Source organism: Roseomonas alba (assembly GCF_019430885.1).
Classification (GTDB): domain Bacteria; phylum Pseudomonadota; class Alphaproteobacteria; order Acetobacterales; family Acetobacteraceae; genus Neoroseomonas; species Neoroseomonas alba.
The window spans coordinates 394,431-449,100 of sequence record NZ_JAHYBZ010000003.1 but is presented as its reverse complement, the minus strand read 5'-3'; the positions used below and the strand labels follow the sequence as shown (position 1 = coordinate 449,100).

The 54,670-nt window shown below is 70.9% G+C and carries 58 protein-coding genes (2 of these 58 only partly in view); 22 read left to right on the top strand and 36 right to left on the bottom strand.

The window, feature by feature from the left end; translation table 11 throughout:
• Both metK and KPL78_RS10780 read right to left on the bottom strand, forming a co-directional pair.
• On the bottom strand, window positions 1-509 hold the start of the coding sequence (metK, locus tag KPL78_RS10785; protein WP_219762941.1) for a methionine adenosyltransferase. Its footprint begins 664 nt before the window's first position; 509 of the gene's 1,173 nt are visible here — the first part of the coding sequence; the start codon lies at window positions 507-509; the stop codon falls past the left edge of the window.
• Window positions 502-3,372 (bottom strand): cation-translocating P-type ATPase, encoded by a 2,871-nt coding sequence (locus tag KPL78_RS10780; protein WP_219762940.1) that lies wholly within the window; start codon window positions 3,370-3,372, stop codon window positions 502-504. The genes metK and KPL78_RS10780 overlap by 8 nt, the downstream gene beginning before the upstream one ends.
• Before the next feature lie 208 nt (window positions 3,373-3,580).
• Between KPL78_RS10780 and KPL78_RS30790 the strand changes: the two genes are divergently transcribed.
• The 6 genes from KPL78_RS30790 to KPL78_RS10750 are packed head-to-tail and all read left to right on the top strand — an operon-like array spanning window position 3,581 to window position 9,849.
• Window positions 3,581-4,711 carry an ABC transporter ATP-binding protein gene (locus KPL78_RS30790; protein WP_219762939.1) on the top strand — a complete coding sequence of 377 codons (1,131 nt, stop codon included), beginning with the start codon at window positions 3,581-3,583 and terminating at the stop codon, window positions 4,709-4,711.
• Window positions 4,704-5,621, top strand: coding sequence for a carbohydrate ABC transporter permease (locus KPL78_RS10770; RefSeq protein ID WP_255568847.1), 918 nt, complete (start codon window positions 4,704-4,706; stop codon window positions 5,619-5,621). Before KPL78_RS30790 ends, KPL78_RS10770 begins: the two co-directional genes overlap by 8 nt.
• Window positions 5,614-6,444: a carbohydrate ABC transporter permease gene (locus KPL78_RS10765; protein WP_219762937.1), complete on the top strand. Its 831-nt coding sequence runs from the start codon at window positions 5,614-5,616 to the stop codon at window positions 6,442-6,444. Before KPL78_RS10770 ends, KPL78_RS10765 begins: the two co-directional genes overlap by 8 nt.
• Window positions 6,444-7,718 carry an extracellular solute-binding protein gene (locus tag KPL78_RS10760; RefSeq protein WP_219762936.1) on the top strand — a complete coding sequence of 425 codons (1,275 nt, stop codon included), beginning with the start codon at window positions 6,444-6,446 and terminating at the stop codon, window positions 7,716-7,718. Before KPL78_RS10765 ends, KPL78_RS10760 begins: the two co-directional genes overlap by 1 nt.
• Window positions 7,719-7,738: 20 nt before the next feature.
• Window positions 7,739-9,019, top strand: coding sequence for an ABC transporter substrate-binding protein (locus KPL78_RS10755; protein ID WP_219762935.1), 1,281 nt, complete (start codon window positions 7,739-7,741; stop codon window positions 9,017-9,019).
• A gap of 2 nt (window positions 9,020-9,021) precedes the next feature.
• Window positions 9,022-9,849, top strand: a complete 828-nt coding sequence (locus KPL78_RS10750) for a metallophosphoesterase family protein (RefSeq protein ID WP_219762934.1) — start codon at window positions 9,022-9,024, stop codon at window positions 9,847-9,849.
• A gap of 239 nt (window positions 9,850-10,088) precedes the next feature.
• Here KPL78_RS10750 and KPL78_RS10745 read toward each other — a convergent pair whose 3' ends face one another.
• Both KPL78_RS10745 and KPL78_RS10740 read right to left on the bottom strand, forming a co-directional pair.
• Entirely contained in the window at window positions 10,089-10,520 is a 432-nt protein-coding gene (locus KPL78_RS10745; protein ID WP_219762933.1) for a hypothetical protein, read from the bottom strand.
• Complete coding sequence (locus KPL78_RS10740) at window positions 10,513-10,815, bottom strand: DUF5132 domain-containing protein (RefSeq protein WP_219762932.1); 303 nt, start codon at window positions 10,813-10,815, stop codon at window positions 10,513-10,515. Before KPL78_RS10740 ends, KPL78_RS10745 begins: the two co-directional genes overlap by 8 nt.
• Window positions 10,816-10,909: 94 nt before the next feature.
• Between KPL78_RS10740 and KPL78_RS10735 the strand changes: the two genes are divergently transcribed.
• Entirely contained in the window at window positions 10,910-11,143 is a 234-nt protein-coding gene (locus KPL78_RS10735; RefSeq protein ID WP_219762931.1) for a hypothetical protein, read from the top strand.
• Window positions 11,144-11,281: 138 nt separating this feature from the next.
• On the top strand, window positions 11,282-12,496 hold the full coding sequence (locus KPL78_RS10730; RefSeq protein WP_219762930.1) for an MFS transporter: 1,215 nt from the start codon (window positions 11,282-11,284) through the stop codon (window positions 12,494-12,496).
• Between the two features lie 353 nt (window positions 12,497-12,849).
• On the opposite strand, the gene KPL78_RS10725 is transcribed toward KPL78_RS10730, so the two are convergent.
• Genes KPL78_RS10725 through tsaE form a run of 3 tightly spaced genes read right to left on the bottom strand, consistent with a single transcriptional unit; the run spans window position 12,850 to window position 15,019 of the window.
• Complete coding sequence (locus tag KPL78_RS10725) at window positions 12,850-13,578, bottom strand: nucleotidyltransferase family protein (protein ID WP_219762929.1); 729 nt, start codon at window positions 13,576-13,578, stop codon at window positions 12,850-12,852.
• Window positions 13,575-14,564: an aminoglycoside phosphotransferase family protein gene (locus KPL78_RS10720; RefSeq protein ID WP_219762928.1), complete on the bottom strand. Its 990-nt coding sequence runs from the start codon at window positions 14,562-14,564 to the stop codon at window positions 13,575-13,577. Before KPL78_RS10720 ends, KPL78_RS10725 begins: the two co-directional genes overlap by 4 nt.
• Window positions 14,561-15,019, bottom strand: a complete 459-nt coding sequence (gene tsaE / locus KPL78_RS10715; RefSeq protein ID WP_219762927.1) for a tRNA (adenosine(37)-N6)-threonylcarbamoyltransferase complex ATPase subunit type 1 TsaE — start codon at window positions 15,017-15,019, stop codon at window positions 14,561-14,563. The genes KPL78_RS10720 and tsaE overlap by 4 nt, the downstream gene beginning before the upstream one ends.
• An 81-nt stretch (window positions 15,020-15,100) precedes the next feature.
• On the opposite strand from tsaE, the gene KPL78_RS10710 reads away from it, so the two are divergent.
• Window positions 15,101-16,117 (top strand): NAD(P)/FAD-dependent oxidoreductase, encoded by a 1,017-nt coding sequence (locus KPL78_RS10710; protein ID WP_219762926.1) that lies wholly within the window; start codon window positions 15,101-15,103, stop codon window positions 16,115-16,117.
• 146 nt (window positions 16,118-16,263) lie between these two features.
• On the opposite strand, the gene KPL78_RS10705 is transcribed toward KPL78_RS10710, so the two are convergent.
• On the bottom strand, window positions 16,264-17,145 hold the full coding sequence (locus KPL78_RS10705) for a diacylglycerol/lipid kinase family protein (protein WP_255568845.1): 882 nt from the start codon (window positions 17,143-17,145) through the stop codon (window positions 16,264-16,266).
• Between the two features lie 212 nt (window positions 17,146-17,357).
• Between KPL78_RS10705 and KPL78_RS10700 the strand changes: the two genes are divergently transcribed.
• Window positions 17,358-18,161, top strand: coding sequence for a UDP-2,3-diacylglucosamine diphosphatase (locus KPL78_RS10700; RefSeq protein ID WP_219762925.1), 804 nt, complete (start codon window positions 17,358-17,360; stop codon window positions 18,159-18,161).
• A 7-nt stretch (window positions 18,162-18,168) separates the two neighbouring features.
• Window positions 18,169-19,245 carry a glycosyltransferase family 4 protein gene (locus KPL78_RS10695; protein ID WP_219762924.1) on the top strand — a complete coding sequence of 359 codons (1,077 nt, stop codon included), beginning with the start codon at window positions 18,169-18,171 and terminating at the stop codon, window positions 19,243-19,245.
• A 182-nt stretch (window positions 19,246-19,427) separates the two neighbouring features.
• Here KPL78_RS10695 and KPL78_RS10690 read toward each other — a convergent pair whose 3' ends face one another.
• Complete coding sequence (locus KPL78_RS10690) at window positions 19,428-19,898, bottom strand: Lrp/AsnC family transcriptional regulator (RefSeq protein ID WP_219762923.1); 471 nt, start codon at window positions 19,896-19,898, stop codon at window positions 19,428-19,430.
• A gap of 110 nt (window positions 19,899-20,008) precedes the next feature.
• Here KPL78_RS10690 and KPL78_RS10685 point away from each other — a divergent pair, with 110 nt between their 5' ends.
• The 3 genes from KPL78_RS10685 (at window position 20,009) to KPL78_RS10675 (ending at window position 22,009) form a co-directional block, all read left to right on the top strand.
• The gene (locus KPL78_RS10685) at window positions 20,009-20,992 is read left to right on the top strand and encodes a tripartite tricarboxylate transporter substrate binding protein (protein ID WP_219762922.1); all 984 of its coding nucleotides are present in this window, start codon (window positions 20,009-20,011) and stop codon (window positions 20,990-20,992) included.
• Window positions 20,993-21,036: 44 nt separating this feature from the next.
• The gene (locus KPL78_RS10680) at window positions 21,037-21,639 is read left to right on the top strand and encodes a DUF2459 domain-containing protein (protein ID WP_219762921.1); all 603 of its coding nucleotides are present in this window, start codon (window positions 21,037-21,039) and stop codon (window positions 21,637-21,639) included.
• 106 nt (window positions 21,640-21,745) lie between these two features.
• A complete protein-coding gene (locus KPL78_RS10675) occupies window positions 21,746-22,009 on the top strand; it encodes a hypothetical protein (RefSeq protein ID WP_219762920.1) in 264 nt (87 codons plus the stop codon).
• Between the two features lie 34 nt (window positions 22,010-22,043).
• Here the strand turns inward: KPL78_RS10675 and KPL78_RS10670 are convergent, their stop codons facing one another.
• A complete protein-coding gene (locus tag KPL78_RS10670) occupies window positions 22,044-22,613 on the bottom strand; it encodes a gamma-glutamylcyclotransferase (RefSeq protein WP_219762919.1) in 570 nt (189 codons plus the stop codon).
• Window positions 22,614-22,690: 77 nt separating this feature from the next.
• On the opposite strand from KPL78_RS10670, the gene KPL78_RS10665 reads away from it, so the two are divergent.
• Window positions 22,691-23,767 carry a DUF2125 domain-containing protein gene (locus KPL78_RS10665; RefSeq protein WP_219762918.1) on the top strand — a complete coding sequence of 359 codons (1,077 nt, stop codon included), beginning with the start codon at window positions 22,691-22,693 and terminating at the stop codon, window positions 23,765-23,767.
• Between the two features lie 943 nt (window positions 23,768-24,710).
• Window positions 24,711-24,935 (top strand): hypothetical protein, encoded by a 225-nt coding sequence (locus KPL78_RS10660; protein WP_219762917.1) that lies wholly within the window; start codon window positions 24,711-24,713, stop codon window positions 24,933-24,935.
• 59 nt (window positions 24,936-24,994) lie between these two features.
• Here KPL78_RS10660 and metW read toward each other — a convergent pair whose 3' ends face one another.
• From metW to KPL78_RS10635, 5 genes are all read right to left on the bottom strand, one after another.
• The gene (metW, locus tag KPL78_RS10655) at window positions 24,995-25,597 is read right to left on the bottom strand and encodes a methionine biosynthesis protein MetW (RefSeq protein WP_219763147.1); all 603 of its coding nucleotides are present in this window, start codon (window positions 25,595-25,597) and stop codon (window positions 24,995-24,997) included.
• 44 nt (window positions 25,598-25,641) lie between these two features.
• On the bottom strand, window positions 25,642-26,796 hold the full coding sequence (gene metX, locus KPL78_RS10650) for a homoserine O-acetyltransferase MetX (RefSeq protein ID WP_219762916.1): 1,155 nt from the start codon (window positions 26,794-26,796) through the stop codon (window positions 25,642-25,644).
• A gap of 141 nt (window positions 26,797-26,937) precedes the next feature.
• On the bottom strand, window positions 26,938-28,599 hold the full coding sequence (locus KPL78_RS10645) for a putative 2-aminoethylphosphonate ABC transporter permease subunit (RefSeq protein ID WP_219762915.1): 1,662 nt from the start codon (window positions 28,597-28,599) through the stop codon (window positions 26,938-26,940).
• 148 nt (window positions 28,600-28,747) lie between these two features.
• A complete protein-coding gene (locus tag KPL78_RS10640; protein WP_219762914.1) occupies window positions 28,748-29,173 on the bottom strand; it encodes a hypothetical protein in 426 nt (141 codons plus the stop codon).
• Between the two features lie 4 nt (window positions 29,174-29,177).
• On the bottom strand, window positions 29,178-29,489 hold the full coding sequence (locus KPL78_RS10635) for a hypothetical protein (protein ID WP_219762913.1): 312 nt from the start codon (window positions 29,487-29,489) through the stop codon (window positions 29,178-29,180).
• 124 nt (window positions 29,490-29,613) lie between these two features.
• Here KPL78_RS10635 and KPL78_RS10630 point away from each other — a divergent pair, with 124 nt between their 5' ends.
• On the top strand, window positions 29,614-31,359 hold the full coding sequence (locus KPL78_RS10630; protein WP_219762912.1) for an AI-2E family transporter: 1,746 nt from the start codon (window positions 29,614-29,616) through the stop codon (window positions 31,357-31,359).
• A gap of 816 nt (window positions 31,360-32,175) precedes the next feature.
• Here KPL78_RS10630 and KPL78_RS10625 read toward each other — a convergent pair.
• The 4 genes from KPL78_RS10625 to KPL78_RS10610 form a co-directional block, all read right to left on the bottom strand.
• Entirely contained in the window at window positions 32,176-34,014 is a 1,839-nt protein-coding gene (locus KPL78_RS10625; RefSeq protein ID WP_219762911.1) for an ABC transporter ATP-binding protein/permease, read from the bottom strand.
• 81 nt (window positions 34,015-34,095) lie between these two features.
• Complete coding sequence (locus KPL78_RS10620; RefSeq protein WP_211865092.1) at window positions 34,096-34,260, bottom strand: DUF1328 domain-containing protein; 165 nt, start codon at window positions 34,258-34,260, stop codon at window positions 34,096-34,098.
• 125 nt (window positions 34,261-34,385) lie between these two features.
• Window positions 34,386-34,583, bottom strand: coding sequence for a CsbD family protein (locus tag KPL78_RS10615; RefSeq protein ID WP_219762910.1), 198 nt, complete (start codon window positions 34,581-34,583; stop codon window positions 34,386-34,388).
• Window positions 34,584-34,841: 258 nt separating this feature from the next.
• The gene (locus KPL78_RS10610) at window positions 34,842-35,561 is read right to left on the bottom strand and encodes a response regulator (protein WP_219762909.1); all 720 of its coding nucleotides are present in this window, start codon (window positions 35,559-35,561) and stop codon (window positions 34,842-34,844) included.
• Window positions 35,562-35,623: 62 nt separating this feature from the next.
• Here KPL78_RS10610 and KPL78_RS10605 point away from each other — a divergent pair, with 62 nt between their 5' ends.
• From KPL78_RS10605 to KPL78_RS30785, 4 genes are all read left to right on the top strand, one after another.
• A complete protein-coding gene (locus tag KPL78_RS10605; RefSeq protein WP_219762908.1) occupies window positions 35,624-36,121 on the top strand; it encodes a sigma-70 family RNA polymerase sigma factor in 498 nt (165 codons plus the stop codon).
• A gap of 151 nt (window positions 36,122-36,272) precedes the next feature.
• Window positions 36,273-36,923 carry a sigma-70 family RNA polymerase sigma factor gene (locus tag KPL78_RS10600; RefSeq protein ID WP_219762907.1) on the top strand — a complete coding sequence of 217 codons (651 nt, stop codon included), beginning with the start codon at window positions 36,273-36,275 and terminating at the stop codon, window positions 36,921-36,923.
• A gap of 19 nt (window positions 36,924-36,942) precedes the next feature.
• Window positions 36,943-37,113, top strand: coding sequence for a hypothetical protein (locus KPL78_RS10595; RefSeq protein ID WP_219762906.1), 171 nt, complete (start codon window positions 36,943-36,945; stop codon window positions 37,111-37,113).
• Window positions 37,110-38,846, top strand: a complete 1,737-nt coding sequence (locus KPL78_RS30785; RefSeq protein ID WP_219762905.1) for a sensor histidine kinase — start codon at window positions 37,110-37,112, stop codon at window positions 38,844-38,846. Before KPL78_RS10595 ends, KPL78_RS30785 begins: the two co-directional genes overlap by 4 nt.
• A 21-nt stretch (window positions 38,847-38,867) precedes the next feature.
• Here KPL78_RS30785 and KPL78_RS10585 read toward each other — a convergent pair whose 3' ends face one another.
• The gene (locus KPL78_RS10585) at window positions 38,868-39,608 is read right to left on the bottom strand and encodes a metallophosphoesterase family protein (RefSeq protein WP_255568914.1); all 741 of its coding nucleotides are present in this window, start codon (window positions 39,606-39,608) and stop codon (window positions 38,868-38,870) included.
• Window positions 39,608-40,486, bottom strand: coding sequence for a diacylglycerol/lipid kinase family protein (locus KPL78_RS10580; RefSeq protein WP_219762903.1), 879 nt, complete (start codon window positions 40,484-40,486; stop codon window positions 39,608-39,610). Before KPL78_RS10580 ends, KPL78_RS10585 begins: the two co-directional genes overlap by 1 nt.
• A 98-nt stretch (window positions 40,487-40,584) precedes the next feature.
• Between KPL78_RS10580 and KPL78_RS10575 the strand changes: the two genes are divergently transcribed.
• Window positions 40,585-41,310, top strand: a complete 726-nt coding sequence (locus tag KPL78_RS10575) for a DUF1194 domain-containing protein (protein WP_219762902.1) — start codon at window positions 40,585-40,587, stop codon at window positions 41,308-41,310.
• A 2-nt stretch (window positions 41,311-41,312) separates the two neighbouring features.
• On the opposite strand, the gene KPL78_RS10570 is transcribed toward KPL78_RS10575, so the two are convergent.
• The 15 genes from KPL78_RS10570 to KPL78_RS10500 form a co-directional block, all read right to left on the bottom strand.
• Window positions 41,313-41,729 (bottom strand): hypothetical protein, encoded by a 417-nt coding sequence (locus KPL78_RS10570; RefSeq protein ID WP_219762901.1) that lies wholly within the window; start codon window positions 41,727-41,729, stop codon window positions 41,313-41,315.
• Between the two features lie 2 nt (window positions 41,730-41,731).
• A complete protein-coding gene (locus tag KPL78_RS10565; protein WP_219762900.1) occupies window positions 41,732-42,142 on the bottom strand; it encodes a DUF3775 domain-containing protein in 411 nt (136 codons plus the stop codon).
• Between the two features lie 428 nt (window positions 42,143-42,570).
• Window positions 42,571-42,768 carry a hypothetical protein gene (locus tag KPL78_RS10560; RefSeq protein ID WP_219762899.1) on the bottom strand — a complete coding sequence of 66 codons (198 nt, stop codon included), beginning with the start codon at window positions 42,766-42,768 and terminating at the stop codon, window positions 42,571-42,573.
• A gap of 129 nt (window positions 42,769-42,897) precedes the next feature.
• Entirely contained in the window at window positions 42,898-44,742 is a 1,845-nt protein-coding gene (gene ptsP / locus KPL78_RS10555) for a phosphoenolpyruvate--protein phosphotransferase (protein ID WP_219762898.1), read from the bottom strand.
• Window positions 44,732-45,001, bottom strand: coding sequence for an HPr family phosphocarrier protein (locus tag KPL78_RS10550; RefSeq protein ID WP_219763146.1), 270 nt, complete (start codon window positions 44,999-45,001; stop codon window positions 44,732-44,734). The genes ptsP and KPL78_RS10550 overlap by 11 nt, the downstream gene beginning before the upstream one ends.
• 89 nt (window positions 45,002-45,090) lie before the next feature.
• Window positions 45,091-45,534: a PTS sugar transporter subunit IIA gene (locus tag KPL78_RS10545; RefSeq protein WP_219762897.1), complete on the bottom strand. Its 444-nt coding sequence runs from the start codon at window positions 45,532-45,534 to the stop codon at window positions 45,091-45,093.
• Complete coding sequence (gene rapZ / locus KPL78_RS10540; RefSeq protein ID WP_255568841.1) at window positions 45,531-46,517, bottom strand: RNase adapter RapZ; 987 nt, start codon at window positions 46,515-46,517, stop codon at window positions 45,531-45,533. Before rapZ ends, KPL78_RS10545 begins: the two co-directional genes overlap by 4 nt.
• Window positions 46,514-46,945 carry an HPr kinase/phosphorylase gene (locus KPL78_RS10535; RefSeq protein ID WP_219762896.1) on the bottom strand — a complete coding sequence of 144 codons (432 nt, stop codon included), beginning with the start codon at window positions 46,943-46,945 and terminating at the stop codon, window positions 46,514-46,516. The genes rapZ and KPL78_RS10535 overlap by 4 nt, the downstream gene beginning before the upstream one ends.
• A gap of 406 nt (window positions 46,946-47,351) precedes the next feature.
• Window positions 47,352-48,479, bottom strand: a complete 1,128-nt coding sequence (locus tag KPL78_RS10530) for a glycosyltransferase (protein ID WP_219762895.1) — start codon at window positions 48,477-48,479, stop codon at window positions 47,352-47,354.
• Complete coding sequence (gene wecB, locus KPL78_RS10525) at window positions 48,476-49,549, bottom strand: non-hydrolyzing UDP-N-acetylglucosamine 2-epimerase (protein ID WP_219762894.1); 1,074 nt, start codon at window positions 49,547-49,549, stop codon at window positions 48,476-48,478. Before wecB ends, KPL78_RS10530 begins: the two co-directional genes overlap by 4 nt.
• Before the next feature lie 202 nt (window positions 49,550-49,751).
• A complete protein-coding gene (locus KPL78_RS10520) occupies window positions 49,752-51,149 on the bottom strand; it encodes a glycosyltransferase family 4 protein (protein ID WP_369412731.1) in 1,398 nt (465 codons plus the stop codon).
• Entirely contained in the window at window positions 51,137-52,330 is a 1,194-nt protein-coding gene (locus KPL78_RS10515) for a DegT/DnrJ/EryC1/StrS family aminotransferase (protein WP_369412729.1), read from the bottom strand. Before KPL78_RS10515 ends, KPL78_RS10520 begins: the two co-directional genes overlap by 13 nt.
• A 28-nt stretch (window positions 52,331-52,358) precedes the next feature.
• Entirely contained in the window at window positions 52,359-52,964 is a 606-nt protein-coding gene (locus tag KPL78_RS10510; RefSeq protein WP_219762893.1) for a sugar transferase, read from the bottom strand.
• Window positions 52,933-54,159, bottom strand: a complete 1,227-nt coding sequence (locus KPL78_RS10505; protein ID WP_219762892.1) for an O-antigen ligase family protein — start codon at window positions 54,157-54,159, stop codon at window positions 52,933-52,935. The genes KPL78_RS10510 and KPL78_RS10505 overlap by 32 nt, the downstream gene beginning before the upstream one ends.
• A 456-nt stretch (window positions 54,160-54,615) precedes the next feature.
• Window positions 54,616-54,670, bottom strand: partial view of a hypothetical protein gene (locus KPL78_RS10500; protein ID WP_219762891.1) — the 3' portion only. It continues 845 nt past the right edge of the window; 55 of the gene's 900 nt are visible here — the last part of the coding sequence; the start codon falls outside the window, past its right edge; the stop codon is at window positions 54,616-54,618.

Genomic DNA, 54,670 nt, shown 5'->3' with positions numbered 1-54,670 from the left:
TGCGTCTTCCCGTCCGGGGCCAGCCAGGACAGGTCGTGCCGCGCCGCATCCAGCGCCCGCGCCAGGCGATGCGCGAGCATCAGCGGGGCGGGCATCAGTTCCGGCGTCTCGTCGGTCGCATAGCCGAAGACATTGGCCTGCTCGGTCGCGCTCAGCGCCTCGACTTCATGTTCCTCGTCGCGCTCCTGCTCGTGCGGGGCACGCTCGGCGCCGGGCAGTTCCGAGATGCTGGTCAGGATCGAGCAGGTGCGCGCATCGAATCCCTCCCCGACATAGCCCGCTTCCGCGATCACGCCGCGCGCCAGGGACGGCAGGTCCACCACCGCATCGGCGGCGAAGCGCGCGGCGATGAAGACGATGCCCGTCGCCACCGCGCATTCCACCACGGCGCGGGCGCGCGGGTCCTGGCGCAGGAAGGCGTCCACCGCGGCGTCGCTGATGCGGTCGCACAGCTTGTCCGGATGCCCCGGCGTCACCGATTCCGAGGTGAAGATCATGCCGTCACGCATCCGGCGCCTCCTCCTGCCGCCGCCGCGACAGCGCACCCATCATCCCGTTGACGAGCATCGGCGCAAGCGCAGTCGCCGCCACCCCCACGATGCCCCCGGGCCCGAGCGGCCCCAGCCCCAGCAACCGCCGCAGCGGCCCCACGCCCTGCGCCGCCGCCTGCAAGGCGAGGCACAGCCCGATCGCCCCCATCAGCTTCGGATTCGGCGCCGGCCGGTCGCGGTCGAGCAGCCCATGGGTCTCCGACCGGCAGAGGAAGGCGTGGGCAAGCTGTGCCAGCGTCAGCCCATGGAACGCCACCCCGGGTGGCGCGCCGATGGCCGAAACCAGCGCGGCCGTGCCGATCACCCCGCCTTCCCGCAGCAGTCGCCGGAAATCGGCGCGCGAGAGGATCGGCGCCCGCGGATCATGCGGCCGCTGCGCGAGCACATCGGGTTCCGGCTTCTCCAGCCCCAGCGCCAGCGCCGGCAACGGGTCCGAGATCAGGTTCAGCCACAGAAGCTGCATCGGGTTCAGCGGCTCGGGCAGGCCGGCGATGGCCGCGCCCAGCATCAGCATCGTCTCAGACGCGTTGGTGCCGACCAGGTAGCGCAGCACCTTGCGGATGTTGGCGTAGGTCGCGCGGCCGAGGCCGATCGCCTCCAGCAGCCCGCCGAGCTCGTCGGTGGCGAGCACGATGTCGGCGACCTCGCGCGCCACGTCGGTGCCGCCGCCGCCCATGGCGATGCCAATCTCCGCGGCGCGCAGCGCGGGGCCGTCATTGATGCCGTCGCCGGTCATGGCGACGATCTGCCCATTGGCCTGCAGGGCGCGCACGATCTGCAGCTTGTTGGCCGGGCTGACGCGGGCGAAGACATCGGCCTGCGGCGCCAGGGCGGCGAGCGCCTCCGCCGGCAGGTCGCGCAGCGCGCCGGCTTCCAGCACCCGGACCTCGCCGTCGCGCGGCAGGCCGAGCTCCTTGGCGATGGCATAGGCGGTGGCGCTCTGGTCGCCTGTGATCATCATGGTGCGGATGCCGGCGCCGTGCAGCGCGTGGATCGCCTCCGTCGCGCCGGGCCGCAGCGGATCGGCCAGGCCGGCGAGACCCAGCCAGGTCAGCCCCTGCTCGTCCTGCGGATCGCCGCCGCCCTCCCGCCGCGCCATGCCGAGCACGCGCAGCGCCTGCGCCGCCATGCGGTCATTCGCCGAAACGATGGTGGCGCGGGTCCGGTCATCCAGGGGCTGCGGGCCGGCGGCGGTCAGATGCGTCGTGCAGCGCGCCAGCACCTCGGCCGGGTCGCCCTTGACGGCGAGCAGCGCCGCCTCCCCATCCCGATGCAGCGTCGCCATGCGCTTGCGGGCTTCGGCGCGCGGCACCGTCACCTCGCGTGGCCAGCGCGCGCGCAGCACCACCGGATCGAGCCCCAGCGCCTGCCCGGCCCGCACCAGCGCGGTCTCGGTGGCGGAACCCTCCAGCGCCTCGCCTACCACCTCCACATCGCTGCACAGCGTCGCGGTCTCCAGCAGGGCGAGGGCGACCTCGCGCTGCGCGCCGGCCAGTGCCTCGGGTGCGAACAGCGCGCCGTTCACGTGCAGCGCCGCGGTCGCCATGCGGTTGGCCGTCAGCGTGCCGGTCTTGTCGAGGCAGACCACCTCCACCGCGCCGAGCGTTTCCACCGCATCCAGGCGCCGGACCAGGATCTGCCGCTCCTTCATGTCCTGGATGCCGAGGGCGAGGGTCGTCGTCGCCACCGCCGGCAGCCCCTCGGGCACCGCGGCGACGGCGAGGCTGATGGCGCTGCGCAGCATGGCCTGCCAGGGCTGGCCACGCAGCAGCCCGACGCCGGCGACCGCCGCGCAGATCGCGCCATTGACGATGACGAGCTCGCGACCGACCTCGCCGAGCTGGCGTTCGATCGGCGTCTCGGGTGGGCGCACATCGCCGAGCAGCGCCTGGATGCGCCCGATCTCCGTTGCAGCGCCGGTGGCGGTGACCACCGCGATGCCGGACCCGCCCGTGACGCCCGTGCCGCGGAACACCATGCTGCGCCGTTCGGCGAGCGGCGCATCGACAGCCACTGTCGCCCCCGCATCCTTCGCGATGGGCAGGCTCTCGCCGGTCAGGGCGCTCTCGTTCACCGTCAGGTCGGTGGCGCTGATCAGCCGGGCATCGGCCGGCACCAGCGTGCCGGGTTCGAGCAGGATGAGATCCCCCGGCACCAGCCCCGCCACCTCGAGCATCAGGCGCCTGCCGCCGCGGATCACCGGCACCGGGGCGGGCGAGACCTCGGACAACCCGCGGATGGTGCGTTCGGCCGAACGTTCCGTGACGGTCGCGATGGCGGCATTCAGCACCACCACCGTCCCGATGGCGAGCGCATCGGCCAGCCCGCCGGTCGCGATCGACACCACCGCCGAAGCCCCCAGCAGCAGCACCGGGACCGAGGTGAGCTGTTCGCCGAAGATCGCCGCGGCGGATCGCGCCTCGGCCCGCGCCAGCAGGTTGGGACCGCCAGCGGCAAGGCGCGCGGCGGCCTCGTCAGGCGCCAGGCCGCGCTTCGGCGCGCAGCCCAGCGCCGCCGTGGTCGCGAGGGCCGGCATGGCGTGCCAGGCATGCGGCTCCATGCCGGCATCGCCCCGCGTCGCGGCCGACAGGCTGCGCGCCCGCGGCGGATCGCCCAGCGCCGCCCCCAGCACCGCGCAGAGCCGCGCCGGCCGCACCGATGGCGCGCAATGCACCAGCACCGTGCCGGTCACCGCCGAGGCCCGCGCCCGGCTCACCCCGGGCAGGCCGGTCAGGGCGAGACGCGCGGCCTCCGCCGCCTCCGGCGCATGGCGCAGGCGCGGATCGGCGAGGCGGTAGCGGCCGGGAAGGGCGTGCACCACCTCCGACCGCCGCCGTGCTCGCGACCGCGTCGCCCTGGGAAGACCATCATTCAGCATGCGCCCACCATGCATCAGGATCCATGACGGTTTGGTGGCAGCGCAAGCCGGCGGCCCGACAGCAACCCGCCCAAAATGCTTCATGCCACTGGCATCGCTTTGTCATGCTGCATCGCGATAAGCGCCCCGGCTTGCAAGAGCAGGGGGTGGCGTGGCGGGCATTGCGATCGACGGCGTAGTCCGGCGTTTCGGCCAGGTGACCGCCCTCAAGGGCGTGTCGCTCGACGTGGCCGCGGGCGAATTCGTCGCGCTGGTCGGCCCGTCCGGCTGCGGCAAGACGACGCTGATGCGCATTGTCGCCGGCATCGAGACGCTCGATTCCGGTGCCATCCATATCGGCGGGCGCGAGGTGACGCGCCGGCGCCCGGCCGAACGCGATGTCGCCATGGTGTTCCAGTCCTATGCGCTCTATCCGCATCTGACGGCGCGGCAGAACATCGCCGTGCCGCTGGCGATGCGGCGCTTGTCGGGCTGGCAGCGCATGCCGCTGCTCGGGCGCTTCCTGCCCGGCACGCGCCAGCGCCAGCGCGCCATTGCCGAGGATGTGGAACGCGCCGGGACTGCGCTCGGCCTGGGGGCGCTGCTCGATCGCCGGCCGGGGCAGCTTTCGGGCGGACAGCGACAGCGCGTGGCGCTGGCCCGCGCCATCGTCCGCCAGCCGGCCGCATTCCTGATGGATGAGCCGCTGTCGAATCTCGACGCCGCGCTGCGCGTCCACACGCGGCGCGAGATCGTCGACATCCACCGCAGAGCCGGCGCTGCGACGCTCTACGTCACGCATGACCAGGCCGAGGCCCTCACCATGGCCAACCGCGTCGCCGTCATGCAGGCCGGTGAGATCCTGCAGGTCGCCTCGCCGGAAGCGATCTACGCCGACCCGCAGGATCTGCGCGTCGCGACCTTCATCGGCAGCCCGCGCATCAACACCCTGCCGGCGGAAGCCGATGCGGCGGGCATCGTGCAGGTCGCCGGCCAGCAGCAGCGGCTGCGCGCGCGCCCCGGCCCGCTGACCCTCGCGCTGCGTCCCGAGGATCTGTCGCTGGCCTCCGGCGGATTGCCGGCGGTTGCCGAGGCTGTCGAATTCCTCGGCGAAAGCGTGCTGCTGCACGCCCGCCACGAGGCGAGCGCCGAACCGCTGGTGCTGCGCCTGCCCCCGGAGGCCGCCCGCCCGCGCCCGGGCGAGGCGGTGCATCTCGCCTACCACCCGGCCCGCGCGCTGCTGTTCGGCGCGGATGGCCGGCGCCTGGCGGCGACGCCGATGGAGGCCCTCGCCCTTGTCTGACGCCGCCCTCCCGCGCGCCGCGACATCCCGCGCGCCGGTCGGGGAGGCGCTGGCGGGGCTCATGCTCACCCTGCCGGCGGGCATTGCCTATCTCGTGCTGCTGCTGCTGCCGACCCTCGCTGCGGTCACGCTGGCCTTCACCGACTACGAGCTCGGCATGCCGGCGCTCAACTGGATTGGCCTCGACAATTTCCGGGAGATGCTAAGCGACCGCGGCTTCGCCATCGCGTTGCGCAACACCGTCATCTATGTCGGCACGGTCACGCCGCTGTCGATCGGTCTCGGCCTCGGCGCGGCACTGCTGATCGAGGCCGGCACGCGCGGCCGCGCCTTCTTCCGCGCCGTCTTCTTCCTGCCGGTCGTGTCGCTGACCGTCGCCATGGCGGCGGCCTGGCAATACCTGCTGCATCCCACCATCGGACCGCTCAACGCGCTGCTGCGGCAGGTGGGCGTGACCGATCCGCCCTTCTGGCTGTCCTCCTCCGACACAGTGCTGCTCTCGCTCGCCGCGATCGGGGTGTGGGAGAGCCTGGGCTACAACATGGTGCTGTTTCTCGCGGGCCTCAGCGCCATCCCGCGCGAACTCTACGCGGCTGCCGAGGTGGATGGCGCGCGCAGCGCCTTCGATCGCTTCCGCCTGGTGACCTGGCCGCTGCTGGGGCCGACGACGCTGTTCGTCGTGACCATCACGCTGATCCGCAGCGTGCGCGTCTTCGACACCGTCGCCGTGCTGACCCAGGGCGGGCCGAACAAGGCCTCCGAGGTGCTGCTCTACACCATGTACCGCGAGGGCTTCACCTATCTGCGGCTCGGCTATTCGGCCGCGATCACGCTGGTCTTCCTCGCCATCGTGCTCGCTTTGGTCTGGCTGCAGACCAAGGCGATGGACCGGAAGATCCATTATGGCTGAGCGCCGCATCGCCTTCGAGGCGGCGCGCCTCGGCCTGCTCGGCTTCTTCGGGCTGGTCGTCCTTGCGCCGTATATCTGGATGGTCGCGGCGAGCATGAAGCCGCTCGACGAACTGTTCCGGGCAAGCCTGTCCCTCTGGCCCGAGCGCTTCCACGCCATCGAGAATTACGGTCGCGTCTTCGCCGAGGTGCCCGTCTTCCACTATCTGTGGAACGGCCTCGTCGTCTGCGGCGGCATCCTGGTCTTCCAGCTCATGTTCGCGGTGCCGGCGGGCTATGCGCTTGCGAAGCTGCGCTTCCCGGGACGGGAATGGGTGTTCGGTGCGGTGATGCTGGGGCTGCTGGTGCCGCCGCACGTCCCGGCCCTGCCGCTCTACATCGCCTTCAGCAAGGCGGGAATCCTCAACACTTATGCGGCGCTGATCCTGCCCGCGACCATCTCGGTCTTCGCCATCTTCCTATTCCGCCAGTTCTTCCGAGCCCTGCCGGATGAACTGGTCCACGCCGCGCGGCTGGATGGCATGTCCGAGGCCGGGATCGTCTGGCGCGTCGTCCTGCCCAATGCCTGGCCGGCGGCGACCGCCTTCGCGATCTTCTCGGTGGTCGCGCATTGGAACGACCTGTTCTGGCCGCTGATCGTCATCGAAGGCCCGGCGCGCGCCACCCCCGCGCTCGGCGTCCTCTACTTCCGCTCCGACGAGGCCGGCGACGATTTCGCCGTGCTCATGGCGGCGGCCGTCATCATGACGCTGCCGCTGGTGCTCGCCTTCCTCTTCGCCCAGCGACGCTTCGTCGAGGGCATCGCCACGACGGGATTGAAGTGATGACCACTCTGCGCCGCCGCACCCTGGCGGGCCTCGCCGCCGCAGCGCTCGCGATACCGCGCATGGCCCGGGCCGAGACGGTGGAGATCACCGTCCACTACGCCCAGCCGCACATCTACAAGGATGCGAAAGAGGCGATCGCCGCTGCCTTCGCGCGGGTCGAGCCCGGCATCCGCATCTCCTGGCTCACCAGCCCCGACTACAATGACGGGCTGCAGCTGGTGCTGCGCCAGGCGGCGGCGGGCACGGGCGTCGATCTCTCCTTCCAGGCGCTGAACCGGCTGCGGGTGCTGACCGAACGCGGGCTGGCGCAGGATCTCGCCCCGCTGCTGGCGCGGGAGGGCGATCCGGCGGCGCTCGGCTATACGCCGAACATCCTCGATCTGGGGCGCATCGGCACGACCCAGGCGGGGCTGGCCTTCTCGGCGTCGAATTCCATCGCCTATCTCAACGGCGCGCTGCTCGACCGCGCCGGCGTGTCGCGCGACGCGTTGCCGACGAGCTGGGATGGCGTGCTCGACATCGCCGCCCGCCTGTCGCGCCTGCCCGACGCGCCCGATCCGCTCTTCTTCGACTGGGCCATCACTGAATGGCACTGGTCGGCGCTGCTCCTCGGCCAGGGCGGTCGCTGGATGAACCCGCAGGAGACGCGCTTCCTCCTCGACAGCCCCGAAGGCAACGCCGCGATGGCGCTGTTCGAGCGCATCGTGCGCGACGGGCGCATGCCGAACCTCACCTCCGCCGCCGCGCAGCAGGCCTTCGGCGCCGGGAAGCTCGGTATGCGCTTCGCCAGCACCGCGAACCTGCGCAACATGATCCGGACCACGGCGCAGAACTTCCCGCTCATCACCATGCCCATGCCGGTGATCGACCCGCAGAAGGGCTGCCTGCCGGTGGGCGGGTCCGCCGGCGTGCTGATGGCGCGCGACGCGGCGAAGCGCGAAGCCGCCTGGAAGTTCCTCCGCTTCGCCACCGGCCCCGAGGGCACCGCGCTGATGGCGCGCAACACCGGCTATGTCCCGGTGAACCAGATCGCCATCGACGACCCGCAATACCTCGGCGAATTCTACCGCGAGAATCCGCTCTACCTGGCCGCCACGCGGCAATTGCCCATCACCATCGAATGGTACGCCTTCCCGGGCAGCAACGGGGTGCGGATCAGCCAGGCCATCGTCGACAACCTCGCGCGCATCGTCGAGGGCCGCGCCCCCGCCGCGCAGGTCGTCCAGGACACCCAGCGCGAGGTGACGCGGCTGCTGCCGCGCGCTTCCTGACCCCCAAGGGAGACCCCACCATGATCCGCACCACCCGCCGCGCCGCGCTCGCCTTCGGCGCTTCCGCGCTTGCCCTGCCGCGCCTCGCCCTGGCGCAGCAGGCCGAGATTACCGTCCACTACGCCCAGCCGCAGGTGTACAAGGACAGCTACGACGCCATCGCTGCCGCCTTCGCGCAGCGCGAGCCGGGCATCAGGGTGAACTTCATCACCTCCCCGAACTATGAGGAAGGCACGCAGCTCGTCCTGCGCCAGGCCGCGACCGGCCAGCTTCCGGACCTCTCCTACCAGGGCTTCAACCGTCTGCGCGTCTTCGCCGAACGTGGCATCGCCCAGGACCTCACCCCCATGCTGGCGCGGGATGGCGACCCGGCGGCCCGCGGCTATACGCCGAACCTGCTGGCGCTCGCGCATTTCGGCGGCTTCCAGTCGGGCATCGCCTATGCGGCGTCCAATCCGATCTCCTACTACAATGTCGAGCTGCTGCGCCGCGTCGGCGCACCGTCCGACCCGGCCGCCTTCCCCAAGACCTGGGACGAGGTGATCGCGCTGTCCGCCCGCATCCGTGCGCTCGGCGACGGCGTCGAGGGCATGTGGTTCCAGTGGCCGGGCGATGACTGGATGTTCTCTGCCCTGCTGTTCAGTGCCGGCGGCCGCATGCTGACCGAGGATGAGCGCGATGTCGGTTTCGCCGGGCCGGAGGGCCTCGCCGCGCTGCGCCTGCTCCAGCGCATGGTGCGTGAGGGCGGCATGCCCAACCTCAATGCCACCAGCGCGCTGCAGGCCTTCGCCGCCGGCAAGCTCGGCATGCGCTTCGGGTCCACCGCCTTCCTGCGCAACATGATCACCAGCGTCGGCCGCAACTTCGAGATGCAGACCACCCTTCTGCCGGTGATCGACCCGGTGAATGGCAAGCTGCCGACCGGCGGTGCCGCCGGCATGCTGACGGCGCGCGATGCGGCCAAGCGCGAGGCGGCGTTCAAGTTCCTGCTGTTCTCGACCAGCCCCGAGGGCACCAGCATGATGGCGAAGAACACCGGCTATGTCCCGGTGAACCAGATCGCCATCGACGACCCGCAATACCTCGGCGAGTTCTATCGCGAGAACCCGCTGTTCCGCGCCGCGACGCTGCAGGTGGACCGCATGATCCCGTGGTATGCCTTCCCGGGCACCAACAGCGTGCGGGTGACGCAGGTGATGGTGGACAACATGGCCCGCGTCGTCGAAGGCCGCGCGGCGCCGGAACAGGTGCTGCCCGAGATGGCCGCCGAGGTCCGGCGCCTGCTGCCGCGCCGGAGCTGACCATGCCGGTCATCCTGCAACTCTCGGATGCCCATCTCTCGCCGCGGAACGACCTGTTCCGCGGCAATCTGGAGCTGATCCGGCGCATCGCCGAGGAGGTCCGGCCGGACCTCGTCGTCGCCTCGGGCGACCTGTCGCTCGACGGCGCCGACCGCGACGAGGACCTCGCCTTCACCACCGAGATGCATCGCGCCTTCCCCGGCCGGTTCCTCGCCCTGCCCGGCAATCACGATGTCGGCAGCCATGCGCGCACCATGCCGCATCAGCCGATCGACACGGCGCGGCTGACGCGCTTCCAGACCCATCTCGGCGCCGGGCGCGGCGTGGTGGATCTCGATGGCTGGCGCATCATCGGCCTCAATTCCGAGATCATGGGCACGGGGCATGAGGAGGAGGCCGCGCAGGCCACCTTCATCGCGGACTCCGTCGCCGATCTCGGTGAGCGCCGCATCGCGCTGTTCCTGCACAAGCCCGTCTTCGTGACGGAACCTGAGGACCCGACCTTCGACTACTGGTCGGTGCCGCCGCATGCGCGCGGGACGCTGGCGCCGGTACTCGACCATCCGGCGCTGCGGCTGGTGGCCTCGGGGCATCTGCACCTGCATCATCGCTTCACGCGCGGCTCAGTGTCCTTCACCTGGGCGCCGCCGCTGTCCTTCATCGTCAACCCGGCCGACCAGGAAGGCCTGCCGGGCGAGCGCGTCTGCGGCGCGCTGCTGCATCGGCTCGATGCGGATGGCGTGGAGACGACGCTGCTCTCGCCCGAAGGCATCGCGACGCCGGTGCTGGACGAGATCCGCCACCTGACCTACCCGCGCCAGGCGGCCTGAAACGGGTCAGGCCGGATCGACCCCGATCCGGCCGAGCCTCTGGAAACGTCGTCGGCCACCGGGACATGAGCCCGGGGACTGGGCCCGCATGACCCGGTCATCCTCGAAGGTGGCGTCACCGCTGCCCCGGCGTGGAGCATGGGGGTTGGACGCCCCCGACACGATCATGGCGGCGCCCCGCATGCCAGCCGGCATGGTCGATCACCGTCGCGGCGTACCTGCCCCGCCTAGGCGATCCGTCAGCCGTCCGGGTCGGTGTCGGGCACCCCGCCGCCACGCAGCAGGCTGCCCGCATACCAGAGCAGCGTGGCCGCCGGCGGCAGCAGCGCCCCCCGCGAGGCCTGGAGCGCCGCCAGCAAGCCGAAAGCCGCGGCGCCGACGGGCGCAAGGCTCTTCGCCGCGGCACTCACGGCCGGATGCGACGCCGGCGGCGCGGCGCGAAACAGCTTGTCCCGTACCGCCGCGGCCAGTACGGCCTCCGGCGCGCCACGGAACCGCACCAGCAGCCCCGCGGTCAGCGGATTGCCGGCCGTGCCCGTCACCCCTGGCAGCATCAGCGTCTGCTGCGCGAGCCGCGAGAAGAAGGCGGCGTCGTCCTTGTGCGCGGGCAGGCGGAGCCGCATGCGGCCCGCGACCGCGGAGACGACGACGGCACGCGGCAGCTCAGGCATCGGCGGGGACGGGGCTGCGCTTGCGGCGCGGTGCCCGCTTGGGCTTCGCCGGAACCGGGGCGGGCGGCGGAGGCTCGGCCAGTTCGGCCTGCGCCTCGGCATAGAGGTCCTCGACCGTTTCGACCGCCTCGGCCGCGGCGGTGCGCATCGCGGCACCGGCCGTGATGGCGAGCTTCAGCCCCGCGCGCAGCACCGGACGCAGGTTGCGCGTCGCCTCCGGCGCCAGGGCGGGCGCGACGAGCGCCGCACCCGCGCCGGCGGCCGCGCCGGCGAGGAAGAGGAACAATGGCGGCATGGCGCGCGGTCCTTGTCACCGAGTTGGGCGCGTTGCCCGTTGTGTGCGGCTGAAGGTAGCCTCCCGGCACCATGCCGCGAAAGGGCCGGGACATATGACGAAAGGCACGAAGGGCGAGCCGGAGACGGCCAAGGTGGCCGCGACGGTGATGCTCTCGCTCGGCCGCACCAAGGCGACGCATGAGTTCGAGGAGGTCTCGGTATCCACCGACGATCCCGCGCATGTCACGGTCCTGCTGTCCTCGGCCGATGGCCGGAAGATCGCCGTCATGTTGCCGCGCGCCGAGGTGAAGCGCCTGTTGAACTGGCGGATGATCATGTCCCTGTAGCGATGTGACCGTCATGTGATGTTTCGGTCTCGGCGCGGCGCCGCGCCCCCTTTCGCCGCATCGCACGCAGTGCGACGCTGCCGTGCCGACAAATACGGCACGGCGCGCGATGCGCCGCAGGGAGGATCCGCCGCGCCCGTGACAGTCTCCGCCTCCCGCCAGGCCTGGCTGATCGTCGCCGGCGGCTTCGTCGCCTTCACCGTCAGCGCCAGCCTGATGCACGCCTACACCGTGTTCCTGCTGGCCTTCATCGCCGATTTCGCCTGGTCCCGGGCAGAGGCGAGCCTCGCCTATTCGGTCGGGCAGGTGGTGGGCGGCGTCGCCTCTCCACTGGTGGGCACGCTGGTGGACCGGCTGGGGGCGATGCGCATGGTCCTGCTGGGCGGCTGCCTGCTGACGCTCGGCCTGGTCGGCAGCGCCATGGCGACCGCGCTGTGGCAGGTGGTGCTGCTCTACGGCGTGGTGATGACCTTCGGGGCGGGCTGCATCGGCATGGTCGTCTTCGTGCCGCTGGTCTCGCGCCTGTTCGTCGCGCAGCGGGGGCTGGCGATCTCGATCCTGCAATCGGCGAACGGGTTCGGGCGGGCGCTCTCGGCGCCGCTGGCGCAGGTCCTGGTGGATGCGCAGGGCTGGCGTGGCGCCTATTGGACGCAGGCAGGCGTGATGGGGCTGCTGGTGGTGCCGCTCGCCCTGATGTTCCGCCGCGCCGAGGCCGCACCCCCGGCCCAGTCCAGCACCGGCGTCGCGGCCACGAGCGCCCCGGCGCGCGGCTGGACGCTCGCCTCGGCGATGCGCACGCCGCATTTCTGGCTGCTCTTCCTCGTCTACATGCTGACCAGCCTGGGGTCCTTCCTGGTCTCCCTGCACCAGATCGCCTTTGCGGCGGGGTTGGGATTCGATCCGCTCTACGCCGCCTTCGTGCTCGGCACGGGCGCGCTGCTGGCGCTGCCGGGGGTGATCGTCACCGGCAGCCTCTCCGACGTGATCGGGCGGGAGAAGGCGGCGATCATCACCTATGTCATCTCGATGATCGGGTCTGGCGCGGCGCTGCTGATCCATGGCGCCGACCAGCATGTGATGCTGTGGATCCACGCCTGCTTCTTTGGGATCACCTGGGGCGCGCGCGGCCCGGCCATCACGGCCAAGACCGCGGACCTGTTCGGTGGGCCGAGGCTCGGGACGATCCTCGGCGTCATCACGGTGGGGTCGGGGCTGGGCGCAGGGATCGGCGCCTGGGCGGCGGGGCTGCTGTTCGACCTGACGGGCAGCTACCGGCTCGCCTTCTGGCTGTCGATGACGTCCTACGGCCTGGGGGCGGTCGCCTTCTGGGCGCTGCGCAAGCCGGTGCGGTGAGAGGCGGAGGGGCGGCGGCGCCTGGGCCTGATCTGTGGAACCGAGAGGGGCTTTGCCTCTCTCGGACTCTCTCCTGCAAAGGCCGAAAGGCCTGTGCAAACCTCCATTTGGCACCGCGCGCCGCTGGCAGGATCAACACCAGGACCCGCATTGGCGCACGCAAGGCGCTTCGAGGGCACGGTGTCGGCGTTCTGCCAAGCGCCAGGTGCCTGCGGTCCGGGTGCTCGAAGCACGAGGAGCAACCATTGACGCTGCAAGGCAACGCCAATGGGACCCCGATGGCGAGGTGGTTTGGAGGCGCGGAGCCCCTCCAATCTCCCGACCTCACCTGCCATCACTGACGGCCGCTGGTATCAGAACAGCGCGCGCACCAGCCCCGACCGGAGCGTGTCCTCTGCGTTGTGCAGGTCCTCGGGCGTCGAGAGGTGGAACCAGAGCCCGTCATGCACCAGGCCGAACAGCCGTCCGGTCTCGATGGCACGGTCGTAGAGCAGGTTCAGGCTGAAGGGGCCTTCGGGCGCGCCGTCGAACAGGGCGGGGCTGAGGATCTGCACCCCGGCGTAGAGATATGGGGCGATCTCGCGCTCCTTCGGCCGGCGCATGCGTCCCACCGGGTCCAGCAGGAAGTCACCCTTGCCCACGATGCCTTCCACCTGCGTGGTGCGCACCATCAGCAGCAGCGCGTCCATCTCCGCCGGGTCGAAGGTGGCGGCGAGGCGCGTCAGCGCCGCGGTGGGCCCATCCAGCCAGAAGGCATCGCCATTCACGACGACGAAGGGGGCTGGTCCGAGATTCGGCAGCGCCAGCGTCACGCTGCCGCCGGTTTCGAGCAGCGTATCCTCGTGCTGCACGGTGATTCGCGGCGAGGTACGGCGGGACATGGCCGCTTCGACCTGCGCGCCGAGCCAATGCGCGTTCACCACAGCATCGGTCACGCCGGCCGCAGCCAGCCGGTCGAGCGCGTGGTCGAGCAGCGAGCGGCCATCCAGTTCGAGCAGCGGCTTGGGCCGTTGCTCGGTGAGCGGCCGCATGCGGGTGCCGAGGCCGGCGGCCAGCACCATGGCGTGGGTCAGGGCGATCATGCGGGCTCCGTCACGGCCACGGGGTTGCAGCGCAGCCGGGGCGGCACGCGTGCATCGAGGAAGTCGCGCAGGGGGCGCGTCGCGGGGTGTTCCAGGGCGGCCGCGAGCAAGCGCCAGCAGCGCGGGCCGTGCACCAGATAGCGCGGCTTGCCGTCGCGCAGCGCGAGCCGCACCCAGAGTGCCGCGACGCGCAAATGCCGCTGCGCCGCGCAGACGGCCATGGCGGCGGCGAAGGCGTCGCGGTCCACGTCGCCGCGGGCGTAGAGATAGCGCTCGATGGCCGCCCGCCGCACGGTGGGGGCGACGTCACGGCGCGCATCCTCGACCAGCGAGACCAGGTCGTAGGCCGGGTGGCCGACCGCAGCGTCCTGGAAATCGAGCAACCCAGTGCGGCGCGGGCCGCTGCGGTCGGCAAGCCGCATGAGGTTGGCAGGGAAGAAATCCCGATGCACGAAGCCGCCGGCATCGGCGAAGGGGGCGAGCATGCCGCGGATGGCGGCGTCGCAATGGGCGCGCGTCTCGGCATCGGGTTCCGCGCCCATGGCGGCGGGCCACCACCAGTCGAGGAAGGTCGCCGCCGCGGTTTCCGACATGCGCGTCGGACCCCAGGGCGGCAGGCCGGCGGGCGGTGGGGCGGCGTGCAGGGCGGCCAATGCCTCCGCCGCTTCGAGGTAGAGCGGCAGCGGATCAGCCCCGGCATCGAGCAGCGAGGCATGGGTCGCGTCGCCGAAATCCTCGATGATCAGGAAGCCCCGGGCTTCGTCGGCCGCCATGATCTCCGGCGCGGAGAGGCTCAGCCCCGCGATATGGCGTCCGATGGCGACGAACGGCCGGACATCCTCGGGCGGCGGCGCATCCATCAGCATGGCGGGGCGCGGCCCGCCCCGCAGCCGCGCGTAGTGGCGGAAGGACGCGTCGGACGGCAGCGGTTCGATGCGCGCATCGCCGAAGCCGGCCTCGCGGAGGAAATCGCTCGCGTCCCTCATGCCGCGAGACGGTCCAGGCGATCGTCCCAGCCCGCCAGGTGCACGCGGCGCGCATCCTCCTCGCGGCCGGGTTCGAGGGTGATGCGCAGCGCATCGGCGGGCGCCAGCGCCCCGAGCCGATCAGGCCATTCCACGAGGACGATGCCCTCCCGCGCTTCCTCCCAGCCGAGCTCGTCCAGGCCCGCAGGCCCATCCAGCCGGTAGAGGTCGAAATGATGCGCCGGGCCGGCCGGCAGGTCGTAGGACTGCACCAGGGTGAAGGTCGGGCTCGGCACTTCCAGGCCGGGATCGCCGGCGGCGGCGCGCAGCACGGCGCGGGCCAGTTCCGACTTGCCCGCCCCCAGCGGGCCTTCCAACAGCACCGCATCCCCCGCGCGCAGCAGCCGCGCGAGGCGCGCGGCCAGGGCATGGGTGGCGGGGAGATCCTGCAAATCCAGCGTCACGGTCCGGGGCATGAAAAAGGGCGCCGCGGGAGGGCGGCTTTGATCCTGGGCGCACTCCGTCTATCACGCGGGCCTTGAGTCGGGGGAGTGGCCATGGCCGCCGTCATCGAAACGGATGTCGCAATCATCGGCGCGGGGCCTGTCGGGCTTTTCGCTGTCTTCGAATGTGGCATGCTGCGCATGAAATCGGTGGTGATCGATGCGTTGGACGCGGTGGGCGGGCAATGCACCGCGCTCTACCCGGAAAAGCCGATCTACGACATCCCGGCCCACCCGGCGATCGCGGCCGCCGACCTGATCGGGCGGCTGGAAGCGCAGATCGAACCCTTCGGGCCGACCTTCCTGCTCGGCCGCAAGGTGGAACGGCTGGTGCGGGAGGACGGGGTGATCACCCTCGGCACCTCCGCCGGGGACACCGTGCGCTGCAAGGCGGTGATCATTGCGGCCGGCGCCGGCGCCTTCGGGCCGAACCGGCCGCCACTGGACGGGTTGCCGGGCTACGAGGCGAGCGGCGCCGTGCGCTACCTCGTGGCACGGCGGGAGGAATTCCGCGGCAAGCGCGTGGTGATCGCGGGCGGCGGCGACTCCGCGGTGGACTGGGCGCTGTCGCTGAAGGACGTGGCCGCGAAGGTCACGGTGGTGCACCGCCGCCCGAAATTCCGCGCCGCCCCTGAGACCGCTGCGCAGCTCGACGCCGCCGCCGCGCGGGGCGAGGTGGAGATGGCCATCCCCTACCAGCTCCATGGGCTGAAAGGCGACGGGGCTCGGCTGGAGGCGGTGACGCTGGCGACGCTGAAGGGCGAGGAGCGCGACATTCCCGCCGATCATCTGCTCGCCTTCTTCGGTCTGTCGATGGAACTCGGCCCGATCGCGGAATGGGGGCTGGGGCTGGACCGCAACCACATCACGGTGGACCCCGCGACCTGCGCGACCAACGTCGATGGCGTCTTCGCCATCGGCGACATCGCGACCTATCCGGGCAAGCTGAAGCTGATCCTGCAGGGGTTCAGCGAGGCCGCGATGGCCGCCCACGCCATCCATCCGCGGGTCTTCCCCGGTGAGGCGCTGCATTTCGAGTATTCGACCTCGAAGGGCGTTCCGGCGGCGTAGGTCGGCCGCACGGGGCCGGAGGCGGCCGACGCTGTTGGAGTTGGAGGGGCGCCGCCCCTCTCGGTTCCACCGTGGAAGCATCGGAGAGACCATTGGCGAGGAGCGGTTCGGCGGGGCGCCGATCGCTTCCCGTTCCGCCGTCGGCGCTATGGCAACACGATCCGCATCGGCCGCGGCGCCGGGGCGATCGCGCTGGGCAGGAAGCCGGCCGCGTCGCCATCCGCCTGCGCGGGAATCGCCTCCCCGCGCAATTGCACGCTCCCGCCGCGCAGGATCTCCACCCCGCGCATGCGCGGCAGCAATCCCAGCGGCAACGCGGCACCATAGCGCATCGCCGCCAGCATGCCGGCCTCGCGGAACAGCGCGACGTGGAAGCCCTCGGCCCGCGGATCGGCCCCGGGTGCCAACAGGAAGCGCCCGGCATAGAGCCGGCCCTTGGTCACGATCACGCTCGCCACATCCTCTACCCGCCCGTCGATCGACACGCGGATGGGGGCGAAGCGGTAGCGCGGCATCTCCCGCATGGTCTGGAGCACATAGGCGCCCTTGCCGATCGCCCGCTTCAGGCCCCCGGGCAGGTGATGCACCACCGCGGCGTCGAAGCCTGCGCCGAGCATCTGCACGAACAGCAATTCCTGCCCATCCGGATACTGCGCGATCCCCGGATGCAGCAGGGCGGTGCGCCCCATCGCCAGCACTGCGGCCGCCTGCGCCGGCGCACGCGGAATGCCGAGTTCCAGCGCCAGCACATTCGCCGTGCCGAGCGGCAGCACGCCGAGTGCCGTATCCGACCCCGCCAGGCCAGCGGCCACCTCGGCGATGGTGCCGTCCCCGCCCGCCGCGACCACGACGCGCACGCCTTCCTCTGCCGCCTGGCGGGCAAGCTCGGTGGCGTGGCCGCGATGAGAGGTCTCGGCCACCTCCGGCCGCTGGCCGATGCCGCGGATCAGGTCGAGCGCGGCGAAAAGCCGGCGGCGGCGGCGCGCCCCGGCAGCGGGATTGAAGACGATCAGCATGCGCGTCGGCATGGGGCAGGGCTTCTGGCAGCGTGACAGTGACGAGACGGCGTCGTTTCGAAGACTACTGCATGACATGGCGCGACTTCCGCGGTTTCCGTTGCATGCTTCATCCAAGATTCACGCGCGACCCTGGCGCGGCACGGTATCCGCCCGTCCATCTGCAAGCACGTCGCCGGTGGTTTGCACGATCCGATTCGGCGACGATCCGGAGATCGTGACGGATGCATGACGCCAATCCGCGACGCCGCTACCGCAGCATCTTCCTGTCGGACGTCCATATGGGGACCCGCGGCTGCCGCAGCGATTTCCTGAAGGACTTCCTCAAGAAGGTCGAATGCGAGCGCCTCTACCTGGTCGGCGACATCGTCGATGGATGGCGGCTCCGCAAGTCCTGGTACTGGGACGCCGACCATGACGAGGTCATCCGCCTGATCTTGCGCATGGCCCGCCATGGCACCGAGGTGATCTACATCCCCGGCAACCATGACGAGCTGTTCCGCGACTGGCTGGGCCTCGAGATCGCCGGGGTGAAGCTGGTGCGCGAGGCCGAGCACACCACCGCCGACGGCCGCCGCTTCCTCGTCATCCATGGCGACGAGTTCGACGGCGTGATCCGCTACGCCAAGGTCCTCGCCCATCTGGGCGACTGGGCCTATGACTGGGCACTGGTGCTGAACCGCTGGTTCAACGCGGCGCGGCGCCGTTTCGGCTATCCCTACTGGTCGCTGTCCCAGTGGCTGAAGCGCCAGGTCAAGGAAGCGGTGAAGGCCATCGACCGCTTCGAGAGCGCGCTGGCCACCGAGGCAAAGCGTCGCGGCATGGACGGCGTGATCTGCGGCCATATCCACCACGCCGAGATGCGCACCGTGCAGGGCGTGCTCTACATGAACGACGGCGACTGGGTGGAATCCTGCACGGCCCTCGTCGAACACGCCGATGGGCGGTTCGAACTGGTGGACTGGGTGCAGGAGAACCGCCTGTCCTTCGCCCGCGCCCCGCGCCGCGCAGCGGTTCCTGCGGCCTGAGCAGGTGATGGACGGTCTCGGCGCGGCACAGGCCGCGGACAGCCTCGGCGCGCATGCCGCGCCGCTGCGCATCCTGCTGATCTCCGATGCCTGGTTCCCGCAGGTGAACGGCGTGGTGCGCACGCTGTCCATCGTGGTGGACCATCTGCGCGCCGGCGGCGACACGGTGGAGGTCATCGGCCCCGACCGTTTCACCAACATCCCCATGCCGGGCTATGCCGAGATCCGGCTGGCCATCGCGCCCAGGCGCAAGCTGATGCAGTTGGCCGACGCCTTCCAGCCCGACGCGGTGCACATCGCGACGGAAGGGCCGCTCGGCTGGGCCATGCGCGGCATCTGCCGCAAGCGCGGTTGGCCCTTCACCACCGCCTTTCACACGCGCTTCCCCGAATACCTGCATGCGCGCACGAGCATCCCGCTGTCCTGGTCCTGGGCGATGATGCGGCGCTTCCACGAGGCCGGCGCCGGCACCTTCGCCGCGACGCAATCCCTGCGCGAGGAACTCGGCCGGCGCGGCTTCACCAAGATCCGCGCCTGGACACGCGGCGTAGACCTGCAGCGCTTCCGCCCCGAACCGCGCGAGCCATGGGAGGGCCTGGAGCGCCCGATCTTCCTCTATGCCGGCCGCGTGGCGGTGGAGAAGAACATCGAGGCCTTCCTCTCCCTCGATCTGCCGGGCACCAAGGTGGTGGTCGGCGAAGGCCCGGCGCGGGAAGGCCTGATGCGTCGTTTCCCGAAGGCGCATTTCACCGGCTATCGCGACAATGGCGTGCTGGCGCGGTCCTATGCCGGTGCGGATGTCTTCGTCTTCCCATCCCGCACCGACACCTTCGGACTCGTGCTGCTCGAAGCGCTGGCCTCCGGCACGCCGGTCGCGGCCTTCCCAGTGACGGGGCCACGCGACGTGATCACCGACCCGCGGGTCGGCGCACTGGACGAAGACCTGCGCGCGGCCTGCATGACGGCCCTGGACGGCGACCGCGCCGCCTGCCGCAGCCACGCGGAAGGCTGGTCCTGGGACGCCTGCGCGGCGCAGTTCCGCGCGGCATTGGTGCCGGTGCCCGGGCGGGCGCTGGCGGTCTGATCCGGGTAGAGGCGTTCGCCCCGGGAGTTCAAGGGACTTCCGTTGGGGAATTGGAGGGGCTTCGCCCCTCCAGCCCACCCCACCAAAGGCCGCACGGCCCTTGGAAACCGCCACCCGGCACTGTGCGCCGCTGACAGGGCGATGCAGACCAAAGCTCCCCCTTCGCCCGGCCTGTGGCGCCGTCAGATCGGCAGTGCCGTCGTGCTCTTCACCCGCTCCATCGCAAAGCGCGAGGTGACCTTGCGCAGCGCCGGCACCTGCGCAGTCAGCCGGCGGTAGAAGGAATCGAAGGCCTGCATGTCCGGCACGACAACGCGCAGCAGGTAGTCCACATCGCCGCCGAGCCGCCAGCACTCCACGATCTCCGGCATCTTGCCGACAGTGGTGGCGAAGGATTCGATCCAGGGCGCCGAATGGTCCCCAGTCTCGATCGCCACGAAGACCGAGACGCCGAGCCCGACCTTCTCCGGGTCCAACAGCACCACCCGGCCGGTGATCACGCCCTCCTGCTCCATCTTGCGGATGCGCTTCCAGCAGGGGGTCGGCGTCAGCCCCACCTCCTTCGCGATATCGGCCAGGGACAGCGCGGCGTCCTTCTGGATCAGGCGCAGGATCGCGCGGTCAGTGGCGTCGGGCTCGAAACTGCGGCTCACGGGCAAGTCCTTGGCTGTCGTGACGGGTGAGGTAGTAGAAAAATCTTTTGCTTGCAAGATTTCGGCGGTCTTGGAGAACCATATTCCAACAACTCGCCGAAAGCCCTGCGATGACCCGCCGCGACATCCTCCTCCGATCCCTTCTGCTCGGCGCTGCCGCCGCGCTGCCCCGTGCCGCCGGGGCGCAGTCAGCGGCCTGGGCGCCGGACCGCCCGCTGCGCATCGTCATTCCCGTCGCCCCGGGCGGCAGCCTCGACATCCTCGGCCGCATCCTGGCGCGGCAGCTCATGCCGCGGCTCGGCCAGCCGGTGGTGGCCGAGAACCATCCGGGTGCGGGCAGCAACCTGGCCTTCGAACTCGTCGCCCGTGCCCGGCCGGACGGGCTGACGCTGCTAGTCGGGTCCGATCCGCTGACCATCAACCCGGCGCTCTACCCGCGCGTCGGCTTCGACCCGGTGCGCGACTTCACCCCGGTGATCGAGGCGGTGCGCGCCCCCCAGGTGCTGGTCGTCAATCCGCGCTCGCCGGCCACCGACCTCACCCGCTTCATCGCCTGGGCGCGGGAGGCGGATGGGACGCTGACCCTGGCCTCGCAGGGCAATGGCTCGATCGGGCACCTCGCCGGTGCGCTCTTCGCCGAGGAGACGGAGCTGCGCTTCGTCCATGTCCCCTATCGCGGCGGCGGCCCGGCCGTGGTCGACCTGGTGGCAGGCCATGTCGAGGCTCTGTTCGTCACCCTGCCCGCCGCCATCGAGCACATCCGCGAAGGCCGCCTGCGCGCCCTGGCCGTGACCGGCGCCGAGCGCGCCCCGGCCCTGCCCGACGTCCAGACCATCGCCGAGGCGGCGCTGCCCGGCTTCGACGTCGTCACCTGGCAGGGCATCCTGGCCCCGGCCGGCACGCCGCCGGCGGCGATTGCCCGGCTGGCGTCTGAGCTCGCCGGCATCCTCGCCCTGCCGGAGGTGTCGGACGACCTGGCCCGCCAGGGCTTCACCGTGACGGGCCATGGTCCGGAACGCTTCGCGGCCCTGGTCCGGGCCGAGGCCGAACGCTGGCCCGCCCTGGTGCGCCGCACCGGCGCGCGGTCGGAGTAGGAGCCCGGCCTGGACAGGCGGCGGGAGCGCGATGAGCATGCGTCGTGCCGTCACGCCGCGCCCTTCTCGCCGCCGGGCTGGTCGGGGCCTGCACGACCCCCGAGCCGGCACCCGTTCCCCTTTCGGGCGAGAGCGTGACGGTCTCGGCCGAATCCTGGCACACCGACCTCTGCCTGGCTGCGAACACCCTGTCTGCGGGGCCGCTCGCGCCCCTGGTCCCGGCGGCGCCGATGGCCGACGCCTTCGGCCTGGGCTTCGGGCTCGAATCCTGGATGCGGGCGGACCGTCCCGGCTCGGCCGAGGCGCTCTCCGCCTTGTCCGGCGGGCCCGCCGTGGTCTCGATCCGCGCCCTGGCCGGCCCGTTGCCGCCCGGGTCGGAGGAAGCGGTGACCCTGCGCCTGCCATCCGGCGGCCAGGCCGCCATCGCCGCCTTCGTGGCCGACCAACTCACCGAGCCGCTCATCGTTCAGCCCGGCGGGGGCTGGACGCTGCTGCGCTCGCGACTGCGCTACAGCCCCGACTTCACCTGCAACACCTGGGTGTTGCAGGCCCTCGCCACGGCCGGCCTGCCGGTCCCGGCCGCCGGAATTCGTCTTCGTGGCGTAACCATGGCCGCCTTGCGGCGCGAACTCCTTCGGCAGGGCTGACGGCGCGCAGGGGTGGAATGCACGGATTGCGGTGCCATCTGGCGGTGGTCCCGTGTAGTGGGGCGCCCCTCGCGATGGTGCCCGTGAGCAATGTCACGGATCCGCCGTGGTGAAGACCTTCATTTGCCGCCGATCGCCTGCTGAACAGATTAGAGACCACGAATCGCCCTTGGGACCCGACTGCATGTCCATTCGCCGCGACCTCCTGATGCGCACCGCGCTCCTCCGCATGCCGGACGTGCTGCTGGCCGCGCGCGCCGCCGCGCCGACAACCCCTCCCCAGCCGGTGCCGGCGGCAGCGCCCGTGCGCCTGCCCGTGGCGCAGCCCAAGCAACGGCGCCGGACCAAGGCGCGCACACCGACCCTGTGACCGGCGGGAGGAGCCTCGGCTCCTCCGACAACCATCAGCCGAGCGGGAGCAGCCCCGCGATCCGATCGAGCCCGGCGTCCTGCACGCCCATCTGTTTCAAATGCTGGACAGTGTTCAGCAGGTAGTCGCGGTTGGTGCCGGTCTTGCCCTGCCCGGCCGCGATCACTGCCGCTGCGCGTTCCGGCGCCAGCCGGCCGCAATACATCCGGCAGTCCCGGTTCGCGACATAGGTCACCGCGCGCACCACCCGCCCCGAACCCAGCAGCCGCAGGGGCAGGATGCGGCGGTGATAGACCTGCTCGAACCCGTCCGGCAGTTCCCGCTCGTCAAGGTAGGCGAGCACCGCCGCAGCATCTGCCCCCGCCACCGCATAGGCGAGCCCACGGCAGGCCCCGCCTCGGTCGAGGCCCAGCACCAGCCCCGGCCGTTCCGGCGTGCCGCGATAATGGTGCGACCACAGGCAAAAGCGGCGATGGAAGCCGCGCAGCAGCGCCGGATGCGCCGCGACATGGGCGAAACCCGGTCGCCAGATCAGCGATCCATAGGCGAAGACATAGAGATGCCCGTCCGCCTCCAGGCAGTTCCGCGTCGCGTCGTCCTGCATTCCGGCCCGTCCAGGCCGCGGTGAGGTCGCCTCGCCGCGGGCGCGGCGCTATACCGCCCGTCGTGATGAGCGCCAAGATGCCGGGACGGCCTGGTGGCCGCCGCGCGCTGCGCGGTGTGGTGATGACGCTGTTCGGCCTCGGTGTGCTGGCCGGGGCGGGGCACACCTTCGTCTGGCTCTGGCTGACCGGGGCGCTGACCGTCGGATTCTCCGACTGGGTGACGCAGCAGCGCGCCCGGGGATGGGAGGTGGAGCACGCCCTGCCGGAGCGCGCGGGCTGGCCCTTTGCCGCTCGGCTCACCGTACCGGAATTCCGCCTCGCCGGTTCGACCGCCGCGCTGCCGCAAGGCTTCACCTGGCAGGCGGGGCGGATCGCCCTGACCATCGCGCCGCCCCATGTCGAGCGGCTCAGCATCACCGCGGAAGGCCCGCAGCGCCTGACCAGTGGGGCGCTGCTCCTTCCCTATACGGCGGAGCGCCTGCGCATTCTGCTGCCGCTCGACCCCGTGCCGCCGGCGCGGCCAACGGAATTCCTGCTGGAAGGGCTGCAGGCGAGCGGTCCCGAAGGTCCAGTCAGCGCCGCGCGGATCCTCGCCGTGATCTCACCGGGCGGCAGCGGCATGGAGGCTGGGCTGACTCTCCACCTGACGGCGTCGCATATCGTCCTACCGCCCGGCCAGGCAGCCCACCCCTTCGGCCGGACCATCGAATCCGCCACTGCTGACGCCGTACTGACCGGCCCGCCGCCTTCGCCCATTCCGATGACGGCGGTCGAACGGGCGGAGGCCTGGCGCGATGCCGGCGGGCGTCTCGAACTGCAGGATGTGGCGCTGCGCTGGGGGCCGCTGATCGGGGCGTTGCGGATGACGCTGCACCTCGATGACGGGCTGCAGCCAGAGGGCGACGGAAGGCTCGTGCTGGAACGTCCGGCGGAAGCGGTCGGTGCCGCGGCCGCGGCACGCATGATCGATCCGCGTGCGGCGACCGGCGCACTGGCCATGCTGGCCCTGCTGACCCGTGTGCCGGAAGGCGGCGGCGCGCCGCAGGTTGACGTGCCCGTCACGCTGGAGCGCGGCACTTTGTCGCTGGCGCGCATCCCGTTGCTGCGCGTGCCGCGCGTCGCCTGGCCGAGAACCACGCCCCGCATCCTCTGATACTGGCCAGCCCTACGGCTGGCTGGGTATCCGAGTTTCGGTTTCACGCGCGGCCGCCCCGCCAACCCCGCGCGCCATAGCGCCGCGCCCTGTCGCTGAAAACGTCACCGGCAAGGCTCGACGATATGATGCCGGCGGGCCCATTGCCTGACCTGTGGAACCGAGAGGGGCTTTGCCCCTCTCGGACTCACCCCAGCAAAGGCCGAAGGGCCTTTGCAAACCTCAACCTGGTATCGCGCGCCGCTGCCAGAACACGGTGCCGAAACCCGCTCTTGCGCACGATAGGCGCCTGGAGGGGGCAGCCTGAACCCGGCGCCTGGCGCCGACGGATTGCGTTCTCAGTGCTCCAAGCACCAGGGGCACCTATCGGCGTTGCGCAGCAACGTCGATGGGAACCCGATGGCGGGGTGGTGTGGAGGGGCGGCGCCCCACCAATTCCGCCCGCATCGGTCATTCGCAGGGGCCGTTGGTATGAGTGCCTGTCCGGGGACTCCGGCACCGGCGGTGGTTCGGCTGGGCCGGCATCAGGGTCTTCATGGTGCGCAGGCCACCCGACGGGCCCTGGCGCCGAACCTTTCGCCAGCCCGATGACTGACGCCAGGGGCAAGGCCTGGCGAGATGCCGCGTAGCGGCCGCCTCACGCCGCCTGAATCGGCCAGCGGCCGCCCAAAGCCGGCCGAGCCGTCCTGAAATGCCGCGTAAAATTCACGAGAGTCGCATGTGTGCGCCACAACTCGACATATCGGTGTTACGAGATTTTCCTATAGGTAAATGCTTCGGCACGCATTTCACCCCTAGCGCGAGAGACCCGTGAAAACGGCGTCAATGCTGCCCTTCCTTGCGTTACAGCCCTGTCGGCTACCGCCATCGCAGCGTTAAAGGACTCTTGCGCCCACCTCACAATCCCGATGGTGCTCAGTGGGCGGGGCATCGAGAGACGGTCATGGATGCGGTGAACCCGGGATCTGAACACGATGAGGCGCGCACCGACAGGAGCGCCATCCTGATGATGCTGGCCTATGTCGAGGCGGAGTGTCGGAGGCTCGGCGTGACGGAAGCGGCGCAGCATGCGGCACAGGCGGCGGCACTCCTCTCGCCTTCCAGCATGACGGCAGCGCCGCGGCGATCGACGGCCCTGGTGGCGATGCCGCTGGTGCCCCTGCACTGAAGCTGGCGTCCGGGGCGCGGCGGCGCCGCCGGGCCCGGTGTCAGTCGTGACGCGACGCGTCAGCCCGCGCGGGTGAGCTGGAACAGCGCCTGTTCGCCGAACAGGTTCGCGAGCCGCACCCAACGCCGCCACGGCGCCTTCAGCCCGCGATCATCCACCGCGAGCCATTTTTCCACGCGATAGCCGTCCATCTCGCACAGCGCCATGAAGTCCAGGATGGTGCAGGGGTGGATGTTGGGCGTCTCGTACCAGGGACGGTTCCAGGTGTTGGTATCGGGCATGCGTCCGCGCGTCAGCAGCCGCCACCGCATCTGCCAATGGCCGAAATTCGGGAAGGAGACGATGGCGTGCCGCCCGATGCGCAGCATCTGGCGCAGCACCTCCCGCGGCTTTTCCACCGCCTGGAGCGTGCGGGAGAGCACGACGTAGTCGAAGCCTCCATCCGGGTAGAAGGCGAGGTCGTTGTCCGCATCGCCATGGATGACCGCCAGGCCCGAGGAGACGGCCTTGGCGACCTCGGCCATGTCGATCTCGATTCCCCGGGCATCGGCCTGCTTTTCGCGCGCCAGGTGCTCGATCAGCGCGCCGTCGCCGCAGCCGATATCGAGCACCTTGGCGCCGGCCGGGATCATCTCCGCGATGAGCCGGAGGTCGAGGCGCATGTTCTTGGCGACGTAGCGGATGTCGGTGGGGGCTTCGGGCATGGTCACACTCCCGCCTTCTCGGCCGCCCCGCGCAGGAAGCCGCCCAGCGCGGCGTGGAATTCCGGTTCCTCCAGCAGGAAGGCGTCATGGCCCTTGTCGGATGCGATTTCCAGGAAGGACACGCTGGCCCCGGCCGCGTTCAGGGCGCGCACCGTCGCCCGGCTCTCACTGGTCGGGAACAGCCAGTCGCTGCTGAAGGAGGCCAGGAAGAACCGCGTCGCCGTGCCCTTGAACGCCGCGGACAGGTCGCCTTCATGTTCCGAAGCCAGGTCGAAGAAATCCATCGCCCGCGTGATGGTCAGGTAGGAATTCGCGTCGAAGCGCCGCACGAAGGTGGAACCCTGGTGGCGCAGGTAGCTTTCCACCTCGAAGACGTCCTCGAGGAAGGTCAGCGCATTCGCGCCGCGCAGCCGCCGCCCGAATTTCCGCGTCAGCGCCTGTTCGGACAGGTAGGTGATGTGCGCCACCATCCGCGCCACCGCCAGGCCACGCGCCGGGATGCGTCCATCCTCCCAATACCGTCCGCCGGCCCAATCCGGGTCGCCATGGATCGCCTGGCGGCCAACCTCGTGGAAGGCGATGTTTTGCGCGCTGTGATGCGCGGCGCAGGCGATCGGCGCGGCGGCGACGACGTGGTCCGGATAGGTCGCCGCCCATTCCAGCACCTGCATCCCGCCCATCGACCCGCCGATCACGGCCAGCCAGCGTGCGATGCCCAGATGCTCCATCAGCCGCTTCTGCGCGCGGACCATGTCGCGGATGGTCACCTGGGGGAAATCCGTCCCCCAGGGACGCCCAAGGCCGTGCCCCTCTGCATCCGTCATCTCCGACCGCGGGCCGGTCGAGCCCATGCAACCGCCCAGCACGTTCACGCAGACCAGGAAGTAGCGGTCGGTGTCGAGCGGCTTGCCGGGGCCGACGATGCTCTGCCACCAGCCGGGCTTGCCGGTAACCGGGTGGGGTTCGGCCAGGTACTGGTCGCCGGTCAGGGCGTGGCACACTAGCACGGCGTTGGTCCGCGCCGCGTTCAGCGTGCCATAGGTCCGGTAGGCGACGGTCAGCGGCCGGATGACGGCGCCGCAATCCAGCGGCATCCCGTCGGCGAAGACGGCGTGCTGGTGGTCCACCTCGGGGAAAGGGGCGATCGCCTGGGACATGGGGCCGGCAGCAATAGGCCGCGCGCGGCGCCACCGCAACGGCCGGCCGGTGTGGGGCGGCGTCCGCGGGCGAGGGGGCACGCCGCCGGGAGGCCCGGGCCGGGAACGGCGAAGCCCTCCCGGTCCCGTGTTCCGCCACTCTCAGCGGCCCCGCCAGCGCTGGCGGCGGCGGAACACCAGGGCGTCCAACAGCAGATGCAGCAGCTTCACGCCCAGGCAGGTGGCGACGATGCAGGTCGCCATGGCGGTGGCGCCGGCAATGGCGCCGGCCTCGTCCATCTGCACGACGGCGATGGCGGCAAGCCTCGTCCCCGGCCCGTAGAGGAAGATCACCGCCGCCACCGTCGTCATGGCGTTGACGAACAGATAGACCGTAATGTCGAGGATCGCCGGCAGACAGATCGGCACCGTCACTTCGCGCAGCGTCACCCAGAAGGGCACCTGCAGGGACGCGGAGGCCGCCTCGAACTCCCCGTCGATCTGGGTCAATGCCGTCACGGCCGTGACATGCGCCACCGTGTAGAACTGCGCGATGCAGCTCAGCGCCAGGATGGCGATGGTGCCGGACAGCCCACCTGCCGGATTCCAGGCCGCCCCGAAGAAGAAGACATAGCCGAGGCCGAGCACCACCCCCGGCACCGCCATGGGCAGCAGCGCGAGGAATCGTGCCAGGGCGCGGGCGCGCGGCGCCGCTCTGGTCTTCTCCATCACATAGGCGCCGAGGAAGACCAGTGGTGTGCCGAACAGCGCCGTCAGCGTGGCCATCCATAGCGAATTGACGTAGGGCCCCCAGCCATCGGGATCGAGGGCTGTAAGGTCGAAATGCGCTAGGGTCAGCGACGGATCGCGGGGCCAGTCGCGGATCAGGGATACCCAGACCGCGGCGCCGAGCACCGCGGCCATCAGCCCGCCGACCGCCAGGCAATACCCCAGCAGCAGCCGGTCCCGCAGCTCGTTCACCGGCGGCACATAGGGCACGGCCCGCGCCGAGAGCGGGGCGACCTGAAGTCGCCGCAGCCGCCGGTCGATGAGGAAGGCGAGGCCGGCGGGGACCAGCAGCACCACGCCCACCACCGCCCCCATGCCGACATTCCGCTGCCCGACCATCTGCCTGTAGGCCTCGGTGGCGAGTACCTCGAAAGGCCCGCCAATGACCTTGGCGATGCCGAAATCCGTGACGACGAGGGTGAAGACCACCACGGCGGCCGAGACCAGTCCGTAGCGCGCCGCCGGCAGGGTGACGGTGACGAAGACCCGCCAGCGGGAGGTGCCGAGCGACGTCGCGACCTCGTACAGCCGGCCATCGGCGAGTCCGAGGGCGGCGACCAGGATCATCGTCGCATGGGGCAGGCAATGGACGATCTGCGCCAGCACGATGCCGATCGGCCCGTAGATCGAGGTGCCGAACAGCGCGATCAAGGACAGGGCCGGCAACAGCGACGGCGCGAAGATCGGCAGCAGCGCCAGCGCGTAGAAGAGGCCCTTGGCCGGGATGCGGCTGCGCGTCAGGGCATAGGCGTAGAGGAATCCGAGCGGGATGACGATTGCCGTCGCCACCACCGCGACGAACAGGCTGTTCAGCAGCGACTGCACCAGCGCGGGAGTGGTGACGTAGCGGATGTAGTTGGCAAGGCCGATGAAGCGGCCTTCCGTGTCGAGGACACTCTTCGACAGCACGGTCAGGAGCGGCAGGGCGATCGCGACGATCAGCGTGACGCAGGCCGCGACGACGAGCAGCGCTGCGATGCGCTCCTCGGTGGCCCAGCGGCGGGCCGCCGCGGTCGCGGCGGTGGTGGCGCTCACGGGACCTTCTCGGCGGGGGCGGGGGCATCAGGCGGCATGACCGCCGACATGACACTCCGGCGACGGTTGTATCGTGAAGATCTCGCGACGTCTGTCCTGGGTCGCGGGCCCTCGCGCCCCGGGGCCCGGGATCACCGGCGGCCGGACGTCACCGCCGCTTCAACCAGCCGGCGACCGCTTCGGCCACCACCGCGCCGAGCAGCGGCACGGCGGCCCGCGTCGCGGCGAAGCCCAGGGCATCGCGCAGCGGATTCCGCGCGCCCACCGACGCCAGCATGGTCTGGCGCAGGGCGCGCGCTTCCTCGGCGACCGGATCGGGCCGCGGGCGCGCCAGCATCGCAAAGATCCCCGCCAGCACGAGGTCGGCCGCCGCGATCATCGCCGCTGCGACGGCGAGGCCGAAGGCAGGCACGAGCTGCGCGACCGCGGCGACATGCGCCGTCGCCAACGCCGCGGTGCCGAAGACGCCCGCCACGGCGATCCAGCCGGCCCGGCGGACCAGGACCGTGGCTTCGCGGCGCAGGCGGACCCCTTCCGCCTGCGCCGCCACGTCCAGCATCTGCAGCACGCGCATCGGATCAGCGCCGGATCAGCAGCCCGATGGCCACGCCCGCGAGGACCGCGGCGCCGATGGCCACGAAGGGCTGTTGGCGCACGCTGCCGGCCAACTGGTCAGCACGGTGGCGCACCGATTCCGCGGCGCTGTGGGCGAAGTCCTCCGCCCGGCCCGCCGCCTCCGAGACCGCCGGTGTGACGCGATCGGCCATCAGCGCCTCGACCTTCTGGCGCAGCGCGGCGAGTTCGGCCTTCGCGGAATCCTTGGCATCGCCGGCGAGGGTGCGGGCCGCAGCGCCGATGTCATCGGTCATGCGTTCGGTCGCCTGGGTCATTTGACATCTCCTTGCAGGGTCCGTGTCGAGGGGAACAACGCGATGGTCCGCCGGGAGTTGCGCGACCGCGGCAACCCTCGGCGCCGCCCGGCGTTTCGGCTCGCGACGCATTGCGGAGATTTCCATGCCTGCACCGCCGGACCTGCCAGCACGGGCCACGCCCGCCGGTCCCGACCCCCTCTGGCTGATTGCCGCGCTGATGGTGCTGGCTGCACTGCATCTCGGGCGGGCGGTGTTCATCCCCATGGCGCTGGCGCTGTTGCTGTCGGTCGTCCTGGTACCGCCGGCGCGGCTGCTTCAGCGGCTCGGCGTGCCTCGCGCGGTCACCGTGGCGCTGATGATGTTGCTCGCCCTCGGGGTCATCGCGGTGATCATGCTGCTGGTGGCGTCCCAGGCGTTGAGCCTCGCCGCCGAACTGCCGAACTGGGAGAGCAACTTGCGCGCCAAGCTGCACGCCTTGTCCGACGGGTCGGGCGTGCTGCACCGCGCGGCGAGCACGCTGCGGCGCCTGGCGGAGGAACTTGGCTATGGCGAGCCCGCGGCAGCGGCGACGGTCGCGGTGGTGCCGGCCAATGGCAATGCCGGCACGCTCGACGCGCTGATCGAGATGGCTGCGCTGGTCTCCGCGCCGGCGGCCTCCTTCGCCGTGGCACTGCTGCTCATGGCCTATCTGCTGCTCCAGATGGAGGATGTGCGTGATCGCTTCCTGCGCCTGGCGGGAATGCAGGATCTCCATCGCACCACGCGCGCCATGGCCGACGCGACGGATCGTGTCGGCCGCTACCTGCTCATGCAGATGCTCCTCAACGCCGTCTTCGGCCTTGGCATGGGCCTCGGCCTGACGGCGATCGGGGTGCCCAATGCCCCGCTCTGGGGCGTGCTGGCCTTCGTGCTGCGCTTCGTTCCCTTCCTCGGTGCGTGGATCGCCTTCCTCCTTCCGCTGATCGTCGCCATCGCGACCGGCCAGGGCTGGTCCGAGCCGCTTCTGGTGGTCGCCCTGTTCATCATCGTGGACGGCACGGTGACCCATGTGCTCGAGCCACAGCTCTACGGGCGGACCGTGGGCATCTCACCCCTCGCGTTGCTGATTTCCTCGGCCGTGTGGACGGTGCTGTGGGGTCCGATCGGGTTGCTGCTGGCACCGCCTATCACCGCCTGCCTCGCCATCCTTGGCCGCCATGTGCCGACCTTCGGTTTCCTCGAGATCCTGCTGGGCGATGGCGAGGCCCTGCCGGCCCCATTGCGCTTCTATCAGCGGTATCTGGCCGAGGACGCCGAGGGCGCGCAGCAGATCGCCGAGGAGCATGCCGAGGCCGAAGGCATCGCCGCGACGCTGCGCGACCTGGTGATGCCGGCCATCGCGGCCCTGGCAGCCGACCGTGCCGCCGGCGCGCTCTCGGCCCCGGTGGCGTCGCGCATCGGGACCGAACTGGCCGCCCTCGCCGCATCGCTCGCGGCGGAGGAGGAACTGCCAGCCGACGCGGCGGCCGTGCGCGCGATCGCCGCGGCCGGCCCGGCCGACCGCGCCCTGGCCGCAGCGGCCCTGGCCATGGCGCGTCTGCGCGGCTGGCGCGCTGCCGCCGAGGGCGAGAGAGCCGGCACGGCGATCCTGTGCCTCGCGCGCGCCGTCTCGCCGCCGCGCCTGCGTCGCGCCCGCGCCGAGGCACTGCGTGAAGCGGACGGCGTCATCGGCCTGGCGCCGGACGAGGCCGCCGCGGCACAGCTCGGCCCCGCGATCGCGCCGGCGCCGGTGGTGCGCAGCCTGGAAGGCGTTGCGGGCCGCCTCGGGCCATGCCCGGCGCGCGCCGTGACGGCCATCCAGACGCCGCCGGATGAGGAAACACCCCTGGCGGCGGTGGCGCCGGCCTGACAACGGAGGGTGCGACCATGCCAGAGCAGATTGCGTTCAGATGGAATCATCTGAAGGCGTCAGGAGGTTTGCAAGACAATGGGTGAGCGCATGCCGCGTGAGCGCATGCGAACGCCGTACGATCTGGACCGTGGGGATCATGGAGAGGGGCTCCCCGGGGTGCATGGCGACGGCTTCATGGCTGACTGGTCAGGTTGGGATATCGGAGGGGCGCTGCCCCATCTGAGCGAAGATGCGGCAGGCGACGCGACGGGGAGGAGGTTCGCCCCTCTCCTGCGCCGCGAAGCAGCGCTTCGCGGCCGCCAAAGGCCGAAAGGCCGTCCTGATGACATGCGTGCTTCCGCTGCGGGATCGCGAGGGGCTTTGCCCCTCTCGAACTCTCCCCAGCAAAGGCCACAGGGCCTTTGCGAATCTTGATCTGGCGCGGTGCGCCGCTGCCACGATGGCGCCGAGAGCCACTGCTGCGCAGGATGCGCGCTTTGCGTGGACGGTATGCCTGTCGCGTCCAGCGCCAACAGACTGCGTTCCAGGTGCTCCAGGCACCGGGGGCACTCATTGGCGTTGCACAGCAACGTCGATGGGACCCCGGTGGTGTGGAGGGGCAGTGGCCCTCCAACTCCAGCAGCGGAAGCCGCCCAGTCATCGGGACGGCCTTTCGGCCTTTGGTGGGCGGGAAGCGCTGCTTCACGATGCAGGAGGGGGGCAGAGCTCCTCTCCCTCAGCGCCTCATCATCTTCGCGCGCATGCCGCAAGGCCCTTCTCGGTTGCATGGATCGAAGGCGGCGACCACAGGCATCATCGCCGCCTACCCATCCGTCACGCGGCGCGCGATGCCAGGAAGCGCGCCCTGCGCCGCTTCGTCTTCTCGCTGACGACGCGCGGCGCCGTTCGGCGGAAGCGTGCGCCGCCTTCGCGCTTCTCCAGCGTCAGGGTGCGGGTGTGGAAGGCTTCGAGCCCGGGACGATGTCCGATGGACACGATCGCCGCCTCGGGCAGGGATTCCACGAGCAGCGTCATCATCATGTCCTGGTTCTCCTCGTCCAGCGCGGCCGTCGCCTCGTCGAGGAAGATCCAGCGCGGCGCCTGCAGCAGCAGCCGCGCGATGGCCAGGCGCTGCTGCTCGCCGAGCGACAGCACGCGGTCCCAGCGCTGTTCTTCCTCCAACTGGTCCGCGAGATGACCGAGGCCCACGCGTTCGAGCGCATCGCGCTGGGCCTCCGCAGCGAAGGCCTCGGCAGGGGCGGGATAGCACAGCGTGCCGGACAAGGTGCCGAGCGGCAGGTAGGGCCGTTGCGGCAGGAAGGCCATGGCCTCGCGCGGCGGCGTCACGATGCGCCCGCCGCCCCAGGGCCACAGCCCGCCGATGGCGCGGAAGAGGGTGGATTTGCCGGAACCGGACTCGCCCTTGATGAGCACCCGTTCGCCCGGCTCGATGACCGCCGAAGCGCCCTTGATCACGGTGGTGCCGTCCGAGAAGGCGATTTCGAGCTGGTCGAGCTCCAGCCGTTCCGGCTCGCCCTCAGCGATCTCCTCCATGGCGATGGTCGGCTGGTTCGGATCGGCGGCGAGGGCTTCGAGATCGTCCAGCGCATCCTGGAAGGCGACGAGGCGTGAGGTCGCGCTGCGCCATTCCGCGATGTTGGGGAAGCGATCGACGAACCAGTTCAGCGAGGCCTGAACCTGGCCGAAGGCCGCACCTACCTGCATCAGCACGCCGAGCGACATGGCGCCGGCAAAATAGGCCGGCGCTGCGACAACGGTGGGGAAGATCATCGCCAGCGTGCCATAGGCGCTGGTCAGCCACATCAGGTTGCGCTGGCTGCGCATCAGTTCCCGCCAGACGCCGCGCACCTGGCCGAAGCTGCGGTCGATGCCGCGGCGCTCATCGGCCTCGCCGCGGATCAGGGCGATGCTCTCTCCGCTTTCGCGCGCGCGGGTCAGGCCGAAGCGGAAATCGGCTTCCGCCGTGGTGCGACGCACCTGGATGCCGACCATCGGCCGGCCGACCCACCAGGTCAGCCCCGACCCGATCAGCGCGTAGAGCACGGCAGCCCAGACCATGTAGCCCGGGATGTGCAGGGCTATGCCCCCCAGCGCGACGTCGAGCGGCCCGGACAGGGACCACAGGATGCCCACGAAGGCGATCAGCATGCTCGCCGAGATCAGTAGGCCAAGCACGAAATCGACTGAGAGGTCCGCGGCAAGGCGCACATCCTCCGCGATGCGCTGGTCGGGATTGTCGGCCTCGGCGGCGCAGGCTTCGAGCTGGTACTGCCGGCAGTCGCGCAGCCACGCATCCGTCAGCCGTCGCGTGAGCCATTCCCGCCAGGACAGTTGCAGCAACTGCTTGAGGTACAGCTGATACACCGCCGCCGTCATCGACAGCGCGGCGAGCACCAGGAAGACGATGATCTGGTGCTGGAACGCTTGCGCGTTGCGCTTGTCGAGCGCATCGAAGAAGTCGCGGTTCCAGGTGTTGAAGCGGATCTGGATGACCACCTGGGCGATGGTCATGGCGACGACGCCGAGGATCAGCAGCCGCGCATTTCCACGGTCTGGTGCGACCAGCCAGGCGCGTATCCATCGCCAGAAGCCACGCAGATCCGATGTACCGGGGCGCCCGGCTGGTCCGTCCGGGGAGGGCTCGTCAGCCATGCATCACCACTGTGCGACAGCCGGAAGCGGGCGGCCGAGCCCGCGCCCCGGCCGAGGCGCGGCGCCGTAATGGACCCAGGCCTAGCCGGCGAATCCGCGTCCGGCGATCAGGGAGACGAGGAACAGCACCAGGAAGATGACGAACAGCACCTTGGCTATGCCGCTCGCCGCAGAGGCGATGCCGCCGAAGCCGAGCACGCCGGCGACGATGGCGATGACCAGGAAGATCAGGGTCCAGTAGAGCATTGTCGTTCTCCGCTATGCATCCGTGCTGGGATGGAACGCGGGTGTGGCGGATGCGGTTGCGCGCATGAAAAAACGCCGCCGGGATGCCCCGGCGGCGCCTGTTCGGACCAGAGACGACCCTGGTGTCAGAGCGAGCTTTCCCAGGCCTTCACCTGCTCCTCCGCCTTGTCCTTGGCGATGCCGTAGCGTTCCTGGACACGGCCGACGAGCTGGTCGCGCTTGCCCTCGATGACGGTGATGTCGTCATCCGTGAGCTTGCCCCACTGCTCCTTCACCTTGCCCTTGAGCTGCTTCCAGTTGCCGGAGATGGTGTCGCTGTTCATGGCGTTCTCCTTCGATCGGACCGCCGAAGTGGCGGACCTGCGGAAGGAACACCCGCGAGGGGATCGGGTTTCCCGGCGCGGCGCACGTTGGCGCGAGGCGACGGGCAAAGCCGTCTCGGCATCGCTCGGGTGACGCCGGATGACGTGTGTCGACGGCAGGCGGAAGAGGCAAGGCCTCTCCAACGCTGCAGCGCATGTGACGGAGCCGGGCCGTTCGGCTCGTCCGGCGGGGGACCCCGTCAGCGTCGCCCGATCATCTCAGACCGGCGGCCGCGTGCTCCCGTTGACCGCCTGGAAGGTCGCGATGGCCAGGGCCAGCGGCTCGAAGGGCTTGCTGATGATGAAGGTCGGCTCGACGCCCTCGGCGGTCAGCAGCCGCTCGGGATAGGCAGTGACGAAGATGACCGGCACGGCCATCGCCTGCTGGATGCGCGCGACGGCGTGGCTGCCATCCCCGCCACGGCCGAGATTGATGTCGGCCAGGATCAGCCCCGGCTGCTTCGCGGTCGCGATGCGCACGGCTTCGGCCTCGCTCGCGGCGATGCCGACGACACGGTGGCCGCAGGCCTCGACCAGACGCCGCAGGTCGAGCGCGATGATGGGCTCGTCCTCGATCACCAGCACGTCGGTCGCCGCCGTGACGCGCAGCGCGGCGCGGCCGGCGTTCAATTCCCGCAAGGCCTCGGCCGGGTCGAGGTCCAGCACCGCCGCCGCATCCTCGATCGGCAGGTCCTCGAGCGCGGTCAGCAGGAGCAGGTGGCGCTGCAGCGCCGAAGGACCGGCGCCCGGGGCCGATGCGGGGGCCGCCTTCGCCACCGCGGCATAGAGAGCCAGGCGGGGCGTCACATCGGGCAAGCTCATCGAGAGCGCGGATGCGACGAGGGCGTCGCCACTCTCCCGCGCCCCTGTCAACGCTCGGGCGTAGCGGCGCGCATAGGGCAGTGCACGCAGCAACTCCGACGGATGGATCGCGTTCATCTTGGCACCTTTCGGAAGAAGCCTATGGTCGGATGCATGCAGCCAGTCGGCCGGAACGGCGCATGAAACGTCAGCCCGCGGCATATCGCGAGGCCGTAGTGGCACTGGTCCCGCAATTGCGGGCCTTCGCACGTTTCCTGGCGCGGGACGTAGCGCGGGCGGACGACCTGGTGCAGGACACGGTGCTGCGGGCGCTGGAGCGACAGGACGCCTGGACCGAGGGCACCGATCTGCGTGCCTGGGCCTGCCGGATCCTGCGCAACCTGTTCCTGGACCAGGAGCGGCGGCGGCGCGTCGAACGCCGGGGCCTCTCGGCGCTGCCGGCGCACGAGGCGGCATCCCATCCCCCGGCCCAGACCGGGCAGGACGCGCTGCGCGACCTGGACGCCGCCATCGCCACCTTGCCCGCGCCGCAGCGGGAGGCGCTGATCCTGGTCGCCGCGCTCGAGATGAGCCTCGCCGAAGCCGCGGAGATCACCGGTGCGCCGGAAGGCACGGTCAAGGCGCGCGTCTCCCGCGCCCGGGCCGCGCTGGCCCGCACCTATCATGCGCGGTCGTGATCCGTGCCCGCCGCCGGCTCGCGCCGAAATCTGCATGACGACCGCAACGCTCCGCGCATGCCGCATGTTTCATGCTAAAATCACATGTCTGATATGCGTTTTTCGATTCCCGCCAATGCAACCGACCCTTCCTCCGCTTCGTTTGTCCCGTATGAACAGCGAGATCGACACCCCCGAGCAGGCTGTTGTCGCGAGCGACCGCGGCCCTTCCTTCCATGACGCGCTGGTGGCGCTTCTGCCCAAGCTGCGTGTCCAGGCCCTGGCCCTGACCCGCAACAGAGCCGACGCGGACGACTTGGTCCAGGCGGCGGTGACGAACGCGCTCGCTGCCCAGGCCAGTTTCACCCCGGGCACCAATTTCGGTGCCTGGATGTATCGCATCCTGCGCAACCGCTTCATCTCCGACCGCCGCCGCCTGCGTGAGACGGTGGACATGGACGACGCGCCTGCCGAAGCTTTCGCGCGCCCGGCCGGGCAGGAACAGAATCTCGCCCTGGGCGAACTGCGGACGGAAATGGCCCGTCTGCCGGCCGATCAGAGGACCGCATTGGTCATGGTGGCCGTGCAGGGCATGTCTTATGAGGAGGTGGCGGCCGCCATGGGCTGTGCGGTCGGGACGGCGAAATGCCGGGTATTCCGCGCCCGCCGCACCCTGGAGGGCCGGCTGCTGGGTGAGGAAGAACAGGGCCGTGCGACCGGTCGTCGCCGTGGCGCTGGCGTAGCGGCATCCCCGCCGCGTAGCATGGAGCGTGCCGCGCGCGCCGCCGCGGCGCGGCGGCAAGGGTGTGATGGACGAGCCTGACGACGAAAGGAAGGACAAGGTGGCCAGCAGGTCCGGTGCCGCGCGCGGTCGTAGCGCGAAGAAGCCCGTGCCGGATGCCGCCTTCGACATCTGGCTCCGCCGCGGGCTGCACCAGATGTTCGATGACGTTGCGCGGGAGCCGATCCCGCCCGAACTCCTTCGGCTGATCGAGCAGGACCGCGGGAAGTGATTGGAGGCGGCGGGACGCCGCCCCGGACCAACCTGTTCCGCGGCGTGCGGGGGCGGCTGCTCGCGCTCGTCGCGGCCGCCACCATTCCGATCGCCGGCATCGCCGGGGCCAATGCCTGGAACGCCTATCAATCCGCCACGGCGCAGGGGCTGCGCGACGTCGTGATCCTGCGCGAGGTTGCCGCGGCGCGGCACGGCGCCGCCGTCGCGGCGCTGCGCGAGGTGCTGGTCGGGCTTGCCCGGACGCGCCGGCTGCTCGACCTCAGCCCCGAGGATTGCGACAGCGAGCTGGGGCAGCTCCGTGCCCTCACGCCGGAGCGCTACTCGAACTTCTCGGTGCTGGATGCGCAGGGCCGGCTGCTGTGCAGCGCCCTGCCGGCGCCGCGCGGCCGCAGCTTCGCCGACCAGGACTATATGAAGTCGGTACAGACCTCGCGGCAGGTCGTCATCGGCGAGTTCACCATCGGCCTCGTCTCCCGGCGCGCGGTCCTGCCCGGCGCGGCACCGATCCTCGATGCGGAGGGCCAGGTGGCGGCGGTCGTGGTGGGCGGCCTCTATCTCGACTTCTTCCTGCGCACCGACCGCGCGCCGCAGGCGACCGACGCGAGCCAGGTCTGGCTGCTGGACGCCGACGGCTCGCTACTGCCGCTGGGCCCTGCCCGCGCCATGTCCCTGCCGCCACCCGCGACACTCGCGCACATGCTTGCCGCGCGGGATACGACGTTGATGGGGACCGCCCGGGACGGAGCCCTGCATGCCTGGTCGATCGAGGAACTCGACCCTCGGCTGCGCCTGCTCGTTGGCCTGTCGATGGAACAGACGGAACGCATCGCCCGGTCCGCGTTCCTCCGACGCGTGCTGGAACTCGCGATTTTCCTGCTCGCCTGCGTCGTCGCCATCCTGGTCGGCGTCGAGTTGGGCGTGTCGCGCCCCCTGCGCCACCTGGCCGCGCGGGTGCGGAACTGGGTGCCGGGACATCCCTTCGCCGCCGATCCCGCCGCCGGCGGGCCGCTTGAGGTGCGGGAGCTCGACCGTGCCCTGATCGCCGCGGCGGCCGCGTTGCAGGAACGCGAGGCCGCCCTGACCGCGGCGCTGCGTCAGCGCGACCTGCTGATGGCCGAGATCCATCATCGCGTGAAGAACAACCTGCAGGTGGTGGCCTCCCTGCTCAGCCTGCAGGCCGGCCGGTTGCGCAGCCCCGCTGCGCGCACGGAATTCGCCGTGGCGCGCGACCGTGTCCAGGCGCTCGCCACGCTGCACCGGCATCTCTACCTGCATCAGTCCTTCGAGCGCATCTCCCTGCGCCCTTTCCTCGAGGAACTGTCGCGCCAGCTCGGTGATGCGCTGGGCGCGGGGCCGGGCACCGGCGTCGAGATCGCGATCGACGCCGAGGATGTGGAGATGGGGTCGGACCAGGCGATCTCGCTCGCGCTGCTGCTGACCGAGGCGGTGAGCAACGCCATGCGCCACGGCTTTCCCGATGACCGCACCGGCACGATCTCGATCTCCCTGCATATCGAGGATGAGACGGCGCAGCTCGTCGTCGAGGATGACGGGGTGGGGCTGGGTGATGCGACGTCGGATGGCGATGGGCTCGGGCTGCGCCTGATCGAGGGCTTCGCGACCCATCTCGGGGGCACGGCGGAGATCACGGGCGGCCAGGGAACGCGCATCGCCGTGCGGTTCCCGCTGCAGCGGCGGAACATCGAGGAGACGCTGCGCGGGGCGGCGTGAGGCGGGGCAGGGCGCCGACCGTCACGGCGCATCCCGCCAGCCCGCCCCGCTCGCGACGCGAACGCGAACCGTCGGCGCGGCCGTGCCGGCGTCCACCAGCGACCAGCTGTTCGGCACGCCGCGCACGCGGTGGGACAGGCTGCTGCCGCCGATGAGCACGGGCGGCGTGCCGGGCGGTGCCGCCATGTGATGCAGATGGCCCGACAGGACCGCCGTTACGCCGGCGCGCTGCATGGCCGCCAGGGCCGCATCCGCGCCGGCCGGCAAGGCGCGGTCGCCGGCCCAGGCCGGATGCCGCAGCGGGTGATGCGCCACCACGACGACGCTGCGGGGCCGTGCTGCCGCGATGCGCGCCGCGAGCCGAGCAAGACGCCGTTCCGAAATCCCGCCCGCCGACCAGTCGAGATGCGCCTGGGCTCGCCGCACCGTGTCGAGTCCCAGCACCGCAAGACCCGGCAGGATCACGCCGGGTTCCGTGGTGGGCGCGATGGCGCGGAACCAGCGGCGGCGCGGATCGAGCATGCGCTCCAGGATCGCCACCTTGGGGATGTCATGATTGCCGGGCACCGCGACGACGGGCGCGGGCAGGGCGGCGAGAAAGGCGGCGGCCTGCGCGAATTCCGATGCCGACGCCACCTGCGTCAGGTCGCCGCTGATCGCGATGACGGCAGGATCGAAGCGGGCGATGTCCTCGATCAGCGGTGCGACGAGTTCCGGCCGATGGGCGCCGAAATGCAGGTCCGAGAGATGCGCGATGCGCATCACGCGCGGCGCGGCCGCAGCACGCGAAGCGCATCCGGGCGCAGGCGGAAGCGCAGAGGCGGCGTCATCAGGTCCGGTTCGCCGTCCAGGGTGACGCGCAGGCGCGCATCGCGGCCATGGATGGCCAGATGTGGGCGATGGAGGGCGACGACGTCGGGGTCCTTGGCGAGGCGTCCGCGGATCCAGCGCCAAGCCTGGCGCAGTCCGGCGAGCCGGCCGCCCCGGCGCACGGCCTCGACCTGGAAGTGGCACTCGGCCCCTGGCCGGGGCATGGTCACCACCACGGCGTCGGCGCGGAGTCTCTCGCCCTGGCCGCGTAGGCGCAAGGATCGCCGGGGCGGGCGCGCGGCCAGCCGCAGCGCGGCGAGCAGCAGGGGCAGCCAGCCCGCCAGCCCGACGCCGCGCTGCATCTCCCGGAATCGCACCAGGCGCGAGCTGCGCCCGACGAGGCATTGATAGAGGAAGACACGGCCGTTCAGCGATCCGACCGCGAGGGAGTCGACCTCGGCATCGGCCAGGCTGCGTGCCGCGGCGACGGGATCGTCCGGGATGCCGAGTCGCGCCGCCAGCCGGTTCATCGTTCCGCCGGGCAACACGCCCAGGGCAACGTCATGGCCGGCGAGACGCTCCGCGACGGCGCGTAGGGAACCATCGCCGCCCAGCGCGAAGACCACCTCGGGCTGTGCCGCCAGAGCCATCGTGATCTGCGCGTCGAGGGGCAGCTCCGGTCGGGTTGCGACGACCAGGGCATGGCCGGCGTCGGTGATCGCTTCGGCCAGCGCTGCGATGGCGCCCGGGGCATCCGGGGCGGAACCGGCGGCCGGGTTGATCAGCAGCGCGGCGCGCTTCGGTGCGATGATCTGGCGCGGCTCCGGCATCGCCGCAGCAACGTCACATACGCGCCAGGGTTGCTACGGAATCGTTGAATCGGTCCCTGCTGCGGCGCAACGATGATTGCCGAGTTGAGGAGGAACCGATGCGCCGCAGGACCCTTCTCGCCGCGGCCGGCGCCGCGGCCGTTCCGATCTCCCGCCCGGCCCGTGCCGAGGAGGGCGTCGATGTGGCCCTGGTCCTCGCCGTCGACGTGTCACGCTCGATCGACGAGGACGAGGCGAGGCTGCAGCGCGAAGGGTACCGCAACGCGGTCGCCGACCCGGTCGTGGTGGCCTCGATCCGCGGCGGGCTGATCGGCGCCCTCGGCATCGCCTACATCGAATGGGCCGGGATCGAATACCAGCGCACCGTCATTCCCTGGCGGCGCATCACGACCCTGGCGGAAGCCCAAGCCTGGGCCGCCGAACTGGCCGAGGCACCACGCACCTCCCTGTCCTGGACCTCAATTTCTGGCGGCATCCGCCATTCCCGGCAGTTGCTCACCGAATGCCCGTGGGAGGCGACGCGCAAGGTGATCGACGTCTCGGGCGATGGGGTGAACAATTCCGGGCCGCCGGCGGATCAGGAACGCGACCTGGCCCTGGGCGAGGGCATCACCATCAATGGCCTGCCGATCGTCAACGACCGGCCGACCTTCGGCCGCATGCCGCCGGTGCCGCTCGACGACTATTATCGGGAGAACGTCATCGGCGGGGACGGCCACTTCATGATCGTGGCCGAGGATTTCGAGAGCTTCGGCGTCGCCGTGAAGCGCAAGCTGATCCGCGAGATCGCCGGGCTGCCGACGGATGCCCTGCGGATCGGGTGATCCTATTCCGGAGTGACCTCGTTCTGGTCCACCAGGCGCAGGCAGCCCTGCACCACCGGGGCGCAGGCGGAATTCTGCGACATCGGCAGGTCGGAAGCCGCGGAATAGCCGATGCGCGTGACCTTCCCGTCCACGAGCTGGAACGTCACGCGGCAGGTCGATCCGGCGGAGACGCTGAGCGAGCCGCCAATCACCGGCACCGGCGCCGAGACGCCCGCCGCCGGCGGATTGCGATCATAGGTCCAGAACTCGCCACCCGCCGAATTGGCGGTGAGGTTCGGCACCCCGGCGCAGAGCCGCAGATCGTCGGCACGCAGGCCGATCAGCCGCTCCCGCCCATCCTCCGCCACCGCGGAATCGCGGGCGGAACAGGTGGTGAGAAGCGGGAGCAGAAGCAGCAGGGCGGCTCGCGGAAGCACCGTCAGTCCGTATCCTCGAGGGACAGGCCAAGTTCCGACAGACCCTCCTCCAGCATGTCACCGAGCATGTCGATGCCAAGAAGGTATTCCGCCGGGTCGCGCACGTTGCGCTCCCTGGCCAAGTTGCGCGCTTCCTCGAATTCCTCCCCCGTATAGTCGCCCCGGCCGATCCAGGCGAGGGCGATCAGCGAGGCCTGCTCATCCTCGTTGAGATCCGCGATGAAGGCGCGCAGCGCGTCCTCATCCATGTTCTCGTCATCCTCGGCGTCGAGGCCTTCCTCGTCCTCATCCTCGCGCTCGAGGGCGCCGCTCTCCTCGCCCTCCTGCACGGCGCGGGCGGCATCCACGATGGCGGCGACGGCCTCGAGGCTGATACCGAGGTCGAATTCCTGATCGTCGTCGCGCGCAGCCATGGTCCTCTCCTCAGGGTATCGGCCGGCGCAATCAAGCATGGTGGGAAGGGCGGTGCCACCCCTCGGCGGGCGGGAATGCGGGGGGCGCTGGCCCTTTCGGGCCGCGGTTGCAGGCCGGTGACGGACACGGAGATGCGCCGTCCCGCCAAGCCACCCCGCCCGGGTTCCCATCGACGTTGCAAAGCAACCTCGATGGGGCCCCTGGATGCTGGGCATCCTGGACCGCAATCTTCTGGTGCCGGTCAGAGGGTTCACAAAGCACCCGCCATACGCGCTTCGTGCGCAACTGCGGGTTTCGGCACTGGTCCTGTCAGTGGCGCCCGGTGCCAGGTGGAGGTTTGCAAAGGCCTTTCGGCCTTTGCGGGGGAGAGTCCGAGAGGGTCAACGCCCGTCCCGGTTCCACAGATCAGGAAAAGGGGCGTCTGGTGTCAGCCCTTCGGAGCGGCGTTCGTCTCGCCAGGCTCGTCGTCCTCGTCCTGCCGGCTCTCCACCGTCGACCGCTCGGACTGGACGCCGCGGTCGTTGCGCAGGCTCGGGCTGTTCGGCGCCTGGCCCGCCACCGCTGCGAGCGGGGCCAGCCACAGCGCGAAGAGGCCGGTGACGGCGGCGCGTTGGATGTGGCGCATCGGGTCTGCCTTCCCTCGTCCCATGGTCTGAGCCTCCAGGCCGCGAGGGGCGGTGAGGGGGCGCAACCAAGGCAGGATCAAGGCGTTGCGTTACTCGCTTATTTCCGAAGGTGAGCGGCGTGAAGGATTTCACGCCCGTTCGATCACACCTTCGGCAAAGCCGGCGACCAATTCGCGGATGCGCGCCGGATCGGACTGCTCCATCACGCGCCGCGCGAAACGGGCGCAATCGCCGATGTCGAGGGCGCGCACCGCCTGCTTCACCCGCGGCAGCGCCGAGGCGTTCATCGAGAAGGTGCGCACCCCGAGCCCCAGCAGCAGCGGGGTGAGCTGCGGATTGCCCGCCATCTCCCCGCAGACCGAGACCGGCATGCGCAGCCGCAGCGCGGCTTCGGTGGCGAACTGCACCAGGCGCAGCACCGCCGGATGCAGCGGGTCGTACAGATGCGAGACCTCCGCCTCCGCCCGGTCCACCGCGAGGGTGTACATGGCGAGGTCATTGGTCCCGATGGCGAAGAAGTCCGCCTCAAGCGCGATGGCGTCGGCGGCGAGCGCCGCGCCCGGCGTCTCGATCATCACGCCGAGCGGCGGCAGCTTCTCCGGCAGCTTCTCGCCACGCCGGCGCAGGCGGCGGGCCACGCGTTCATAGACCTCGCGCGCCTGGCGCACTTCCTCGGGCACGGTGACCATGGGCAGCAGCAGGCGCACATGGCTGTCGCTATGAGCCGCGGCCACGCGCAGCACGGCGGCGAACTGCACTTCCAGCAGTTCCGGGCGCTTCAGCAGCATGCGCAGCCCGCGCAGGCCGAGCGCGGGATTGCTGCCGGCATGGCCCGGGGCGACGCCCTCGGCCAGCGCTTCCATGTCCTTCTCGCCGCCCCAGTCGAGCACGCGGATGGTCACCGGCAGGCCATCCATGGCGCCGACGATCTGGGTGTAGGCCTCGACCTGCGCTTCCTCGTCGGGCAGGTCCTCGCGGTTCATGAACAGGAACTCGGTGCGCAGCAGGCCGATGCCCATGGCACCCGCCTGCGCGATCAGCGGCAGCTCCTGGGGGATTTCGAGGTTCGCCTGCAGCTCCACCGCCTCGCCATCGGTGGTCTCGGCGGGCAGGCGGCGGAGCTTGGACAGCTTCGCCCGCTCCTTGGCGAAGGCGGTGAGCTTCTCCTTCGCCGTGGCCAGCGTCGCCGCGGAGGGATGCACCGCGACCGTGCCGGCCGTGCCGTCGAGGACCACCTGGTCGCCACGCTGCACCGCCTCGGTCAGGCCCGGCGCGCCGAGCACCGCCGGAATGCCGAGCGCGCGCAGCATGATCGCGGTATGCCCGTCGGCCCCGCCTTCCTCGGTCGCCACGCCGGCGACGCGGGATGGGTCGAGCAGCGCCGCATCGGCCGGAGTCAGTTCCTCGGAGACGAGGATGCAGCCCTCGGGCAGGTCCTTGAAGCTGCGGAAGGGGGTGGCCGTCAGGTTGCGCACCAGGCGGCGGGCGATGTCGCGCACCTCGTTGGCGCGGCGCGCGAGCCCCGCCTTGTCGTCGTCCTTGGCGGCGAGGATGACCGCGCGGATTTCCTCGGCCTCCTCCTGCACCGCGGTCTCGGCGCCGAGCAATTCCGTCTCGATACGCTTGCGGGCGCCGCGGATCAGCCGCGAATTGCCCAGCATCATCAGATGCGCGTCGAGCAGCGGCTCCAGCTCCTCCTGCGCTTCCTCGGGAAGCACGCCGATGCGGGTCTTCAGCTTGCCGACCTGCTTGCGGGAGAAGGCGACGGCGGCGGCGAGCTTCTGCTTCTCGTCATCCACCGCATCGGCGGGAATGGCCCGGTGCGGCGTCTCCGCCGGCGGGTCCGTCGTGTCGTAGACCAGCCCGACCGCGACGCCATGCGAAACGGCGATGCCCGGAACGACGACCTCGCTGGACCGCGCCTTCGACTTCGTCCTGGGTGCCTCGGTCCTGTCGTTCTTCTCAGTCTTCATGGAAGCCGGCCTCGACCAGGCCGGCGACCGCCTCGAGCGCCTCCTTGGCGTCCCAGCCCTCGGCCTCGATCATAACCTCGGCACCCTGGCCCGCGCCCAGCATCATCAGCCCCATGATGGAACAGGCGGGCACCCGCTCACCGTTGCGCACCACGGTCACGCAGGCGGAGAAACGCTCGGCGGCGGAGACCAGCTTCGCCGCGGCGCGGGCATGCAGCCCGCGGCTGTTGCAGATGACGACGCTGCGCTTCAGCACCATGCCATCGCCGCCCGACGGGTCGCAGCCGCAGGAATCGATCGGTGGGGCCTCGGCGGCGACGCGCGCCCCGGGCTCATCGGGCCATTCGTTCACGCGCCGTTCCTCCTCATCGCGGCGGGCGGCATGGCGGCGGTGCCGGCCGCGACCTCCTTCCCGCTGGCGATGTATTTGCGCCCGGCGGCGAGGGCATGGTCCACCGCTTCGGCGAGCGGTTCGACGCCGCGCAGCTTGGCGAACTTGATGAGGAGCGGGAGGTTGACCCCGGCCAGGACCTCGATGGGCCCGTTGCCGCCGGCAATCTGCATGGCGAGGTTCGAGGGCGTGCCGCCGAACATGTCGGTCAGCACCACCACCCCATCGCCCTGATCCACCGATTCGACCGAGCGCCGGATGTCGGCGCGCGTGTGTTCCATGTCGTCGTCGGGGCCGATGCACACCGTCGCGACCGCCTGCTGCGGTCCGACCACGTGTTCCATGGCGTGCCGCAACTCTTCGGCCAGGCGGCCGTGCGTGACCAGAACCATGCCGATCATGATGCCTGTGTCAGGGCCTCCCGCCCCGCTGCGCGGCTGGCAAGGCGCGGTTCCGTCGGGGAGACCGCGGCGATCCCGCCACGTGGTGTCCCCGGCGTCGCGCCGGCCGTCAGCTCGCGGTGATAAAGGTCCACCCGCCAGCCGCCAGAGTGAAGATGGTGTGCCAGACGTTCCGCTGCCAGTACCGAACGATGCTTCCCGCCGGTGCAGCCGAGCGCGATGGTGAGGTACTTCTTTCCTTCCTGTGCGTAGCGGGGCAAGAGCGGGCTTAACATATCGGTCATGCAGCGCCAGAACGGCAGGAAATCCGGATCGGCCTCGATATAATCCGCCACCGGCTTGTCCTGGCCGGTCATCGGTCGCAGCGCCTCGACGTAATGCGGATTGCGCAGGAAGCGCAGGTCGAAGACCAGGTCGGCCTCCCGCGGCAGGCCCTTCGCATAGGAGAAGGAGACCACCGAAACCCCCATGCCGGGGCCACCCTCGGTGCCGAATCGGCGCTCGATCATGCGGCGCAGATCCGGCAGCGGCAGGTCGGAGGTATCGACGACCATGTCGGCCGCGGCCCGCAGCGGGGCCATCAGCGCCTCTTCCCGGGCGATGCCGTCCGCCACGCTGTGGCCGAGCGGTCCACCCGGTGCCAGCGGATGCCGCCGGCGCGTCTCGGTGAAGCGGCGCAGCAGGATGTCGGGTTCGGCCGCGGCAAAGACGAGGGTGATCGTGATGTCGGGCCGCTGACGCAGTTCCTCGATCAGGCGCAGCGCCGCCTCCGGCTCGAAATCCCGGGTGCGGCTGTCCACCCCGGCGGCGAGCAGCTCATCGCCATCGCCCACCAGGGCGCCGAGCACGGCCAGCGGCGGATTGTCCACCGCCTGGTAGCCCAGATCCTCCAGCACATTGAGGATCGACGCCTTGCCCGCCCCCGAAAGCCCCGTCACCAGCACGAGCTGGCGGCGCGGCGGGGTTGGTGGCCCATCCATCATGCCGCGAAGGCCCCGGCGCGCTGCGCCCTGCGGCCGAGCGCGGCATCGAGGGCCAGCGACACCTTCTCCGGCGCCGAGGCGTCGAAGGCATGCAGCGCCACGCGCGGGACCCCGGCCGGGGCCCAATGGGCCGGCATCGGCATGCGCACCACGCGATCCCGCGCAACCAATTCCACCACCAGCGTCAGTCGAGCCCCCTCGGCCACCGCCACATCCCGGAACACGCCGAGCCCCCGGACCTCCAGCATCCCCCGCAAGGCGGGCGGTGCCGAAACCGCAACCCCGTCGACCACCACCTGGTCGTCCGCCACCAGATCCCACCCCCGCGCGATCAGGCGCAGCAAGAGATCCGACTTGCCGGACCCCGAAGGGCCCAGCAGCAGGATCGCCGCCGCATCGCGCGAGGCGCAGCTACCGTGAAGCAACATCCCAGCGTGGCACTCCGTCCGGGGCGGACAGTGGCAGAATTGGGGCAGCGGGGAAAGCACTGGAACATGAACAGGGGTGTGCGGGCCTGGATGGGACAGGGGTCCTGTTTCCTGCGCCGCACGACCGGGAGGAGTCTTGCCCATCCGCGCGAAGATCCATGGCGATGGTGGCGCGGGGAAGGACGACGCCCTCCCTCGAACCCCCCGCCAAAGGTCACAGGGCCTTATGGAATCCTTGACCCGCTGTTGGGCGGGGCAGCCGGTTTCCGATATCCGCAGGCGCATCGTGCCTATAGCGCCGATCGTCGTGGCACCCGATCATTGATGTCCGGCGCCAAGTGACGGTTTCCAAATGCCTTGTGGCCTCTTGGCAGGGCGGCTTGGAGGGGCAGGTCCCCTCCACTGCTCACCGCGCCGGCACGACTTCGCCATCGCGGCAGGGTGCGCACTGCGGCAGGGTTCGGTAGAGGGCGACCAGGCGGTCCGCTTCGGTCTCCCAGGCGAAGGTGCCGCCTGCCGCCACCCAGCCGGCATGGCCCAGGGCCGACCGCCGCGCCGGATCCGCCAAGGTGGCGACCGCTTCCGCGACGGCCCTGGCGTCCCCGCTATCCACCAGCAGCCCGCAGCCAGCGGCCCGCACCACGGCGGCCACTTCCTCGGCAAAGGCGGGGGCGATGACGGGGATGCCCGCCGCCATGGCGTCGAACAGCTTGTGCGGCAGGGCGAGGCGATGATTCTCCTCGCCCTGCTGGAACAGCACCAACGCCAGGTCGCAGTCCCGCAGCCGGTCCAGGGCCTCGGCCTGCGGCAGCCAGCCGGTGACGGCCACGCGCTTCGCGAGGCCAAGTGCGGCGGCGTGGGCATGGAATTCCGCCTCGCTGCCATCGGTGAAGCGGCCGATCAGCAGCAACCGCGTCTCCGCCGGGGCGAGGGCCAGCGCGTCGAGCATGGTCGGCCAGCCCCGCGCCCGCGTCAGCGCGCCGAGATGGCCGAGCAGCAGCGGGCCAAGCCCGTGCCGACGCGGCGCGGCGACCGGTGCCGGCGCGTAGTTCCGCACCTGGACGATGCGCGCGCCGGCGAAATCCCCGTCCAGCCCGTCCTTCGCCACCACCACCGCATCCGCCGCCCGGCCCATCAGTCGGCAGGCGAGCCGGATGGCCGCCCGCGCGACCGGCCGCAGTGGTGCGGGCAGCCGTGCATCCAGGCGCGAGGGGTAGTGCTCATGCACATCCAGCACGACCCGCGCGCCGCAGCGCCGCCCGGCGATCAGTGCCGCCAGCCAGGCATCGGGCTCCGAGGCATGGATTACCGCCGGTCGGAGAGTCGCCGCATCCCGTGCCAAGGCCAGCAACCCCCACAGCCGGCGGTGACGATGCGTCGCGATCGCCACGCGGCCGACCTGTGCCGGGCTGTGTTCCTCGCCCGGGCAGAGATGCATCACCTGCCAGCCTGCCGCCGCCAGCGCCTCCCCCTCCTTGCGCACCACGCGGATATCGCCCGGCGGATGGGCGGCGGAGAGCATCAGCACCGTCATGCGGCCAGCACCTCGGCGAGATGGCCGCGCATCCGCGCGCCGGCCTGGCCATCCCATAGCGGTATGGGCTTGGCCCGCCCCGGCGGGTCGAGCACCGCGAAAGGCAGCGTCTCGGGCGTCACCAGGCGGTTGCCGCCGGCGGCGAGCGTCGCCGGCCGTTCGGTGGACGGCCGCACGGTCAGACAGGGCAGGCCGATCGCGGCCGCTTCCTCCTGCACGCCGCCGCTGTCGGTCGCGATCACGCGCGCGTGGGCCATCAGTGCCAGGAAATCGAGGTAGCGCAGCGGCGGCAGCATGGTCACGCCCGGCGGCGGCGCGATGCCGAACGCCGCCATCCGTGCGGCAGTCCGCGGGTGCAGCGGCCAGGCCAGGGGCATGTGCCGCGCCGTCGCGGCCAATGCCGACATCAGCTGCGAGAGCGTCCCGGCATCATCGACATTGGCAGGACGATGCAACGTGACGATCCCATAGCCCCCGCGTTCCAGCCCGGCCGGCAGGGGCCGGTTGCGCGCTTCGGGCAAGTGGCGCAGCAGCGAATCCACCATCGCATTGCCCACCGCCCTGACCCGCGTCGCGCCGAAGCCGTCGGCGATCAGCCGCATCGCCGCGTCCCGGTCGGGAGCCCATAGCAGGTCGGAAATCGCGTCCAGCGCTCGGCGGTTCACCTCCTCGGGCATGTCGCGGTCGTCGCAGCGCAGCCCGGCCTCGAGATGCGCCAGGCGGATGCCGAGCTTGCGCGCCGCGAGCCCCGCGGCCAGCGCCCCGTCCACGTCGCCGGCGACGACGACCAGGGCCGGGCGATGCGCGCGCCAGGCGGCCTCGGCCGCGATCATGGTACGGCCGGTCAGCTCGGCGTGGGTGCCGCCGGACACACCCAGCGAAATCGCCGGCCGTGGCAGGCGGAGGTCTTCGAGCAGGTCGCCGAACATGGCGGCGTCGTGGTGCTGGCCGGTGTGGACCAGGGCGGGGAGGCAGATCGGCGCGGCCTCCGCGAGGGCATGCCAGAGGGCCGCCAGCTTGGGCATGTTGGGGCGGGCGGCGGCGACCAGGTGGACGATGGGAAGGGTCATCGCGAGGCGGGTCGGAGAGGGGCTTTGCCCCCCGCCGAACCTCCCCCCACCAAAGGCCCGAGGCCTTTGGAAACCGTCACTCGGCACTGGACGCCGCCGGCAGGAGCAACGCCCGGATCTGCGCTTGCCCACGGAACGTGCTGTCGGGGCTGTGGATGCCATTCGTGCTCGGCGCCAGGGGATGGTGCCTTGAATGACGCCGTCATGTTGGGGGCATCCGGAAGGTCTTTGGAAACCTTGATCCGGTGCCGGGGGCAACGGACACCCCCGGCGCACGGATGCGTGTCCCGATATCGGCGACGGCCCGAGGGGCCCGGCGCCAGGTATCGGTTTCCAAAGGCCCTGTGGCCTTTGGCGGGGTGGGTTGGAGGGGCAAAGCCCCTCCAATGGCGACCTCGCAGAACTGCTCCGCCAGCAGCCGCCGATCCCACCGCGTCGCGGCCTGTCGTCGCCCGGCTGCCCCCATGGCCTCCCGCACCGCGGGCTGCATCGCCAGGAACACCAGCGCATCCGCCAGCGCCGCCGCGTCCCCCGGCGGCACCGCGACGCCGGACGGCCCATCCTCGACGATGCGTGCTGCGCGGCCGGGCTGGTTGGTGATGACGGGCCGGCCAGCGGCGAGCCCATCCATCAGCTTGTTCGGCGCCGTCCATTCCGCGAAGGCGGGAATGTCCGCCAGAAGATGCAGCGCGATCTGGCAGCCGGCATGCAGCGCGCCGATCGCCGCGCGCGGCTGGGGGGCGAGGAAGGTGACGTTGGCCAGCCCCTCGGCGGCGGCGCGGGCCATCAGGGCGGGCTTCTCGGAGCCTTCGCCGACCAGGACGATGCGCAGGCGCTTTTCGCCCCGGGCACGCAGGATCGCCGCGGCATCCAGCAGCGTGGACAGCCCGTTCGCCCGGCCGTGCGCGCCGGCATAGAGGGCTAGGCATTCCTGCGGCCCTGCCTGCTCCGGCCGCCAGGGGGCGATGTGCGGGCCAAACAGGTCAAGGTCGCAGGCATTGGGCACGACATGCACGTGTGCCGGATCTGCGCCGCGGGCGAGCGCGGTTTCGGCCATGCCCTCGGACAGTGCCACGGTGGCGGCGGCACGGCGGCAGGCGGCGGTTGCCAGCCGGTCCATCGCCGCCAGCAAGGGTCGCGGCACGCCGCCCAGGGCCCGGGGCAGTTCCGGCCAGGGGTCGCGGATCTCGAACAGGAAGGGCGTGCCGCGCAGCTTCCGCGCCGCCAATGCCGGCAGCGCGACAGTGAGCGGGGTGGAGGACGCAATGATCAGGTCCCAGTGCTGCCCGAGGGCGAGCCGCGTCGCGCGCGCGGCGTAGCGCAGGAAGGCGGCGCTGCGCGCGGGCAGGGTCATGGCATTGCCGCAGGGGATATCGAATTCCACGACATGGAGGCCCTGCCGTGAGCCCTCCCGTCGCCCGCGCCGGAACGGGCCGGTCAATCCTGTCGACGCGCCGGCATAGCGGCCGCAGGCCATCGTCACCGCGTGACCGCGGGCGACCAGGGCCTGGGCGAAGCCGTGGCTGCGCGTCGGCATGCTGCCCTCCGGCGAGGAATAGTGCTGATGCAGGTAGAGAATGCGCAGAGTCACGCGCGGCACGCGTCACGGATCGCCGTGATCACGCGATCTTGGTCGCCAGCTTCCATCCCGGTGCCGGAGGGCAGGCAGAGACCGCGGGCGAAGAGTGCCTCGGCCACCGTGCCGCCGGCTGCCGGCGCGTCGCGGAAGATCGGCTGCAGCGGCAGCGGCTTCCAGACCGGACGGGATTCGACGCCGGCGGCATCCAGGCTCTCGCGCAGTGCCTCGCGATCCGTGCCGAAGCGGACGGGATCCACCAGCAGCGCGGTCAGCCAGCGCGTGGCCATGCCCCAGGGCGCCTCGGGCATGAAGGACAGGCCCGGCAGGTCGGCGAGGCCAGCGGCATAGCGTGCGAAAATGGCTCGCCGCGCCGCGACCCGCGGCGCGAGATCGGCAAGCTGCACCCGCCCCACCGCCGCGAGCAGTGAGGAAAGCCCATAGGCATGCCCGGTGGCGCTGTGCTGGTAGTGCGGCGCCGGATCCTTGGCATGGCTGGCGAGGTGCCGCGCGCGCCCGATCAGCACCGGATCGTCCGAAGCCAGTGCCCCGCCCCCGCCTGCGGTGACGATCTTGTTCCCGTTGAAGGACAGCGTCGCGAGCAGCGCGCCGCGCCCGGCGTGACGGCCGCGGATGGTGGCGCCCAGCCCCTCGGCGCTGTCGCTGACGACCGGGACGCCCCAGTGGCCGCAGGCGGCGAGGATGGCGTCGAGCTCGGCCGCCTGGCCGTAGATGTCGACCGCCACCACTGCTCGCGGCAGCCGGCCCCGCCGCGCCGCCGCGCGCAGTTCCCGCCGCAGCAGATCAGGATCGAGCGTCCATGACCCCGCATCGACATCGAGGAATCGCGGCACGGCGCCCATCTGCACCGCGGGCGCGATAGTGGCGACGAAGGTGAAGCCTGGGGCCCAGACCTCATCCCCGGGCGCGATGTCCAGGACGCGAAAGGCGAGATGCAGGGCCGCGGTGCCCGAGGCGGTGGCGAGCACCTGGGTAAAGCCGGTGACAGCCCCGATCGCTGCCTCGAAGGCCGGGATAGCGGGTCCGGCCGGCGCGACCCAGCCGCTGTCCAGCACCGCCTGGAGCGCCGCAGCCTCCCGCCCCGTCAGATGTGGAGGGGAGAGGTGGATACGGCGCGGCGAAACCTCAGCGGCAAGACCGCCGAGAGGCCGCGCCGCAGGGTGGAGCGGCGCGAGAAATGTCACGCAATGACGATATTGAATGATTTGAAAATCAACCAGGGGTTTTGTCGGTTATTTTCCCGAAGATCGGCATGGTTGCGTGTCCTGGTGCGGCGGCGCCGCGCGCCATCAGGGCGAGCGCGGCGCAGCGCATCAGGATCAGCGCATCTCGCCCGATCCGTGGCGGGGCCTCGGCATAGCGGGCGTCGAGTTCCAACCGCGCGTCCCAGGGCACGGCGTTGCGGCCGGCCGCCTGGGCAAGGCCAGCCAGGCCCGGCCGCAGCGTCAGCCGCAGCGCCTGGCGCGCCGAGTAGCGCGGGACATAGTCCAGCGGCAGCGGACGGGGCCCGACCAGGGACATCTCGCCGCGCAGCACGTTGACCAGTTGCGGCAGTTCATCCAGCGCGACGGCGCGCAGCAGCCGGCCGAGGCGTGTCATGCGCGCCGCATCGTCGCCGGCGCCGTTCTGCAGGGTGCGGAACTTCAGCAGGGTGAACGGCGCGCCGCCCAGCCCCGCCCGGGTCTGGCGGAACAGCACCGGACGACCGAGCGCAGCCCTCACCGCCAGCGCCACCGCTGCCATGACCGGTGCCAGCGCCACCATCAGCAGCGCCGCGCCCAGCGCGTCACAGGCCCGCTTGCCGAAGCGCCGGTACATGTCGTGGTTCCGCCCGCAATCCGAGTCCAAGCGCCAGTCCCAGCGCGAACCACGCCATCCGGTTGCCGAGATCGGTCGAGACCATGATCGACAGTGCGACCGGCAGCGCGAGCGCCGCGACCCGCGCCGCCCGCGCCACCGTGGCCTGTGCCCCCAGCCGGACCGCCGCCAGCCCACCGCCGCCGAAGGCGATCAGCCACAGCACGAGGCCCGGCAACCCGCCCTCGGCCATGGCTTCGAGCAGATGGTTGTGAGGGTAGAGGCCGCGCCGCTCGCCATGGCCCGCGGCGACGGTAAAGCCCCCGGTGCCGAGGCCCCAGGGCATGGCCTCGCCGCCTTTCTCTGCCGCCGCGCGCCACAGGGGAAGCCGGCCCGAGGATTGCGCGACCTCGCCCTCCGACAGCCGTTCCAGCGTGCGCAGGCCGGTGGCGAGGGGCGGATCGGCGAGGACCATCGCGAGTACCGCCGCGGTTGCGAGCAGCACCGCGGCGGGCCACAGCATCGCGAGGCCCCGCCGCGCGGATCGCCACAGCGCGATGGCCGGCGCCGTGGCGAGCGCCAGCGCCAGCGCCAGCAGCGCCGCCCGCCCGCCCGGCAGCAGCACGACCGCCGACAGACCGAAGGCGAAGCCGAGCCACAGGAGGCGAGGGAACACGCGAGGCGCCTCGGCCGCGCGCACCGCCGCCAACGCCGCGGCGGAGGCAATGGCCAGTCCGGCGATCTGGTACTGCACGCGGGTCTGGTCGGGACTGGCGCCGGGCAGGCCGCCAAGCACGATGCGATCGGTCGCCAGGCCCCAGGCGATGCTCGCCGCAACCACGGCGCCTATGGCCAGCACCGCGTTGGCGCAGTGCGCCAGCGCCCGATCCTGCGCCGCGATTGCCAGTCCGGCTGCCAGCATGACAGGCCCGAGCAGCACGACATCCTGCAGCTTCGCGGCGAGGATGCCGGTCGAAGGACTCCAGGCTCCAGCGAGCACGAGCCAGAGCCACAGTGCGCCGCAGGCACCAAGCGGTAGCGCGATCAGCGGATCGGCGTGCCAGTCGCTGGCCAGCGCCGGCAATGGCAGGACGACCAGCAGGGCCATGGCGGCAACGGCGGTGAGGTCGAATGGAAGCGCGGCGAGGAGCGGAGTCGATTTCAGCGCGCCGGCGAAGTGGAGGATGGCGGCGAAAATGCCGGCCAGGGCCGTCATGGGCCGACCATCGGAAAGGGGTTCTCTCCCTTTCCAGACCCTGCCCCGCGGTAGGTTCCCCTGGACGTTGCGTGCAGCATCCGTGGGGTTCCATCGGCCGAAAGGCGCTTCTGATCACTCCGACGCTGCCGCTGTGGCGTTGGAGGGGCGCCACCTCTCCAAATCACCCCGGCAGAGGCCGCAGCGCCTTCCTGATGACATGCTTGCTTCCGCTGCGGGATCGAGGGGGGCTTTGCCCCCCCCGAACTCTCCCCAGCAAAGGCGACAGGGCCTTTGCAAACCTCACTTTGGTGCCGTGCGCCGCGGGCAGAATGGGATGCCGAAGCCCGCCCTTGCGCCCGAAACGCGCTGGGAGGGCATGACATGACCTTGCTGCCCGGTATCAGCAGAGTGCGGTCCAGGGGATCCAATCCCCTGGCGGGGTGGCTCGGACGGGCAGAGTTCCTCCGATGGGCGTCAATCGGCACTTGCCATCCCCGGCGCCAGTTCCGGTTCCTGCCGCCGGCGCGGT

Bases quoted from the DNA above. Each gene is read 5' to 3' on its own strand.
- KPL78_RS10615 (WP_219762910.1), bottom strand. From the start codon at position 34,583: ATGAACAGCGACACCATCTCCGGCAACTGGAAGCAGCTCAAGGGCAAG.
- KPL78_RS10510 (WP_219762893.1), bottom strand. From the start codon at position 52,964: ATGTACCGGCGCTTCGGCAAGCGGGCCTGTGACGCGCTGGGCGCGGCG.
- KPL78_RS10710 (WP_219762926.1), top strand. From the start codon at position 15,101: ATGGCCGCCGTCATCGAAACGGATGTCGCAATCATCGGCGCGGGGCCT.
- KPL78_RS10765 (WP_219762937.1), top strand. From the start codon at position 5,614: ATGGCTGAGCGCCGCATCGCCTTCGAGGCGGCGCGCCTCGGCCTGCTC.
- KPL78_RS10760 (WP_219762936.1), top strand. From the start codon at position 6,444: ATGACCACTCTGCGCCGCCGCACCCTGGCGGGCCTCGCCGCCGCAGCG.
- KPL78_RS10735 (WP_219762931.1), top strand. From the start codon at position 10,910: ATGACGAAAGGCACGAAGGGCGAGCCGGAGACGGCCAAGGTGGCCGCG.
- KPL78_RS10745 (WP_219762933.1), bottom strand. From the start codon at position 10,520: ATGCCTGAGCTGCCGCGTGCCGTCGTCGTCTCCGCGGTCGCGGGCCGC.
- KPL78_RS10640 (WP_219762914.1), bottom strand. From the start codon at position 29,173: ATGCGCGTGCTGCAGATGCTGGACGTGGCGGCGCAGGCGGAAGGGGTC.
- KPL78_RS10625 (WP_219762911.1), bottom strand. From the start codon at position 34,014: ATGGCTGACGAGCCCTCCCCGGACGGACCAGCCGGGCGCCCCGGTACA.
- KPL78_RS10630 (WP_219762912.1), top strand. From the start codon at position 29,614: ATGCCTGCACCGCCGGACCTGCCAGCACGGGCCACGCCCGCCGGTCCC.
- KPL78_RS10610 (WP_219762909.1), bottom strand. From the start codon at position 35,561: ATGAACGCGATCCATCCGTCGGAGTTGCTGCGTGCACTGCCCTATGCG.
- KPL78_RS10740 (WP_219762932.1), bottom strand. From the start codon at position 10,815: ATGCCGCCATTGTTCCTCTTCCTCGCCGGCGCGGCCGCCGGCGCGGGT.
- KPL78_RS10505 (WP_219762892.1), bottom strand. From the start codon at position 54,159: ATGACGGCCCTGGCCGGCATTTTCGCCGCCATCCTCCACTTCGCCGGC.
- metX (WP_219762916.1), bottom strand. From the start codon at position 26,796: ATGTCCCAGGCGATCGCCCCTTTCCCCGAGGTGGACCACCAGCACGCC.
- KPL78_RS10685 (WP_219762922.1), top strand. From the start codon at position 20,009: ATGACCCGCCGCGACATCCTCCTCCGATCCCTTCTGCTCGGCGCTGCC.
- KPL78_RS10620 (WP_211865092.1), bottom strand. From the start codon at position 34,260: ATGCTCTACTGGACCCTGATCTTCCTGGTCATCGCCATCGTCGCCGGC.
- KPL78_RS10725 (WP_219762929.1), bottom strand. From the start codon at position 13,578: ATGATCGCCCTGACCCACGCCATGGTGCTGGCCGCCGGCCTCGGCACC.
- KPL78_RS10755 (WP_219762935.1), top strand. From the start codon at position 7,739: ATGATCCGCACCACCCGCCGCGCCGCGCTCGCCTTCGGCGCTTCCGCG.
- KPL78_RS10585 (WP_255568914.1), bottom strand. From the start codon at position 39,608: ATGCGCATCGCGCATCTCTCGGACCTGCATTTCGGCGCCCATCGGCCG.
- KPL78_RS10635 (WP_219762913.1), bottom strand. From the start codon at position 29,489: ATGACCCAGGCGACCGAACGCATGACCGATGACATCGGCGCTGCGGCC.
- KPL78_RS10700 (WP_219762925.1), top strand. From the start codon at position 17,358: ATGCATGACGCCAATCCGCGACGCCGCTACCGCAGCATCTTCCTGTCG.
- KPL78_RS10550 (WP_219763146.1), bottom strand. From the start codon at position 45,001: ATGGTGCTGAAGCGCAGCGTCGTCATCTGCAACAGCCGCGGGCTGCAT.
- KPL78_RS10605 (WP_219762908.1), top strand. From the start codon at position 35,624: ATGAAACGTCAGCCCGCGGCATATCGCGAGGCCGTAGTGGCACTGGTC.
- ptsP (WP_219762898.1), bottom strand. From the start codon at position 44,742: ATGAAGACTGAGAAGAACGACAGGACCGAGGCACCCAGGACGAAGTCG.
- KPL78_RS10670 (WP_219762919.1), bottom strand. From the start codon at position 22,613: ATGCAGGACGACGCGACGCGGAACTGCCTGGAGGCGGACGGGCATCTC.
- KPL78_RS10705 (WP_255568845.1), bottom strand. From the start codon at position 17,145: ATGCCGACGCGCATGCTGATCGTCTTCAATCCCGCTGCCGGGGCGCGC.
- KPL78_RS10535 (WP_219762896.1), bottom strand. From the start codon at position 46,945: ATGTTGCTTCACGGTAGCTGCGCCTCGCGCGATGCGGCGGCGATCCTG.
- wecB (WP_219762894.1), bottom strand. From the start codon at position 49,549: ATGACCCTTCCCATCGTCCACCTGGTCGCCGCCGCCCGCCCCAACATG.
- KPL78_RS10660 (WP_219762917.1), top strand. From the start codon at position 24,711: ATGGATGCGGTGAACCCGGGATCTGAACACGATGAGGCGCGCACCGAC.
- KPL78_RS10580 (WP_219762903.1), bottom strand. From the start codon at position 40,486: ATGCCGGAGCCGCGCCAGATCATCGCACCGAAGCGCGCCGCGCTGCTG.
- KPL78_RS10665 (WP_219762918.1), top strand. From the start codon at position 22,691: ATGCCGGGACGGCCTGGTGGCCGCCGCGCGCTGCGCGGTGTGGTGATG.
- KPL78_RS10600 (WP_219762907.1), top strand. From the start codon at position 36,273: ATGAACAGCGAGATCGACACCCCCGAGCAGGCTGTTGTCGCGAGCGAC.
- KPL78_RS10545 (WP_219762897.1), bottom strand. From the start codon at position 45,534: ATGATCGGCATGGTTCTGGTCACGCACGGCCGCCTGGCCGAAGAGTTG.
- KPL78_RS10530 (WP_219762895.1), bottom strand. From the start codon at position 48,479: ATGACGGTGCTGATGCTCTCCGCCGCCCATCCGCCGGGCGATATCCGC.
- KPL78_RS10565 (WP_219762900.1), bottom strand. From the start codon at position 42,142: ATGGCTGCGCGCGACGACGATCAGGAATTCGACCTCGGTATCAGCCTC.
- KPL78_RS10575 (WP_219762902.1), top strand. From the start codon at position 40,585: ATGCGCCGCAGGACCCTTCTCGCCGCGGCCGGCGCCGCGGCCGTTCCG.
- KPL78_RS10750 (WP_219762934.1), top strand. From the start codon at position 9,022: ATGCCGGTCATCCTGCAACTCTCGGATGCCCATCTCTCGCCGCGGAAC.
- rapZ (WP_255568841.1), bottom strand. From the start codon at position 46,517: ATGATGGATGGGCCACCAACCCCGCCGCGCCGCCAGCTCGTGCTGGTG.
- KPL78_RS10560 (WP_219762899.1), bottom strand. From the start codon at position 42,768: ATGCGCCACATCCAACGCGCCGCCGTCACCGGCCTCTTCGCGCTGTGG.
- metW (WP_219763147.1), bottom strand. From the start codon at position 25,597: ATGCGCCTCGACCTCCGGCTCATCGCGGAGATGATCCCGGCCGGCGCC.
- KPL78_RS10720 (WP_219762928.1), bottom strand. From the start codon at position 14,564: ATGAGGGACGCGAGCGATTTCCTCCGCGAGGCCGGCTTCGGCGATGCG.
- KPL78_RS10695 (WP_219762924.1), top strand. From the start codon at position 18,169: ATGGACGGTCTCGGCGCGGCACAGGCCGCGGACAGCCTCGGCGCGCAT.
- tsaE (WP_219762927.1), bottom strand. From the start codon at position 15,019: ATGCCCCGGACCGTGACGCTGGATTTGCAGGATCTCCCCGCCACCCAT.